We start from the raw sequence: 57,671 nt of genomic DNA on the forward strand, positions 1-57,671 counted from the left end.
AAGAAATTAAAAATAGAATAGAGAAAATGGTAAATATTTATCAAAATATATAATAAACTATCAAAATCAAAAAAGAGTATTTGGAATAATTATTTTAATAATATTAAGTTTTTTTCAAATAGAAAGAAATTCACTTATTTTTCTTTAAATATACCATAGGAAGTATCATAAAAATTAAGTATGATATAAAAATAATTTACCTTTTTTGTCAACTTCTATATAATAGGAGTATATTCTGTATAAATAATGGGAAGAGGCGAGTGTATAATGAAAACAGCAAAACAACTTGTTTATGATTTTGTACAGCAGAATGCATATCGGAATGAAAAGGGAATTGATACTTTAGCAATAGCTAATGAATTAGGGATGTTACGAACAAATGCAAGTGCATTATTAAATGAACTTGTAAAAGAAGGAAAATTAATCAAGACATCAACAAGACCAGTGTATTATCGAGTATTGGATAATATAAGAGATAATGAAGAGATGAGTTTTCAAACATTGATTGGCTATGATGGCAGTTTAAGAAAAGCTATCCAATTAGCAAAAGCAGCAATTCTTTATCCTAATCAAAGTTTAAATGTCTTAATATCATGTAAGGTTGGTTGTGGAACAACATCTTTTGCCTATGCAATGTATTGTTTTGCAAGAGAAAATGGAGTTATAAAAAAAGAAGCTCCATATGTTAAAATCAATTGTCGCCATTTTTCTAAAAATATTTCGGTTTTAGATAATGAATTATTTGGAATAGGTCATGATTTAAATAAAAGTTGTTTTATGAAGGCCAAAGGAGGAGTCTTATTTTTAGATAATGTTGATTTATTAGATGCAAAACAACAAAGTCAACTCTATACTTTTTTAGAAACAAATATAATTTATTCTGAAGATGGAACAAAATCTAAAGAATGCAAAGATATTTTTGTAATTATTTCACAATCACCTCAAAGTAATATGCAGTTTGAAAGAATTATACCAGTAATTATAGAATTACCTGAATTAAAAGATAGATCTATTAAAGAACGTTTTGGATTGATAAATCATTTCTTTTCTAATGAGGCATCTCATTCTATGCGGTCTATTGAAGTTACCTCTGAAACAATCAGAGCTCTTTTATTAAGTGATTTTGATTATAATGTTAAAGAATTAAAGTTTGAAATTAAAGCAGCTTGTGCAAATGCCTATGTAAGGGTTGTTAGAGATATTCATCAGAATATTCAGGTGGTTGTCAATGATTTTAAAAATCAGGTACGTAAAAGTTTAATCAAATTAAAAAATAATCATATCGAAATAGAAGCTCTATTAGATTCTCGTAATGTTCTAATATATGATCAAAATGATGGATATCAAACAATAGATACAACAAAACATGGGAATGATATGTACTTAGAGATTAGTAAACAATATAATGAATTATTAGAATTAGGAATTAATGATCATGGAATCAGTGATGTGATTACAACCCATATTCAAAACCTGTTTAAAAAGTATAATTATTTAAAGAGTTATGATAGTTCATTAAATTTAAAACAGTTATCTAAGATTGTTGATAGTAGAGTTATTGAAATAGTCAGTCATTTTTTTCAAACATCAAAGAAAGAATTAGGTAAAAATTATCGAACAAATGTCTTTTATGGATTATGCTTACATATTAATTCAATTATATCTTTAAAAGAATCACAACAAAGAATTACCAATGACCAAGTTGTTCAGATTATTCAAGATCATCCTTCTGAATATGCTGCTAGTGTTCAATTGGCAAGTATTATTAAAGATGAATTTGATTTAGATTTGCCAGTACATGAAGTGGCATTAATAGCAATGTTTTTAATTGAAACTGAGGATCAAACAAAGAACAATCCTGTTTTGCTTTATATTTTACATGGTGAAACAACTGCCTCTTCGTTACGTGATACAACCAATAGCTTAACACAATGTTACAATGCATATAGTTATGATTTGGCATTAAATATTGATACACATAAAGCAATGGAAGAAATCAAAGATTTAATTATGAAAATAGATAAAGGTCAAGGTGTTATTGTTATTTATGATATGGGGTCTATTAAAACAATGCTAGAAACAATTGAAGAAGAAACAAATATTAAAATAAGACTTATTAATATGCCTATAACTCTTATTGGTATAGATATTGCAAGAAGATGTTCGATGGAATCCGATATTGATTATATTTATCATTTGACACATTTAGAAATGAATAAAATGCGTAATTATGAAGAAAAATTAAATCAAGTAATTGTGACATTATGTCATACTGGTGAAGGTGGAGCTATTCAGTTAAAACGTTATATTGATCAATACTCAAAGCTTAATATGAAAACTATACCACTTGCTATTTCAGCTAAAGATGAATTAATTCATGAAGTTTCTGAATTAAGAAAAACATATGATATTCATTGTTTTGTTGGAACATATGATCCAAAGATATTTGGTATTCCATTTATTCCTATTTCTAAAATATTTGAAAATTCTCAAGAAGAAATAGATCGTATCTTAATGTTCGAACCTATATCATCCTCAACATTTAATTATGAAGATGTTTATCAATATTTAAGTGAACAATTTAAATATGTTTCTATTTCTAAATTAAAAAGTATCTTACCAGGAATTATTGATGAGTTAAATACAATCTATCATTTTAATGAAGATCAAAGAGTAGGATTATTTATGCATATGGCTTGTCTAGTTGAACGATTATTAGATGGAAAACAATCTGTACCTAATATAGAGAAACAAAAAATATTATCTGTATTTCATGATGAATATCAATCTCTCAGTAAAATTTTCAAACCATTAGAAAAAGCTTTTCATATTATTATAGATGATAATGAAATGACAACAATATTAATGATTATCAAAAGAATATAAAAAATAACATCCTTTACAGGGTGTTATTTAATATTTAAGATTGTATTTTCAATATCATAAATAGCCTGAGTCATACGACTTAAATAGATGGCTTCATGAAAATGACGTGAAAGTTTATGATGTCTTTTTTCTTCAAAACTTTGAATGTGTTGAGTCATTGTTATTTGAAGACCTTCATCGACAGGTTTTGTGCGATACTCAATTGATGTACTATCAGACATATATATCACTTTAAAACGATAACATTCATCTCTTACATATTGTTGAATATAAATTTCAGTAACAAGTTTAGATTGGGCATCCTCCTTTTTGTATTTGAGTCCTTTTTGAATATCACTTGCTGAAATTTTTTTGTGTTGAGAGTTTTTAATGTCTTCGATAAGCTGTTGTTCTAAATAGTCATAAAATTGTTCATTTGTGATTTTTATTGTTCGTATTATTTTCATGTTTTTATTATAGCATAAGTGAAATAATGAAAACATAGCTTGGGAATGGTTATAAAAAATGCTTCTTTTTGTATACATTTCACTATAGTAATTATACACTATTTCTGTTGATATACAGAATACTATACACAAACATGTATTGTCTCAAGAAATCAGGAATGATATTTCTTTGAGACTTTTTTGTCGCTTATACACTTTTCAATAACTGTATATAAAAGTAAATTGAATAGATTTTGGTAGCCTTTACAAAAAATAGGAATGCTCCTAGAATAGGTGTAAGAAAACAAAAAGGAGGTCATCACATGGATGAGAATAATGCAACTGATTTAATGTCAATGACAATTATTGCCAATTCTGGGGACGCACGTTCATTTGCATTTCAGGCATTAGAATCAGTTAAAGCAGGAAAGTTAGAGGAGGCAGAGGAATTATTAAAAAAATCTGATGTTGCAGTTAATTTAGCTCATAAAGCTCAGACTGATTTATTGGTCAAAGAAGCGAGTGGAGAAAAGCAAGATATTAATATATTACTTATTCATTCTCAAGATCATTTAATGACGAGTATGTTAGCTAATGAATTAATCAAAGAAATTATATTACTTTATAAAAACAGATAGGAGGAAGGAAGATGAAAATTTTATTAGTTTGTGCTGGTGGTATGTCAACAAGTATTTTAATGAAGAAAATGGAAGCATACTGGAAAGAAAATGGAGAGGAGCTTGAGATTAAAGCAGTAGGACTTGCAGAATATCAAGATATTTGTTCAGGTTATGATATTGTGATGGTTGGTCCACAGGTATCGTATCGTTTAAATGAAATTAAAGAAAACACAGGATTGCCTTGTGCTGCTATTGAGTCATTTGATTATGCAGTGGCTAATTGTCCTAATATTATGAAGTTAGCAAAGAAATTATATAGTGAAAAATAGGGAGGAGAAAATTATGGAAGGATTATTTAATAGTAGATTTATGGTGAAGCTCCAGGATTTTGGGCAAAAACTTGGAACAAACAAATTTCTTAGTGCCTTGCAAGGTGCAATGATGTCTATGATGGGTGTATTGATGGTTGGAGCTGTATTTCAGATTATCTGCGCGATAGGTCCAATGTTAGGAGTTTTTGAAAATGGAGATACAATTTATAACTTTTTATATATGCCATATAATTATACAATGAATTGTTTATCTGTATGGATTGTTGTTGTGATGGCATATACATATGCTAAAAATTTAAAAATGAAGTCTCCATTAATAACTGCGGTTGACTCAACAGTCTGTTTCTTAGTAGCAACTGGTGCATTTATGGCTTTAGAAAATGGAACAACTGCATTGAATATGTCTTTTTTAGGAGCATCTGGTATGTTTACAGGGTTCTTGGTTGTCTTTGTTGTTATACATGTAGAAAAATTCTGTGCTGATAAGAATATCCGCATTAGAATGCCTGATGTTTGTCCACCATTTTTAGTAGATGGCTTCTCATCTATTTTACCATTGTTATTTAATGTTGTTATCTTTATGATTATCTCTTTTGGTATTTCTAGTGTGAGTGGTGGTGCTTTAAATTTAGCAAGTGGTATTATGGCAGTTTTAGCTGCTCCATTAAGTGTCTTAGTTTCTGTTCCAGGTATGTTTATTATTGGTATCTTTGCATCTTTGCTATGGTGTTTTGGTATTCATGGAACAATGATTGTTTATCCTGTTTTAATGCCAATGATGATGACTGCATTAGCAGAAAATGCTGCACATGCAGCAGCAGGAGAGCCTTTAGTCTTCTATCCAGTTGCTTTGTTTACAGCACTTCAATGCTGCGGTGGAACAGGGAATACACTTCCATTAGCTTTATTTGGTTTGCGTTCTAAATCTAAACAAATTCAGGCGGTTGCTAAAGTTTCAGCAGTTCCAGGATGGTTTGGAATTAATGAACCAATGACATTTGGTATGCCTATTATGTTCAATCCTATTCTTTGTATTCCTTATGTTTTAAATATACCTCTTGTCATGTTATGTTATTACATTGGATATCAGACAGGATTTATTATTCCAGCATGGATTCCAATTATGTCATTAATGCCAATGGGTTTTGCTCAATACTTAGGTACGTTAAATTGGACAAATGCAATTTGGGATTATATTATGTTAATTCCTACAGGATTAGTATGGTATCCATTCTTTAAGATTTATGAAAAACAATTGGTTGCTAAAGAAGCTGCTGCAGCCCAAAATGAAGCATAATAGAAGGGAGAAAACGAAATGTTTCCTAATGATTTTTTATGGGGTGCAAGTTCTTCTAGTGCCCAAATTGAAGGTGGTTATGATAGGGATGGCAGAGGTTTATCTATTTGGGATGTCAAGAAATTAAATCCAGGAACTTGTTCATTTCATTATGCTAGTGATTTTTATCATCATTTTAAGGAAGATATTGCTTTAATGGCAGAAATGGGATTTAAAGCTTATCGTATGTCAATATCATGGAGTCGTATTTTGCCTGATGGTGAAGGTAAAATTAATCAAAGAGGAATTGATTTTTATAGAGATGTTTTTCATGAATGTCATAAGTATGGTATTGAACCGATTGTAACAATCTTTCATTTTGATTTACCATTAGCTTTACAACAGAAATATGGTGGATGGAATAATAGACAAATGATTGATACCTATGTGAATTACTGTCAAATCTTATTTAAAGAATATAAAGATGATGTTCATTATTGGTTAACTTATAATGAACAGAATATGCTCATTTTCTTTGGAGCAGTAGATATGATTGGTGGAACAAATCAGTTGCAAACAGGAACAGATTTATATAATCAAGCTCATATTCAGTTGATTGCACAAGCTAAGGCTATGAAATTGTGTCATGAAATGTGTCCGAATACTAAAATTGGTCCAGCACCAAATATAACAACATCTTATCCAAAAACATGTTCACCAATGGATTATATTGCTTCATTAAATATGGATGACTTAAGAAATAATTTTTATTTAGATGCTTTAGTTTTTGGAACTTATCCAATGAGTGTATGGAAATATTTTAAGGATAATCAAATTATTTTGGATATTCATGATGGTGATTTTGAAATATTAAAAGAGGGACATCCTGATTTTATTGGTTTTAATTGTTATGGGAATGATACTACAGAATACTTAGAATACTATCCTTTAGATATGAGTGATATGGTGAATGCTGATAATCGTGAAATGAGTTATTTAATGAAATTGATGGATAAACCTGGAGTTGGTAGAGCATCACAGAATGAATATTTATCTAAAGGTGAAGATGGTCATGCATATGATCCTTATTGTATTCGTGTAACAGCGAGACGTTTAACAGATCGTTATCACTTACCATTAATTATTACTGAGAATGGTTATGGGAGACCAGATATATTGGAAGAAGATGGAACAATTCATGACTCTTATCGTATTGAGCATTTAAGAGAAACAATCAGACAAATGGAAATTGGTATTGAAGAAGGCGCAAATATTTTCGGTTATTGTCCATGGAGTGCAGTAGATTTAGTCTCAACAAGAGAAGGTATTACAAAACGTTATGGCTTTATTTATGTAGATCGTGATGAAGATGATGAAAAAGCCAAAACTGCATCAATGAAAAGATATCGTAAAGATAGTTTCTATTGGTATAAAAAGGTTATTGAAAGTAATGGAAAGGAGTTGGATTAAATGGCATTTCCTAAAGATTTTTTATGGGGTGGAGCAACCGCAGCCAATCAATATGAAGGTGGCTGGAATGAAGATGGCAAAGGTATCAGTACTTCAGATTGTTGTACGAGAGGTTCACGAACAAAACCTAGAGAGGTCACTTATAAAACAAAAGAGGGAAAAATTGAATCACAGATGATGTTTGATTTAAATGCTCCTAAAGGTGCAATCTTTGGTTCTTTTGAAGGTTATGATTATCCTTCATATACAGCAACTGATTTTTATCATCATTATGCAGAGGATATTGCTTTATTTGCTGAAATGGGATTCAAGATGTTTAGAATGTCAATTAACTGGACAAGAATTTTTCCTAATGGATATGATGATGAACCCAATGAAAAGGGATTAGAATTTTATGATCATGTCTTTGATGAATTATATAAGTATGGGATTGAACCATTAGTCACTTTATCACATTATGAAACACCTGTTGGTTTAACAAATAAATGGGGGAGTTGGGCAGATAGACGAACTATTGATTGTTTTGTCAAGTATGCCACAACATGTTTCAAACGATATAAAGGTAAGGTAAAATATTGGTTAACATTTAATGAAATTAATTGTATTGGTTTTGGTGGATGGATGGCAGCTGGGCTACCAACTTGTGATCCTCAAATTATTGCTAATGCAACACGTAATCAGTTATTAGCAAGTGCTTTGGCAGTAAAGGCTGCTCATACAATTGATGAAAATATGATGGTAGGAAATATGATTGGATATGGGACTGCTTATCCTTATACATGTCACCCTGATGATTCTATGAAACAAAGAAAAATGCAGCAAGGTGTTGATTTCTATACTGATGTTCAGGCAAGGGGGTATTACCCATCAAGTCAGTTAAAGAAGTATGAAAGAGAAGGAATAGTGCTAGAATTAACAGACCAGGATAAACAAACATTAAAAGAAGGAACAATTGATTTTATTACATTCTCTTATTATATGTCATCTTGTGTGAGTGCTGATCCTGAAGTTGAAAAGAATCAAGGTGGAAACATGATGTTTGGTGTTAAGAATCCATATTTAAAGGCAAGTGACTGGGGCTGGCAGATTGATCCTGTAGGATTGCGTATTGCTTTAAATGATTTTTATAGCAAATATCAATTACCATTAATGATTGTTGAAAATGGATTAGGTGCAGTAGATAAAGTTGAAGCTGATGGATCTATTCATGATTCATATCGTATTGATTATTTACGTGCTCACATTGAACAGATGGATAAAGCTATTAATGAAGATGATGTTAATTTGATTGGTTATACACCATGGGGATGTATTGATTTAGTGAGTGCATCTACAGGTGAAATGGAAAAACGCTATGGGTTCATTTATGTTGATTATCAGGATGATGGAACAGGTGTTGGAAAACGTAGTCGTAAGGATTCATTCTATTGGTATCAAAAAGTTATTGCTAGTGATGGTGAAGATTTGAGATAACAAATTATTTTTCTCCCTTAAAAACACGAGTATAAACTTGTGTTTTTTCATAGGAATAACAATCACATCTTTTGATAAATATGCTATTTTTATAAATATATATTAATACCTATCATGCTTTTCTATGCGGATTCATAAAATAACCTAAGCAAATTCGTCGAAAGAAATTACTGGCATATTGTGATAATAAAGATATAACAATAGAGGACTACAGTGTACTTGAACAGTTAATGAGTCCTTTACAAATTCTTGATAATAATTTTAATTTATATGAAAACATGTTATTAATAATTTATATACACCACTCGTATGTGTTTGTATTTTACGTTTTTATAATGAATTTTCTATTAGTGAAACTTCTCAAATTTTAGAAATCTTTCAAGGAATAAATATGAAATAAAAATGTATGTTATCTATAGGGTATGTTATATTCCTAAAAAAGAATGTATTAAAAATGAAAGGATTTATTTTACAGTTTAACAAATAGAGATATTCTGTAAAAGCGAGTATGTTGAGAAAATCACATATTGGAATATCATAAAATCAAAACTTTTCTTTTTAAGAATTAACTCTCCTACTTCTCTACGTAGGAAGATAAAAAAGAATTTCTTATTAATAATGTAAGATTTTGATTATAAATCATATTGGCAAATAAAATAATATGTGATAGAATGTTCTTGTAAAAATAAAGGATTGTTACTTTAAGTAGGCAAGACCAATCAGTATATTCATACTGGTTGGTCTTTTCTTATTTTCAATAACAATTGATGAGAAGGGAGAATATGAAGTGATGAAAGGATGGAAAAGATTTTTATCGATAGGTTTGGTATTCACAATGTTGATTGGACAATTAATTCTTGGAACAACATCAACATATGCTTTAGAAAAAGACAACGATGATTATTCAGATACAACTGAGCAAAATAACATTGACAAACTTAATATCGATATCAAAGATGTGGGTAACTTAAAGGAATTTGCTGAATCACCATTATATGATGTTGAAAACAATGAACTTTTATTACCACGATTAGAAGGTTATAAAGTTGAAATTTTTGGGAGTGATAATAAAGCAACAATTTCTTTAAAAGGTGAAGTCACAAGACCTTTAGAAACACAAACAGTAAAGTTATTATATAAACTTACCAATAAAGAAAACAATGAGGTTACAACAACAGAAACAAATGCAACAATCAAGGTTCCAGCAAAAGAAACAAATATTTCTGGAAAAAATAAAAAACCTCAAGTTATACCAGGATTACGTGAATGGGTAGCAGGTAATGGAAAAGTTGATTTGACAGATGCGAGAATTGTTTTAGGAAGTCAGGCATTTTCTAAAGCAGCGAGAACTTTTCAAGAAGATTATCGAGAATTAACTGGTAGAAACATTACCCTAGTAACAGGTAATGAATCGGATGTAAAAGCAGGTGATATTTTTTTACAAGAAGATATAAGTGAAACAATGCTTGGTGATGAAGGGTATTATTTATATATCGGAGGAGAAGAAGCAGATCAGAATTATGTAACGGTTAAGGCTACTCATAATACGGGAGCTTTGTATGGAACTATCTCTCTTCTACAAATTTTAAAACAGGATAATGGAAGAAATGAATTGCCACGTGGACTTGTAAAAGATTATCCTCTATTTGAACAAAGAGGAATGATGCTTGATGTTGCACGTAAATGGTTTCCAATGGAATATTTAGAGGATTTATCAAAGCAAATGAGTTGGTATAAATTAAATATGTTATCATTGCATTTAAGTGATAATGATATCTGGAATGGATTATCAACTGAAAATGGATTAGGTGGACAACCTGAAGGATGGTTCAGATTAGAGAGTGAACTTTATCCAGGATTAACATCAACTGACCACTATACAAAAAAGCAATTTAGAGATTATCAATATGACTGTATGGAGTTAGGCATTGATGTGATTCCCGAATTAGATACACCAGGCCATGCTTTAGCGTATACGAATCTTTGGCCAGAATTGAAATTTCCTGGGAATGTAAAGTATTTAGATGCAGGAAATCCTGAGACATTAAAAAGAGTGACGGCTCTTTTTGATGAATATATTAATGGATATAATGGTGGAGAGGCTACATTTGTTGGTGATTATGTCAACATAGGAACTGATGAATACAAAGCTGGGACAGGTTCTGCTAAAGAATCATTTAGAAAATATTGTAATGATTTATTAGAGTATATAAATTCGACTGGTAAAGAAGCTGTTTTCTGGGGCTCTTTAAAAGAAAATTCAGGATCTACACCAGTCACGACTGATGCAACAATGTTTGCATGGTTCCAAGGATATGCTGATGCTAAGCAGTCATTAGATGCAGGATATAAAATTATTTCTATGGAAGATTCAGAAACTTATATTGTTCCAGGTGGCGGATATTATTCTAATCAATTTGGACGTGCAGAATATTTATATAATTCATGGTTGCCTAATAATAATTATGGATGGGCAAACCACCCAGCACCAGTTGGACATCCAGGTGTTTCTGGTGGGCAATTTGCAGTATGGAATGATTTTAGTGGAAACGGTATCTCAGTTAATGATGTGAGTTATCGTATTCAACATAATTTATATACTGTGGCAGAAAAATGCTGGGCTGGTCATCAAAAGAAAAATGAGGGTTATAATTATGCAAGTGAGAAAAAACTTGCGAGTGTATTAGGAGATGCACCAAATACGGATTTCTTATATGAAATTGATAAGAACATTAAAGATAATGAGTTAATTAAACTTGATGATAAAACGAATAATTTAGTTGAAGGGGTTAATATTTTAGAGGCTACTAACATAACTGAAGATGTCAAAGGAAAAGATGGAAAAGCGATTCAATTTAATGGTGGGTCAAGTTATTTTAAAACTGATATTGAATCAGCTGGTTTTGGCTGGACAACAGCTATGTGGATTCAACCAGTTGATACAGCAAGTGGAACCTTAATGGAAGGACAAACAGGAAAACTTTATTTAGATAATGGTAAAATCAGATATGATGTAGAGGGATATACTCATACATTTAATTGTGATATTAAAGAAGGAGAATGGACACATATTACATTGATAGGATCATATGAAGGTGTAAAATTATATATCAATGGAACTTTATTTGATTCATTGATCAATAAACCATTTCCAAATTGGAATAATAACTCTGGATGTAATTCATGGAATGGATCATATCCAACGAATGATCTTGGACAGAGAACACAACGTTATTATGAAACTTTGATGTTACCATTAAACACAATAGGTGGTAAAGAAAATGCTGTGAAAGCAATTGTTGATGATTTTCAAGTTTATAATACAATATTAGATGAAAATGCTATTAAAAAATTAGCAGGTAGTATTATTTATGAAAATTTAGCATTAAATCAAACAGCAACAGCATCTGCTAATGAGACAGATTCATTAAACCCTACTAAAGCAGTAGATGGAGTGACATCTGGTACAAGCAGATGGGCATCTAATTATAATGATGATGCATGCTTTATGGTGGATCTAGGTTCAAAGCAAAATGTCAATAAGATAAAAATCTTTTGGGAAGCTTCATATGCAGTAAAATATAAATTATTAGTCAGTTCAGACAATATAAATTGGACAGAAGTTTATAATGAAGAAAATGGTAATGGTGGAATATCTGATATTGATTTTGAAATGAAATCAGATATTCAGTATGTAAAATTCCAAGGTGTACAAAGAGCTACAGAGTATGGTTATTCATTCTATGAAATGGAAGTCTATGGTGATAAAGTAGCTGGTGAGGATGATTATGAACGTGCTAATGTTGCTTTAAATAAAGAAGTGACTGTTGGGAACTATCATTCAGCTTCACAAGAAGCTGATCGTAGTGGAAAAAATGCTGTTGATGGAAGCAAAGTAAGCCGTTGGGAATTTGATATTAATAATCCAGCAGAAAACTATATAACAATACCTTTAAATAGTGATGAGGATGTGAATAAAGTCATTATCTCGCAATATGAATGGGGTGCAAACAGAATTTCTAAAATAAAAATAGCTATTATAGATGATGCTGATAAGGAGACAGTTTGTTACAATGAAACAGTTTATCCTGAATCAACGACAATTATGAGAGACACTGTTGATGAAGTCTTTGAATTATCTCAAGTAGTGAAAGGAAAAGCTATTAAGATATACTTAACTCCTAAGGCTGCTGGAGCAGATGATTTGGTCAATATTGCTGAAGTTGAGTTATATGGAACAAAAGCTGCTGAAACGATTGATCCTGATGTACCTACAGAAGATACAACTGAACGTAATCAAACATTAATACCCCATTCAACAATGACTGCCACAGCAACGAGTGAGCATCCCAATGTTGGCTCAGAAGGATTAGCTTCAATGGCTATTGATGATAATCTTAATACATGGTGGCATACAAACTGGTCAAATGTTGTTCCATTACCTCAAAGCATTACAATTGATTTACATGATATCAAACTCATTGGAAATTATACTTATTTACCAAGACCAGATGCTGGTAATGGTACAATTAGTCAGTATAAACTTGAAATAAGTCTTGATGGTACTCATTATGAACAGGTAGCTGCTGGAAAATGGGAATTGAATGCAGACCTCAAAACAGTTAATTTTGCTCCACGAGCAGCCCGTTATATTCGTTTAACTGCTATAGAAGGTAAAGGTGGTTTTGCATCAGCTCGTGAGATTAATATTTATCAAACAGATGCCATTTTAAAAACTGATTTAGAGAAAATTGTTGATGATGCTAAGAAAATTGATTTATCAGGTTATATGATATCTTCAACTGAACAATTTAAGAATGCTTTGCAAGAAGCAGAAACATTATTAGGTCAAGATTCTCCTACAGAGGAACAAATGACTGTTGCGAGTATAGAGTTACAAAACGGATTAGATGCTCTAGATGTTGCAACAAACAACTTATCTGACTTAGAAACATTATATAATGAGAAGAAAGATATTGCTAATGATGATTATACACAAGACAGTTATCAGCAATTGACTGATGTTTTGAATTCAGCAAAAGCATTATTAGATAGAGAAGGTGATGTTGGTGAAAAAGAGAAACACGCAGCAATTCAAGCCCTTAATGATGCTTCAGATAATCTCATTTCATTAGTAGAACTTAAAAAATCTATAGTTTTAGCTGAAAAAGTTGATATCACTGATGTAACTCAATTAACAGGAGATGAATTAATATTACGTCTCAATGCTGCAAAATCATTAGTAGAAAATGCTTCTGCTACTCAAAATCAAATTGATATTGCTACATATCGACTATCAATTGCTATTGATGATTTACAAGCAGATAATACAGCATTGCAAACATTAATTACTTCATTAGATCATGAGAATGTGTATACATCTTCAAGTTGGACTACATTTGCACCTGTTTTAACAACTGCAAAAGAAAAATTATCTACAACAACAATTCAAGAATTAACAGAGGCTCGTCTTGCTTTATTAGAAGCTCAAAAAGGATTGGCATTGAGAGCGACTGCTGAGAATATAGCAGCATTACAAACTTTTGTAGATAATTCAGCATCTTTAAATGCTGAAGATTATACTCAAGAATCATGGAATGGTTATATGGCATTAATTAATGAAATTAAAGAGTTATTAAAAGCACCTGATATTTTAGCACAGACAGATGCATTAGCAAAAATAACTGAAGCCAATCAATTCCAATTGGTACATGTTGATGTCAAAAAACAACTACAAGATATGATTGATGAGTATAAAGACTTAAATCAGATGGATTATATAAGCTCTTCATGGATGCAATTTGCACCAGTATTATCAGAAGCAAATGATTATTTAGCAGATGATAAAACATATGATGAAGTAAAGAATATGATAAGTCGATTAAGTGAAGCATATTCAAAATTAGTTATGAGTGGTGAAAAAGCACTAAGAGAATATATGCAAACGATAACACTCAAGCAACCAGATAATTATACTGAAGAAAGTTATGCATTATATAAAGGTGCTTATACAAATTTAGGATTATTATTACAAGATGCGGCGAATGTTTCTTTGGAAGACTTTAATATTGCAAAAGATAATTATGAAAAATATTTAGGATTATTAGAATATAAACCTGCTGATTATAGTAAGGTAGATGACTTATTATTAACAGTTCCTAAAGATTTATCAAACTATGAAAAAGAAACAGTTGATGCGTTGAATACTGCAATTAACAATATTGTTCGTGGAAAAAATATAACTGAGCAAGCTATTGTTGATGAATATGCAATTCATTTAAAGAAAGCAATTGATGGTTTGAAAGAAAAACCAGATTTACCACCTGAAGTGGTAGATAAATTGGAACTATCACAATTGATTGTAAAAGCAAATACTTATGTAAAAGATGATAAATATACTGAAGATACATTAAATTATTTAATGAAAGAAATTAAAAAAGCACAAGCTGTTGTAGATAAAAAAGATGCAACACAAGCAGAAGTTGATACAGCAATAGCTAATCTTAATCATGCTATTAAGGGATTAAAAACAAAGCCAGTCATTCCTCCAAAACAAGACGAATATGTTATGACTGAAGGAAATCATTTTACATTTAAGCCAGGTGAGGATGTTAAGTTTGTTTCCAAAGCACCAATTGAAAAGTTTAAAGAAGTGTTATTAGATGGTAATGTTTTAGCTCGACAATATTATACAGTGAAATCAGGAAGTACAATTGTGACATTGAATCCTGAATTTACAAAGACATTAAGTGCAGGGAAACATACATTGATAATTGTATCAACAGATGGAAAGGCAACTGCTGAATTTAATATAGATAAGGGTACAACATCTGAAGATATAAAAAATCCAGCAACAAGTGATTCAACACAGACAATAGGATGGATGGGATTGATAAGTCTATCAGTGATAGGAATCATATTAGTAAATTTAAAGAAAAAAAGAGAACATATCTCATCATCAAAATAATGATATTGACTATGATTAATATGAGATTGTTATAAATGATTGAATAAAAGAATCAATTCGTTAATCATGCTAAGCAAAACGAAAATGATTCTTTTTTCTTTGATTATGGTGGTAGAGATAATTTCACAATAATTTTTTATAATTTCATCTATAAAATCAATATTAAATTCACCAAAACTTAAATATACATAAACATATTTGAAGAATAAAAAAATTACAAAGTATTTGGATAAATTATGGTATACTAAGCAATGAGGTGAGAACCATGCAAAAAATTATGATAGTTGAAGATGATGAAATCATTTCATCAACATTAAAAAAACATTTAGAAAAATGGAATTACGATGTTTATGTTATTGAAGATTTTGAAAATATTATGGATATTTTTATGAAAGAACAACCTGCCTTAGTTCTCTTAGATATTTCTTTACCTTATTATAATGGTTATCATTGGTGTCAAGAGATTCGCAAAGTTTCAGAAGTGCCAATCATTTTTATTTCTTCAACAAATGAAAATATGAATATTGTTATGGCAATGAATATGGGAGCAGATGATTTTATTAATAAACCGTTTGATTTAAATGTTTTAACTGCTAAGATTCAAGCAATATTAAGAAGAACTTATTCTTTTTCAAAACAATTTCATATATTAACTTATAAGGATTTGGTGTTGAATATTTTAGAAGCAACAATATCTTATCAAATTCAAATCATTGAACTTACAAAAAATGAACTGAAGATTATGCAAATGTTATTTGAAAAATCAGAAACATTTGTTTCTAGAGATGATTTAATGATTGCTTTATGGCAAAGTGATCAATTTGTTGATGATAATACTTTAAGTGTCAATATGAATAGATTAAGAAAGAAATTAGATGATTTTGGCTTTGATTCTTTGATTCAAACGAAAAAAGGTTTAGGATATAAGCTCTATTATGAATAAGCTATGGGATTATTTGTGTTATCGTAAACAGTTTTATATCTATTCTTTCTTAATTATTGGTATTTTTTATTTCATATTGTTTCTATATAATGCATTGTTAGATGCTATTAATTATGCTGCAATCTTAAGTTTATCACTCTTAGTTATTTATACTGTGATAGATTTCTATAGGTTTTATAAACAGAGGACACAGCTTGAATATATCTTATCGTTAGATAATATTTATATGTCTGATTTGCCATTACCACGAACTGCAATTGAAGAATACTATCATGAATTATTAACGAAAGTTGATCATTTACATAAAGAATTACAAAATCAAAATGATGATCATTATCATGATATGTTAGATTATTTTACATTGTGGGTTCATCAAATCAAAACACCTATATCAGCTTTACGTTTATTAGTTCAATTACAAGAAGAACCCCAAAATGATCTATTGTTACAGATATTTAAAATTGAACAGTATGTTGATATGGTTTTACATTATATCAAGATTGATCATATGTCATCAGATTTAAGTATAAAAGAATATGCATTAGATCCTATTTTAAATGAAGTCATTAAGAAACAAGCAACATTTTTTATTCAAAAGAAAATTAAATTAAATAAAGAGCCTATTCAAAGAACAATACTTACAGATGAAAAATGGATTTCATTTGTAATTGAACAGATTCTATCTAATGCATTAAAATATACCAAAGAAGGAATGATTCACATTTATGAAAAAGATGAAGTGCTTTATATAGAAGATACAGGTATAGGGATAAAACCTGAGGATTTACCACGTGTGTTTGAAAAAGGATTTACTGGTCATAATGGAAGAGTAGATAAAAAGGCAAGTGGATTAGGGTTATACTTATGTCAACAGATTATTCATAATCTGGGTTATCAAATATCTATTGAGTCAACTTTGGGTAAAGGAACAGTCGTTGCTATTAATTTTCATGTTGATAAATTGCAGGTTGAGTAAACTTACATCAATGTAAGGATGAAATAAGAAATTGTAAGGATAATCTATGGTACGGATTTCCTTTTTTTCATAAACTAAAGATGTACAAAGGAGGACGATTTATATGTCAATTTTAGAAGTTAAAAATTTAAAGAAAGTTTATACGACACGTTTTTCTAATCAACAGGTCCAAGCTTTATCCAATGTCTCTTTTAGTGTTGAAGAAGGAGAATATGTTGCAATTATGGGTGAATCAGGAAGTGGGAAAACAACATTATTAAATATATTAGCCTCTCTTGATAAACCAACCAGTGGGGAAGTTTTATTAAATGGTAAAGATATTACACGTATTAAAGAAAAAGAAATTTCTCAATTTAGAAGAAAGAATTTAGGTTTTGTATTTCAGGATTTTAATTTATTAGATACATTTTCAATTAAAGATAATATCTTTTTACCATTAGTGTTATCAAAAGAATCATATCCAGTTATGAAACAAAAACTTAAAGTTTTAGCACCAAAACTCGGTATTCAGGAGTTACTTGAAAAATATCCTTATGAAATTTCTGGAGGACAAAAACAAAGAGTTGCTGTTGCAAGAGCCTTAATTACTCATCCACAGATAGTTTTAGCAGATGAACCAACAGGTGCATTAGATTCTAAATCCACAGATCAATTATTAGATATTTTTGATCAAATTAATGAAGAAGGTCAAACAATTGTTATGGTTACACATAGTACCAAAGCAGCAAGTTATGCAAAAAGAGTTTTATTTATTAGAGATGGACAAGTTTTTCATCAAATCTATAGAGGAAATCAAACCAACGAACAAATGTATCAAAGTATTTCAGATACATTAACATTACTTGCGACAGGAGGAAAATAAAATGAAGAAATTCTTTTATTCTCGCTTAGCATTATCAAATATTAAGAAAAATGCTAAGATTTATCTTCCTTATTTATTAACAAGTACTTTTACTGTTATGATGTTCTATGTTATTCATAGTTTAGCAGTCAATCAAAGTTTAAGAGATACCAGTTCTACAGCCCCTGTTGTTTTAATGCTTGGTTCTTGGGTTGTTATGATTTTCTCAGTTATCTTTCTCTTTTATGTGAATAGTTTCTTAATTAAAAGAAGAAAAAAAGAAATTGCACTATATAATATTCTTGGTATGGAAAAGAAACATGTCATGATTATGATGGCTTGTGAAACAATTCTTACTACATTAACATCACTTATTTTTGGTGTTTTGTTTGGAGCATTGTTTAGTAAACTGATGTTCTTATTGTTAGTCAATTTATCTCATATTCAAACTGCTATCACTTTTGAAATTCCACAATCAACTATTTTCTTAACTGTCATAGTTTATGGTGCAATTTTCTTCATAGCGTATCTATTTAATGTTATTCAGATTAAATTGGCAAATCCGATAGAGTTATTACGTGGTGGAGAACATGGTGAAAAAGAACCAAAAACAAAATGGTTATTGACTTTAGTAGGAATCTTAACATTGGGTGGAGGATATTATCTTGCACAAACAATTGAAGATCCAATGGATGCATTAACGTTATTCTTTGTTGCTGTGGTATTGGTTATTATTGGAACATACTGCCTATTTACTGCAGGTTCAATTGTGATTTTAAAGATGTTAAAGAAAAACAAACGTTTTTATTATAAAACAAGACATTTTACATCTGTTTCACAAATGGTCTATCGTATGAAACAAAATGCAGTTGGTTTAGCAAGTATCTGTATTTTATGTACATGTATCCTCGTTATGATTTCTTCAACTGTGACATTATACTTAGGTGTCAAAGACACTGTTCAAATTCTTCAGGATGAAGACTTTGTAATGAAAATTAACCCTTATTCAGAAGGAAAATTACCTTCAAAACAAGAATTAAGTACACTCTATGCTAAAATTCAAGATAACTTAAAAGCAAAAGATATTAAGACTACAGCATTTGTCACGCGTTCGATTTATGAAATTTCTTACAATCAAAAAGATGGTGAATATATAACTGGTGAAGGTAGTGATGCTAGAGATTTCAAAAGCTTTTCAGCAATGACTTTAGAGGAATATAATCGTGCTTATCATAAGAATGAAACTTTAAAGGAAAATGAGGTTCTTGTTCATTCTAATTTTGAGAAATTACCAAACCAAATGAAGATTAATGAAAAAACTGTTCATGTGAAATCTGAAGTTCAAGATAAATATTTCTTAGAAACAGAATTTTCAAAAAGTGCTCAATTAACTGGGATTGTCTTAAAAGATGAAAAAACTTTAAAGGACATCTTATTTGCTTTAGAAGATCAAGTTCAACCGATAGAGTATATGTCAATTGATTATCAAAATAAAGCAGATGCAAAAGTTGCTGAAGAAGTTATTCAAGATATTGTTCAAAGTGAAAAGACTACTGAAGATTATACAATTTTTACCTCTTCACAATATGAAATGGAAAATATGTTTAATGATTCTTATGGAAGTTTATTCTTCTTAGGATTATTCTTAGGACTATTATTCTTGATGGCAGCAATATTAATTATGTATTATAAACAATTATCTGAAGGTTATGAGGATCAAAGGCGATTTGAGATTATGCAGAATGTTGGTATGAGTAAAAAAGAAGTGAAACAGACAATTCGTTCACAAGTCTTAATTTTCTTCTTCCTGCCACTTGTTGTCGCAGTCATTCATATGTCATTTGCATTCAAGATGATTATGAAAATGTTTGGTTACTTAATAGCTTCTGGTGAAGGATTGTTTATTACTTGTACAATCATTTCGATTGTCATATTAGCTATTCTTTATAGTATAGTTTATATTTTAACAGCAAGAACTTATTATAAAATAGTAAGACATTAATGATATAGAGGCATAGTCATTTTGATTATGTCTTTTTTAATGCGTGATTGTTCTTATTAAAAGGATTATTTCTGTAGAGAAAAACTGTACATATGTATTGATATAAAATAATGCTAATAGACTTTAGTTTTAGTAAAAAAGTAATTATAAATTTACTTAACTGCAATATAAAATTAGTAAAATATTATTGACAATGAAATGCTTAATGATATAATAAAGGCATAACAAGGATTGTTACTATTCAATTAGGCAAGACCTCAAAAGAAATACTTTTTGGTATATTCTTTTGGGGTCTTTTCTTTTTGTAAAAAATGGGAGGCGAAAAAATGAAACAGTTTGGAAAGAAATTTTTTGCAGTCATAGCAAGTATGGCAATGGTCATAGGTTTATTTTCACAAGTGGGATCTGTTTATGCAGCGATGCCAGAATACGAAATATATCCTAAACCACATAAGATAACTTATGAAAATAGTGATTTTATTTTAAGAGAAAAAGTCAATGTTGTATATGAAAATGATATTGATTCATATACAAAGTCACGTTTAAAAGAAGTGACTGATATCAAAGGCTTATCAATTTTAACATCTGATGAGTTAATAGATAATGAAAAGAGTGAACAAAAAGTAACAAATATACTTATTGGAATTAAAGACTCTAATGGATATGTTGATAATTATGTAAAGAATAATTATTCTGTTGGAAATAATTTATTTGATAAGACAGATTCTTATTTTTTAAAGGTTGATAATGGCACAGTGATTATCTTAGGAAAAGATACAGATGCTGCTTTTTATGGATTAACAACTTTATATCATGTGTTTAATCAGTTAGAAGGGCGTACAATTCGTAATTTTGAAGTTGAAGACTATGCTGATGTTGTCAGTCGTGGATTTATAGAAGGTTATTATGGAAATCCATGGTCAGTTGAAGATAGATCAGAATTAATGAGATGGAGTGGTTATTATAAATTAAACTCATATTTCTATGCACCTAAAGATGATCCTAAACATAATGCAAACTGGCGTGATTTATATACAGATCAAGAAATTGAAACAATGATTAAACCACTTGCTCAAGCTGGAAATGAATCAAAGTGTCGTTTTGTTTATGCTTTACATCCCTATATGAAAGATGCTACGCATCCTAATCCTCTTCGTCATGATGCAAATTATGAAGCGGATTTAAAAGTCATGCAAGATAAATTTGCACAAGTTATTGATGCTGGTGTGAGACAAATTGCTATTTTAGCAGATGATGCTCCTAATGTAGGGGGTAGTAATTATATAAAGATGTTAAATGATATGACTGATTGGTTGAAGGAAAAACAGAAAACTTATCCTGATCTTAAGTTGACTTTACCATTCTGTGTTCAAGAGTATATGGGTTGGGGACAATCATATTTTTCAGATTTTCCTGATAATGTACAAATTATCATGACTGGTGGTCAAGTTTTTGGTGAAGCATCTGAAAATTTTACAAATTCTTTCATGAATACAGTAGGAAGAGGTCCTTACTTATGGATTAACTGGCCATGTACAGATAATTCTAAAAATCATTTAATTATGGGAGGATATGATACTTTTTTACATCCAGGTGTCAATCCTAGTAAAGTAGAAGGTATTGTCTTAAATCCAATGCAACAGTCTGAACCTAGTAAGGTTGCAATTTTTGGGAATGCTTGTTATTCATGGAATATTTGGCAATCAAAAGCAGAGGCTGATGAAATTTGGAATGATTCATTCCAATATGTAGATCACAATTCATCATTGACAACACAATCATCAAAAGCATTACGTGAATTATCTAAACATATGATTAATCAGAATATGATTGGGGGAGATAATCCAGTTACACCGCTAGATGAATCTGTTGAACTGAAACCAAAACTAGATGCATTAAAAAGTGCATTAAATTCTCATACAGCTACAGTTGAGCAGGTTAATGAACTTATTCAAGAGTTTGAGACTCTTGCAAAAGCTTCTCAAATCTATAGAAATAGTGGAAATCAAAGGATTAAAGAACAAATTGTATATTGGTTAGATTGTTGGGATGATACAGCAGGATCTGCAATCGCTTATTTAAAAGCAGTAAAAGCTAATATAGAAGGTGATAGTACAACACTTTTAAATCAATATTCAAATGGTCAAAAGTTATTTGCAAATTCTAGAACTCATGCATTATGGTATAGAGATCATTATCAATATGCTGAAGTAGGAGTTCAACGTATTGTTCCATTTATAAAAGCTTTAGATGAATATACTTCACAACAAGTAGAAATGATTGCAAATCCTGATAAAAAAGGAGAAGTGAACTTAAGTCTTGAAATTTCTAATGATATTGTTGTTGCACAAGGTTCATTAGCAGATGCTCTTGATGGTAATAAGGAAACAGAAACACATTTTAAAGCAATAAATGCCAATGCAATGCCAGTTGGAGCAACTGTCACATTAGATATCGGTTCTGTTCAAGATATTGAATCAGTATATATTGCACAGGGAATGACGAAGCAAGGGGATATCTTAAGTAAAGCGGTAGTCGAATATAGTCAAGATAAGGTCAATTGGACAAAATTAGATGATTTGGCAGAACAGACAGAACAAACAATACCTGCTTCTTTATCAGCAAGATATGTTCGTATTCGTAATTTGGAATATAAGGCAATTTGGTGGAGATTGGGAGAATTCCAAGTGAATTTGGTTAATTCAGGAACAGAAAATACAAATGAACTTAAACTGACTGCTTCATTAGAACATGGGCTAAGAGTTGCGACTCATAATAGCATTAATGCAGCAGCGAAAAATAATAAAATAGAATATATGGTTGATGGCGATTTAGGAACAATGGCGTGGTTAGCTAGTGATACTCAAGCAGAAAATGGAAATATTCAAACAGATGATGCAGTTGTTGTTTCATTTAATAAAGAAGTTGAAGTCATGTCAGTGACTTTAAATCAAGGAAGTGGAGACCGTGTTTCAAATGGAAAAGTCATGTATCAGGACACTGATGGAAATTGGCATGATTGGAACACTTTTACTGGTGCAGGTGAAGAGATTAAGATTACTGGTACTCAAGTGAAAGCAAAAGGCATTAAAATTGTTTCAACAGAAAATTTAACAACATGGTGGCAGGTTAAAGAAATATCTGTTGAAGCAGGTGTTAAAGATTATGTTTATACAAATACTGAAACAACACTCTTATCAAATACTTTGGAACATGGTGTTGCCTTAACATCAGGAAATATGACATTAAATGCACAAGAATATATTGGTGTACAATTCAAAAATATAAAAAATTTAGATCAGATAGTATTGAATTATACTGGCAATAATTCAGCATTAAAACTTCAGGTTTCAAAAAATGGAATCATTTGGACTGATGTGACAACTGGAGTACAAAATGAGGATGCTTGTTTTGTTCGTTTCATCAATACAGGGTCATCTGCTCTCAATATAACAATCAATGAATTTAAAGTTACATACCATGAAATTTTGCCAATGCAATTCCATTCTTCAGATATTGCAGCTATTGCCAATTGGGGAGATACAAGAAATAATGGTGCAGCTTTTGATGGAAATATGGGAACAACAAATAAAATAGGTGGAAGACCAATGAATGGTCAATATATTATCTATGATTTAGGACAAGAGATTGATATGAATTCTTTAAGAATTTATACACTTGATTCTCAAAATGATTATATTAGAGATGCAAAAGTCCAACTCTCTACTGATTTGGTCAACTGGAATGATTTATTTACAATTGGTGATGGAATTCAAGATACTGATCCTAACTCTACTGCTAGAGAAACATTTACAAATAATGATTCTAACTATCCTAATTATGTATATGCAGGCAGTGATCATTTGAATATAAAAGGGCGTTATTTACGTATCCTTATGACTGTTGATTATCCTCAACGTTCAATTGTTATTAATGAGATTATGGTTAATCGAGGTGAATATATACCAGTTGAAAATAATCCACAATATGTTGGTGCATTAGAAGAACGTGGGCATCAGCCAAGTTATATGGGAGATGAAGACTTAACAACAACTTATAAATCTTCATTAGCAAATTCTTCAATGACATATTATGTATCTAGACCTGATGGTTTAACTTCATTTAGAATTATTCAAAATGGTGAAACAACAGGTGCATCAGTAAAAGCCACATTCTATAGTGATATCATAAGAGGAACAACAGAAACGGTTGAAGTTGGTAAATTAAATCAAGCTATCAATGAATTTATTATTCCAACAGGGAAAAAATTACTCTCTATAGAAATTTCATGGCAAGATAAAATTCCTGAAATTGCTGAAATCTTAACAAGACAAGGAACAAATATTTCAGTTGATAAAACAGCATTAAATAATATTTTAAAAGAAACTGCTAAGAGCGGTTGGACAACAGATAGTATGACTGCTTTCAATAATGCAAAAAAGATTGCTGAAGAATTAAAGAATAGCGATTATGCATCACAGGATATTATTGATAGTGCAGTGGCAGTCTTACAAAATGCAATTGATACTGCATTACAAAAAGCTGATTTAAGTGAATTAGAGTCATTAGTTAATGAAGCAACATCTATTCAACAAAATGATTACACAGTTAATTCATTTATGGAATATCAAAATAGTATAAATGATGCAAAATCTGCTTTTAATGATAAAGATAATATTTCTGTTGAACAGGCTCATCAATTTGTACAAGATATTAAAAATGCTAAAAATTCATTAGAATATTCATCAATAGAGAGAGAAAAGGCAGAATTAGCAATATTAGATGACACAACTCTAGTTGAATCTAATTATGCTAAAGATTCATACCAAAATTATATAACTGCAAAAACAGCATTAAATAATGCAATTACAAAAGATAAAGTGGCAACATCTCAAGCTGATCGTATAACACCAGCAGATATGAAAACATTAAATACAGCATTTCAAACTGCAAAAACAGCTTTAGCAGACATTACAGAGTTAAAAGCAGTGATTAATGAATTTAATAATTATGATAGTCAATTGTATACAGAAGATTCTTATAGAGCTTATAAAGATGCAGTTGAAGTTGGGAAGCAATTATTGGTTTCTGGGACAAAAGAAACTGTAGCAACACAACTCAATCTCATTATTGAAAAGAAGAATCAATTGGTACTTGTATCTGATCAGTTAAATGATGTTATTAAAGAAGCTTTAAAAATCAAACAAGAAAATTATACTGAAAAATCATACAATGATTTTAAAGCAGTTGTTGATGAAGCACAGGCTCTTGTTAATCCGACTCTACAACAGCAAAAAGAATATATTGAAAAAATTACAAAAGCTAAAAATAGTTTAGTGTCTATTGTTGCTTTAAAAGAACGTATTCAAGAAGCAGAGGGATTAGATAAAGATAAATATACATCTTTAACTTATGTCGAAGTAGAAAAGGCTATTGAAAATGCAAAGAAAGCAATGAAGGATGGAGATGCAAGAACAGTTAAAAATGCATATGATGCTTTAACAAATGCTATTCAATCCTTAAAAGTAAGTGGTTCAAAAGAATATGTAGCATATCTTCAAGATTTAAAATTAAAAGATTCTCATGACTATACTGTTAATAGTTATCAAGCATATAAGAATGCATATGACCAATTTATGAAATTACCTAAAGATGTCTCTTTAGAAGATTTTATGAAAGCAAAACAAAATTTAGAGAAATATACAGATTCACTCAAATATAAAGATGCTGACTATAGTCAAATTAAAGATTTAATTTCTAAAATTCCATCAGATTTATCTTCATATAATAGTGATTCAGTTGCAAATTTAAATAAAGTATTAGGAAGAATTGTTTATAATAAAACAATTCTTGAGCAGAGTGTTGTTGATCAATATGCGAAAGACTTATATCAAGCTATTCAAGGATTAACAAAGTCAAGTCAATCTGCTTTAACTGGTGATTCAACATATATTTTACCTATGATGTTGACAATGACTATTGCAGGATGTGGGATTTATTTATTAAGAAAGAAAAAAGAAAAGAATGGATAAAGTTTGTGTATTGGCATTTTAAAAACAAAATGCCAATACCATTCATAATTAAAGAGGAGGAAAATTATGAAAGGGAAAGTAACAAAACTAATATTAACATCATTATTAATTGCAGGAACTGTTGTTACAGCTACTCCAAGTCTCTCTGATGTACATGCTTTAACGGGACCAGAGTATGACCTTATTGAGTTACAGCGTAATCGCTTAATTCAAAATGGAGACTTTGAAAAGGGCACAGCGAATTGGACATCTTTGGTCAGTGCAGAGGTTAGTAGTGATAGTCATGTTAAAGGAAACTATTCTGGAAAAATCAAACCAAACACTGATAGTCATGCCAATGGTCATATTTGGCAAGCTGTAACGCTTGAAAAAAATACTGATTATATTCTTAAAGGAAAAATTAAAATTATCAGTACAGCCCAAGATTCAACGGCAGCATTAGTCATTAAAAGTGGAACATTAGATAATCCTAGTAATGTTGATCAAGATACTATTGTTTCAACAACTGCAGAATGGCAAGAAGCGATTATCGAGTTTAATAGTGGTGATATGACTAACTTTATTGTTGGTATGGATAGATGGGCTGAAAATGCTAATGAAGCCTTGAAAAATTCTTCTGCATATCTAGATGATGTTACATTAACAAAAGTTGGTGCAGAAGAACCAGATGAAACTTATGATATCACTTGGTGGGATGATTTCAATGGAACATCTCTAGATACAATAAAATGGGATTATGAATTAGGTCATATCCGTGGCTTAGAACAGCAACATTATGTTCGTAGTGATGAAAATGTTTATGTCAAAGATGGAAAATTAACAATTAAAGCAACTGATAGACCTGTTGAGTCTCAATATAATGTTGGTGGAAGACAAGTTATTTACAATTCAGGAAGTATTCGTACTCATGATAATAAACAATACTTGTATGGACGTTTTGAAACAAAAGCGAAATTACCGAAAGGAAAAGGTGTTTTCCCAGCATTTTGGACATTAGGATCTGATTTTACATTGGATGGTGTCATTAATGACGCACAAGGACATGGGTGGCCTAGTTGTGGAGAAGTTGATATTATGGAATTAATTGGTGATGGATCAGATGGAAGTGCTAGAAATAGAACAGTTTATCAAACATTACATTATAGTAGTGTAGAAGGTGGAAGTGCCGATAATGGAAAATATGCTGGAAATGGAACTGCATATACTATTCCTTCTGGAAACTTTAATGATGATTATCACATTTTTGGATTGAATTGGACAAAAGGCAAAATGGAATGGTATGTCGATGATCAAATCGTCAGAACTGTAGATTATAGCGATGATCAAGCTGCTGTTGATGCGTTAGACAAACCACAATATATTCAATTTAACCTTGCAATGGGTGGTGCTTGGCCAGGTGAAGTAGGAACAAATTTGGCAGGAACAACTTATGATGTTGATTATGTTTATTATGGACAAACTGATCAGCAAAAGGCAGATGCTGCAGAATATTATGCAAATGCTCCTAAATTAAATGGAACTCAAAATATAACAATGCAACAGGGTGATATTCCAGATTTATTAGCGAATGTCAGTGCATCTGAAGGATATCATGTAGATTATTCTATTGATGATGATTCATTTTTTGATAACGATGCAGGAAATTCAAGTGTTCATCTTGTAATCAATAGTGATGCTAATAAAGATAAATTAGCAATTCTTGATCCAGGTGAATATACATTATACTATACTGCTATACCAGATGATTTAACAGTATCACCTCGTAAATATACAAGAGAGACAGTGAAATTAACTGTTCAAGAAAGAACCTTCCCAACTGACTTTACTTTAACTGGTGTTTATGGCGAAACGCTTTCTACAATTGGTTTACCAGAAAATTGGACATGGGAACAACCAAACACAATTTTAAATCAATATCAAAATCAGTTCAAAGTTAACTATAGTCAAAATGGGTTTACCACTTCTACAACTGTAAGTGTAAAATTAGTTTCAGCTGATAAAACAAATTTATCAGAACTTATGAAAAAAGCAGAAACTTATATTCAATCAGAGACTTATACAGATGACAGTATTTCATTACTAAAAAATGAAGTTCAAAAAGCACAAGCTATTATGAATAAAACTGATGCTACAAAAGAAGATGTTGCAACAGCTATTCAAAATTTAAATACTGCTATTGCTCAATTAGAAAAGAAACCAAATGTTGAACCACCAGTAACACCACCAGAATCTAATGATGATAAATATATCATTAATGACGGTAAAGAAGTAACTGTTCAACCAGGTGAAGCTGTGAGTTTTAGATCAAATGCATCTATCGAAAAGTTTAAAGAAGTCTTGTTGGATGGTAAGGTTTTAGACAGTCAATATTATACAGTTAAAGAAGGAAGTACAATTATTACTCTTCATCCTGAATTTACAAAAACATTATCAGAAGGACAACATACATTAATAATTGTATCTACAGATGGACAAGCAACAGCCAAATTTGGAGTTGAAGCATCAACATCAAATCCAGTCGATCCATCAAAACCAAATATCAATGATACATCAAACAATCAAAATAAGCCATCAACAAATCAACCTCAAACAGGTGATTCAGTACAAGTGACAGCTTTGTTTGGATTATTCATAATAAGTGGTGCTTTAGGTTATTTTATGAGTAAAAAACATAAAAAAATATAATATGTAATAACTATATATGATTAAGGTTGGCAAGTTTCGCTAACCTTTTTCCAATAATATTTAAAATAAAAAGTAAAAAGTGAAACTTTTTACTCTCAATTATTTATATGTGAAAAGAGTTTTTCCTTTCTTTGTATAAGAAGATGTTGTCATTATTTTAATAGGATGCTCATGAGAATTTAATATGATAATAGGTGTGATAACTTTAAATTGGTGGGAATGTAAAAATTGTTGGCTCAGTGTCAGAATGTGTGTGTCAGGAGTGATATGGTCTCCTACATTGACATGATAATTAAAGTCATGTTCATTTGGTTTTGATGTGTTGAGACCAATATGAACAAGTATTTCAACTCCATTTTCTAATAGTATAGTAAATGCATGTCGTGTTGAAGCAATAGAATTAATGGTTCCTGTACAAGGAGCATAAATATGGGGAGAGTTAATTTCAATTGCTAAGCCATCTCCAATCAAACGATTAGAGAAAGCATGATCAGGTATTTTTTCAATATGCAGAACTTTTCCATTAGTTACAGCTAAAATAGAATGATTATCTTTATGTATGAGTTTATCTAAAAAATTCATTTCTTAAAGTCCTTTCTTTTATATAAAAAAGCACTAGTTGCTTAAAAAAACAACTAATGCCTAATTGAATAGTCACATTACTACTTCTATTCTACTTGTAAATTAAAAATATGTCAATAATTAAAACATGAGCATTATTATAAGAAAACATGAAAAGTTCGTTAAAGTGTAGTTTAAAAAACTTCCATATTTAAACCAAAAAGAATATTCCCTCTACAATATTTTACATTTTTTAGCAGTTATTAGCAAGTTTTAAAACGTACACATTTATGAATTTTTAAAATGAGGTAAAGGATGGATATAAGTAATGATGGGATATATGCAGCGATTAGGAAAATCATTAATGTTACCAGTTTCAGTGATGCCCATTGCAGCTATTTTAAAAGGTATTGGTTATTGGATTGATCCAATAGGCTGGGGTTCAAATAATGTTATTGCTGCATTTCTTATTGAATCAGGGAGTGCCATTATAGACAATCTTCCTATTTTATTTGCCGTAGGAATTGGAATTGGGATGGTTAAGGAAAAAGATCCAATGATTGTTATTAGTGTTGTTGTATCATATGTGTTATTAAATCATTTGCTTTCAGTTGAATCTGTTTCATTATTTATGAATATCTCAGAAGAACAAGTTCCAATAGCTTTTGAGAATTCTTCAAATGCTTTTATAGGTATTCTTGTTGGACTTATATGTTCATTTCATTATAATAAATTCTCTAAAATAAAATTACCCACAGCCCTCTCTTTTTTTGGAGGTAAAAGATTTGTTCCTATTATTTGTAGTTTAACAATGTTAGTTTTAGGTCTTTTGTTATTGATTGTTTGGCCAACATGCTTTAATTTGTTTATTCAATTTGGTGAGACAATATCAGGATTAGGTCCATTTGGAGCTGGATTATATGGTTTTTATAATCGTTTGCTTATTCCAACTGGCTTACATCATGCATTAAATTCTGTTTTTTGGTTTGATATGGCAGGAATCAACGATATTGGTAAGTTTTGGGGAACTATATCAGGAGGAGTATTGGGAATAACAGGAATGTATCAAGCAGGCTTTTTTCCAATTATGATGTTCGGTTTACCGGGTGCAGCACTAGCAATGTATAGATGCGCGCGACCTGATCGAAAGAAACAAGTAGGAACTATTTTATTCTCAGCAGCATTTGCATCATTCTTAACTGGTGTTACAGAACCGTTAGAATTTGCATTTATGTTTGTAGCACCTGTTTTATATGTTATTCATGCTATTTTAACTGGTATTTTTGTTTTTATTGCTGCTTCTATGCATTGGATAGCAGGTTTCGGATTTTCAGCAGGACTTATTGATTATTTATTAAGTATCAAAGCCCCATTTTCACAAAATATTTTTATGTTAATTCCTTTAGGTATTGCTTGTGGAATTATCTATTATTCACTCTTTAGATTTATTATTATCCGATATAATTTAATGACTCCGGGTAGGGAAACTGATGAGGTAATACTTCAGGTTGCTAAAGATGAGTATAAAGATGTTTTAAAAACTGATGATTATGATGATATTGCTATTATCTATGTAGAAGCATTGGGGGGTAGAGAAAATATTGTTTTAATTAAGAGCTGTATTACAAGGTTAAGAGTCCAACTTAATGATATATCTTTGGTTGATGAAGAAAAAATTCTATCTACAGGTGTGAGTGGGATTGTGAAGATTGGTAATACTCATTTGCAGCTTATTGTGGGAACACAAGTTGATTTCATTGTGGATTCTATGAATGATATTTTAGGGTAAGGAGAAAAGCATGATCATATTAAAAGTCTTTAATAATAACAGTGTAGTGGCTTTGAATGAAAATCGACAAGATGTTATATTAACAGGATCAGGAGTTGGTTTTCAAAGAAAAGTAGGGGATATTGTTGATGAAAAGAAAATTGAAAAAATATATGTTTTTCAAGATGAACAAAAGAAAAGAATTGAGGATTCTTTGAAAAGTATCCCTATTATATATTTTGAAATAACTGAAGAAATTGTTCAAAAGGCTGAAACTGTTTTGGATACAAGTTTTAGTGGAGAAATTTTTATTGCGATTGGTGATCACTTAGCATTTGCTGTTAAACGCAAACAAGAAGGTGTTTATTTACCTAATATTATCCTTTCAGAAACACGTACTCTTTATAATAATGAGTATCAAGTTGGACAATGGGCTTTAAGACTGATTGCTAAAAAAACTGGTGTGATGTTAGATGAAGATGAAGCTGGTTATATTGCTTTACATCTTGTTAATTTTTCTTTATCAAATAAATCGAATAATGCTATTAAAATTTTAACACTTACAAAAGAAGTTTTGGAATTAATTCAGAAAACAATGAAAATAGAATTACAGGAAGATTCATTAGCTTATTCAAGAATATCTATTCATTTAAAATATCTTGGAGAAAGAATATTTAGAAATCGAAACAATCAATTTGAAGATACAACAGCTAATATTCGAGATATGCTAAAAGAAGATCCACGTTTAGCATTATGTATTAATAGAATTGTGAAACTCATAAAAGACAGATATGATTATAACTTGTCGCCTGATGAACAAACATATCTTTGCATCCATCTTCGTAAAAATACATAACTTTCCAATTTACAAAAGATGGAAAAAACTGTTGACAATGAAGTGCTAGAAAGGTTATCATAATGGCGTAAGGATTGTTACTAATACGATTAGGCAAGACCTCAAAGGAAAACACGATCAAGTGTAGACCTTTGAGGTCTTTTTTTGTCTAAAATAGCAGTCCTGTGAATTGAAAGGGAGGAAAAAAATGGGACAATTCAAGAAAAAAGTATTTGCTGTTATAGCAAGTATGGCTATGGTGATTGGTTTATTTTCTCATGTTGGTTCGGTATATGCTGCAATGCCAGAATATGAAATTTATCCAACACCACACACAATAACGTATCAAAATAGTGACTTTATTTTAAGAGATAAAGTAAATGTTGTCTATGAAGATGGCATTGATAAATATACAAAATCAAGACTTAAAGAGGTTACTGATATTAAGAAATTATCTATTTCAACATCATCTGCACTAATTGATAATTCTGATGAATCAGTAACAGAAAAAGTTACAAATATTTTAGTTGGAATAAAAGGTTCAGGAGGATATGTTGATCAATATGTTCAAAATAATAAATCTGTTTCTCATGACTTATTTGATAAGAATGATTCTTACTATTTAGAAGTCAATGATGGAACAATTATTATTCTTGGTAAAGATACAAATGCAGCATTCTATGGATTAACAACTCTTTATCATGTCTTTAATCAACTAGAAAGTCGTACAATTCGTCATTTTACGGTTGAAGATTATGCTGATGTTGTGAGTCGTGGATTTATTGAAGGATACTATGGAAATCCTTGGTCAGTAGAGGATAGAGCGGAATTAATGAAATTTGGTGGATATTATAAAATGAATACATATTTTTATGCACCAAAGGATGATCCAAAACATAAAGATAAGTGGGATATTTTATATACTCAAGATGAAATTAATAATTTAATTAAACCACTTGCAAAAGCGGGTAATGAATCAAAATGTAGTTTTGCCTATGCACTTCATCCATTTGGATGGGCAAGAACATTTAATTTTGATAATTATGATGAAGAATTAGCGAAATTGAAAGCAAAGTTTAAACAGGTTATTGATTGTGGTGTTAGGCAGATTGCAATCTTAGCAGATGATTTCCATAATCCTGGAGGTGCCAATGGCTTAAAATTAATTAATGATATATCAGATTGGCTAAAGAATGATGTTCAAAAAGAATATCCTGATATGAAAACAACTTTACCATATATTCCTTATGATTATATGGGAGATGGTTCTGGAGCAGAATTTACAGAACTAAAAAAAGCACCTAATAATGTTCAACTGGTTATGACAGGTGGTGGAGTTTGGGGTACAGTGAATACAAATTTCACAAACACATTTACAAATAATGTTGGACGTGGTCCATTCTTATGGATTAACTGGCCATGTTCAGATAATGCAACAAATCGTTTAATAATGGGTGGCTATAAAGAATTTTTAAATCCAGGTGTAAGTCCTGATAAAATTCAAGGTATTATGTTAAATCCAATGGAACATTCTGAACCAAGTAAAGTTGGAATATTTGGTAATGCTTGTTATTCATGGAATATTTGGCAATCAGCCAATGAAGCAGATCAAGCTTGGACAGATAGTTTTAAATATGTAGATCATAATACGGCATTAGATACAAAATCATCAAAATCTTTGCGTGAGATTTCTAAACATATGATTGCTCAGAATACGGGATTAGATGAATCATTAGACTTAAAATCTCAATTAAATAGTTTTAGATCATCTTTAACAAATAATACAGTAACAGTTGAGACATGCGATGTTTTAATACAAGAATTTCAAAAATTAAAAGAGTCAGCTGCGTATTATAAGAATTCAGGAAACAAACGTTTAAGAGAACAAATGGCACCATGGTTAAACTGTTGGGATGATACAATGGAATCTGGTATTTCTTATTTAGAGGGAATCAAGGCATCTTTAAATAATGATAGTAATGCCATTATTGAATATAATACAAAAGGTTCAAAGGCTCTTGCAGATTCTCAAAAACATCATTTTATTACAAAGAATACAAATGATGAATATGCTTTAGTTGGATCAAAATATATCACACCATTAATTAAAGATATGTCTAGTTATTTAAATAAAAAAGTGGAAGAGATTACAGATCCAAACTATTTTGGGCAGACATTTATAACAAATCGTACTGATTTTCCAAATGGAAGCTTAGATAATGTTTTTGATGGAAATGATGCAACGAATATTCAATATACAACAACAAGTCAAAATGAACAGTGGATTAAATCTGGTCAATATGTAGGTGTTGAATTTAATAAGGCTATTGAAATTCATGATATTAGATTTTTACTTGGTAGTGGCAAAAATAAATTTGAACATTCAAAATTGCAGTATACAACAGATGGAACAACATGGACAGATTTAGATGGAGCTATTTATGATTTTGCAACAAATATTTCTAATCCTGCTGAAATTAAGGTTGATGGATTATCTTTAACTGCCAAGGGCATTCGTTTAATAACGACTCAAGATAATGCTGTTGATGCATGGCTAATAGTTTCTGAAATAACTATTAATAAGGCAGAAGGAAATCCTGATAAAGAACCTGAAAAATTAGAAATTACAAATGTTGAATTGGAGAATATTGTCATTGCTCCTAATGGTGGAAATATTGCTAATTTGACAGATGGAAATGAAAATACAGAAACATTTTTTAGAAATCCAAGTGGTGCTGATAATATTGAAGCTGGAGCAGCCATTATTGCTGATTTAGGTGAAAGTAAAAATGTAGGGTCAATTGCTTTTGTTCAAGGATTAAGCAATGGAGCAGATGTTCCAAGCAATGCAATTATTGAGTATAGTGAGGATAAAATAAATTGGACAAAATTAACTGATTTGTCGACTGAACAAAGACAAACATTTAATGGTAATGGAATACAAATGCGTTATATTCGTATTCAAAATACTGCTAATAAGAAGATTTGGTGGCGTGTTGGTGAAATAACAGTTTATGCTTTTGACCCATCAAATGATACTACTCCACTCTCTTATACTGTTATAAAGACGCCAACATGGAGAAATGGTGCAGGTGGTAGTGAAAGTAATAATGATAGTAAATTATATGATGGTGATGATAATACTGCTGCTTATTATGATCCAGCAAATAATGGTGATGAAGGACGTACAAATGATGTAAGTGAAGTTGGTGATTATATTGGTTATGATTTAGGGAAAATTGCTTCTCTTGCAAGTGCTCATATCGTTGTTGGTAATGGTTCTAGTGATAAATGGACAAAATATCATTTAGAATACTCTGTGGATAATACAAACTGGACAACAGTGAATACATATACAAGTTCGACTCAAAAAGATGTTATTGATGAAAACTTAGGTGGAATTCAAGCACGTTATATTCGTATTGTTAATGATGAAAGAATTACAAAATGGTTATATTTTTCAGAATTTACAGTGAAAGAGATAAAGAGTGGTATCAAAGATTATGTTTACACAAATCAAGATAACAGTCCAATTCTCTCTAATTATGAAGAAGATCTTTATAGTTTGAATGGTGCAACATTAACATTAGGAGTGAATGAATATTTTGGTATTCAATTACCTAATATTAGAATGATTGAAAGTATGACATCTGATATTGCACTATCTTCAAATATAAAGTTACAGGTTTCAAAGAATAGTATTGAATGGATTGACTGTGCTAATTTTGAGTTGGCAAAACTTATAAACGCACGTTATATAAGAATTGTAAATACAGGAAGTTCAAATGAAAATATAACATTTAATCAATTTGAAGTGAAAACATTTAGTATTAAAAAAGCAGGTTTCTATGATTCTAATATACAAATCAATGCAGCCTATGGTGATGGAGATATGCGTCGTGCTAAAAATTCATATAATATTTTTGATGGAAAATTATCAACATCTGCAAGTATTGCAGGATATCCAACTCAAGATGGATATGTAACGTTTGACTTGGGTCAAGAAAGAACTATTTCATCATTGAGATATTATATTAAAGAAACAGATCAAAATTATATACGAGATGCTATTTTTGAAGTTTCAAATGATCCTGCAGGTTCATCATGGACACCAGTTTTAGAAATTGGAGATAGAGTAGAGAATACAGGAGCGGATACTGATGGGGGAAGTAGTACAACTGCAAAAACATACTCTGAACTTTTACATGATAGTGTGAATCCAGGAAATATGTATAAAGAAAATATATTAGCAAATGGTGCAAAAGCGGTTGGACGTTATTTAAGAGTGAGATTTACAGCACCATATAAAGATAGATTTGCTGCTTTTAATGAAATTGTTATTAATAATAATGAATATGTGACAACTGAATCTAACCATGATTTTACACTTGATGCTATTGAAGAGCCAGGTAAAATTCCTTCTCATATGCTGGATAATGATTTATCAACGACTTTTAAATCTTCACAACCAAATAGTTCATTTATTTATCATGTATCTAATCCAAATGAAATGAAATCAATTCGTTTTGTTCAAGTTGGAGAAGTTTCAAATGCTAAAGTGAATGCTGAAGTTTATGTGACTACAAAAGGACGCTCTACAACGCCTACAACAAAAAGTATAACACTAGGAACATTAAATCAGCCAATTAGTGAGTTCAAATTACCAGATGGATACTTATTTAAAAATGTATCTGTTACATGGCTTGACAAAATACCTGAATTGGCAGAAGTAATTTTGATGAATACAGCGATGGATACAACAGCATCTAAAATGAATTTAAAAACATTATTAGATAACAAGGAAAATACTCAAGCATGGACAAATTCATCTCAAGAGAAATATGAGATGGCTTATCAAACAGCAAAGAATATTTATGATAATGAAAATGCTTCTGTGACTTCAATAGAATCAGCTATTTCTGGCATTCAATCAGCGATTGCTAATAAATTGATTAAATATGTTGGAACAGAATTAAAAGATTTAATTAAGCAATCTGTAGACAATGATACTGGAGTCTATACAGCAGCAACTTATCAAGCCTATTATGATGCTTTAAGTGAGGCTAAGTTAGTTGTCAATGATGCAGATTTATCAATAGAAAAAGCAACACAATTAATAGATGAATTAAAAATGGCAAAGAATAATCTTGTATATTCTTTAAATCAGCAGGAAATTGCTGTACTTACATTATCTGAGTTAAAATCTTATGATGAAAACTCTTATTCAAAGGCAGGTTATAAAGCTTATCAAGAGGCTATAAAAACATTGCAAGATGCTATAACTAAAGATCAAAATGCTACAACTCAACAAGAAAGAGTACATCCAGATGAAATTGAAAAATTAATTCAAACATTAAAAACTGTTGAAGAACAATTGGCTGATATTACAATCTTAAAAGACTTAATTCAAGAGTTTAATTCATATCCAGAAAAGTTATATATTGTAGAAACATTTAAGGATTATAAGAACGCTATTAATGAAGGAACTCAACTGTTAGAGACTGGAACAAAGACACAAGTTGAATCAGCTATTCAAAAGATTAATGTTGCCAAATCTAAATTAACTTTAAAGCCAAATGTCAATCTACAAGAAGTTATCGAGGAAGCAAAAACATTAAATAAAGAGCATTATACAACAGATTCATATACTCAGTTAACTAAAGCGATTGCAGATGCATCAAAACCACATGATAGTGCTTATGATTATGATTATGCACAAGCTATTTTAAAAGCGAAAACAGAGTTGGTATCAACAGTTGCTTTAAAGAATAAAATTAAAGAGGTTCAATCTTTTGATGAAAATCTATATACATTGACTTCTTGGAAGACAGTAAAGACTTTATTAGGACAAACTGATCAATTAATGATTAATGGAACAAATCAATTGATGGCTCAAATGATCAATCAGTTGAATAAAGCATTATTGAACTTGCAGAAAAGAGCAACTTCAATGGATGAATATAGAAAAGCTATTGTCCTAAAAAATTCAAATTTATATACAAAAGAATCTTATGAAAAATATTTAAATGCTTATCATTACTTAATGAGTTTGCCACTAGATGACACTGATGGCCAAACATATATTCAAGCGAAAGTTGCATTTGAAAATGCAACAATAGCATTAGAATTAATTGAGAAAACTCAAGATTCTGTTCAAACAGGTGATAATATAAATATACCGTTTATTGGAGGAATTATGTTGCTTGCTGGAGCATATATTATTTTTGAACAAAAAAGAAAATATAAATGTTAGTTATTGAAAACTCATCATCTTATCTCATGATGAGCTTTTCTTTATAAAGCATTGTCACTATTTGTCGTTATTGTTTTTAATAATTATTGTTTTCTGTTAATCGACGTGTTATAATAATGAAAAGATGGATTGTGACTATTCAATTAGGCAAGGCTTGTAAGTTTTTACTTACAGTTCTTGCCTTTTTATGTTTTCAATTCGATAAAGAGGGAGAGTATTATGAAATTATTGTCTAAGATTTTTATAATTATTGTTATGATTTTTTCACTTATCAGTCCTAGAATTGTATTTGCAAGTGAAGAGAAAACTTATGGAAAAGTATATTACTTGGATTCTCACATATCTAAGAATGATGGTAATGGACTCAGTGAAGAGAATGCTTTTAATAGTTTAGAAGATATCAATAATTTGATGTTACAGCCTGGAGATAAAGTGCTTATTAAAGCAGGATCACAATTTACAGGAACATTATGGCCAAAAGGTTCAGGTTGTGCTGGATATCCAATTGTTATTGATATGTATGGTGAAGGGAATAAACCTATTATTGATGCAAATGGTTCTTATTTTATGCCTCAAGTTAAAAATTGGAAAGGTGCTTTTACTGGTCAAAATGGTGATCAAATAGGAGCAGCAGTTTATTTGTATAATCAAGAATATATTGAAATCAATAATCTTGATGTTAAAAATACTGGAGATAATGTTAATCGTGATCGTAGTGGTATTAGAATAGAAGGGTATGATTATGGTCAAATTAATCATATATATATTCGTAATTGTGATATTCATGATGTAAGAGGATATAATGGTCAAGATGATATTTATCCAGTTGTTCCAACAAATCCAGATGGAAGTCCATTAGATGGTTATGTGGGAGGGGATCAATCTAATCCTAACACATCTAATACATTTTGGGGAGCACGTACAACTCATCGTACTGGTGGTATTAATTTAGTAACTTATACAGCAAGAGAAACAGAGGCACCTAATGATTTTAATGTTGCTGTACAGGAATTAGATACGACAAAGAAAGTCACAACGTTTAATGATGTATTAATTGAAAATAATAAAATTGAAAATTGTCAAGCTAATGGTATTACCACAACAAATGTTAAAGGAACTTTAGATGATGTAGATTTTAGACATACAAATGTTATTATTAGAAATAATTATATTCATAATGTCACAAGAGCTGGAATTATCCCACTTTATACAAGTGGAGTTATTGTTGAACACAACAAAGTTGATACTTTCCAAAGCACATTAGAAGGATATGGATGTGGTATTTGGTGTGATCGAGCTAATGGAATGATTTTTCAATATAATGAAGTTTGTAATGGTCAAAATGGGAAAGATGGTATGGCCTTTAACTTAGATGATATGACACGTGATGGAGTGATTCAATACAATTATACACATGATAATTATGGTGGTGGTTATATGTTACATGTTCGTCAAAAATCATATAATCGCAATAATACAATTCGTTATAATTTATCAGTCAATGACAGTGGAGCATTTTTAGATTATAATGCTCAAATTGTTGCAGTTGGAGAAACAGATGTGACAAAACTTGAAAGTGCAAAAGTATATAATAATACTTTTATTTCTAATAAAGATTGTCATGCAGTTTTTGAAGGAGATGAAGTTAATTATAATAATAATATCTGGTATTTTACAAATCCAACTGTAGCAGGTCGTAATCAATGTTTTCAACCTGGAAAAAATTCAACATTTGACAACAATGCTTATATTGGTTGTATAGCACCACAAGATGATAATCAATATACTGATGATCCCCAATTTGTTGGTGGTAATTCTTTATTTAACTTGAGTCAGAAAAATGCTTTTTCTAAAATAGCATTGAAAACAACTTCACCATATATCAATAAAAGTATTAATGTTTCTGGAAATGGTCAACAGGATATTCTTGGTCAACCATTAACATCTTATAATCTTGGAGCAATTGCTGGTCCAGGACATAATGTTAAGGAGATACCACAAGCACAGACAGTGAAAGCTGATGATAATAATGTTAAACGTTATTTCAGTGATGGAACTTTACAAACAGTTGTTATTCAAGAAAGCGTATTAGAAGCAGATACAAAGTGGGTGAACACAACTTTTAATGATGAACCAGTTATTTATACCAAAAAATTAAATAATTATCTTGAAATACCATTTACAGGAACTGGTGGGACAATGAAATTCAAACGTGGAGCAGGTGCAGGAAATGTACGAGTTGATGTGTTTGAAAAAGGGAATTTGTCTACACCAGTGAAAACAGTGAATTATAATACTTATAATGCATCTGCTGATGTAGTGACTATTAATGACTTACAAGGATTAAGTTCTGATAATAAAGATTATATTGTTAAAGTTTATAATAATGAAAATGGGAAAGCATCAAATTTTATGTCATTAACAAGTGAGGTTGCTTCAGGTAGTGATATGCAACCAGGGTGTCAAAATGATAAAGTTGTAGGAATAGTTATTGAAAAACCAACATTATTAACGATTCCTTTTGGGAAAAGTGATGCAAGCATTGCTATGAATGCGCATACTTATATGGATACTTGTTATCCTCAAGATGTAACAATCCCAGTTCAATATTCTATTAATAATGGTGGTCAAGTTAAAGATCATATTTTAACAGTTACACAGCCTGGACAATACAAAGTGACTGCGAGTGCAACTTATAATGGAAATACAGTTACAGCAACGACGACACTGATAGTCGAAGAAGGGCATGAACCTCAAGTCAATGAAGAACCTTTACATACAAAAACTTTAGAAAATTTAATTCATAATTGTCAAAGTTTAAACTTAAATGATTTTATTTTAGATAAACAAGATGTGTTTAAAAAGCAATTGAATGAAGCAATTGAGTTACTAAAGAAAAACAATTTAACTCAAAATCAAATAGATAAAATGGTAGACTCACTAAGTCAAGCTAAAAAACAGTTAATCCAAATTCGTTTTGATGCTGAAGACAGTGCTATTAATCGTACTGGTAATTGGGTAGAAATAAATGAGGAGACTTTGGATAAAGGAACTGCTTTAAAGTCAGGAGCAACTGATGAAAAACTAAGTCTCATGATTAATGGAAATGAAGTTTCTGTTTATGGAAGAAAGGCAGTTGGAACTGGAACAGTAAGATTTGTTATTACTGACCTGAAAGATAATAGGGAAGAACAAATTATATCAGAAGATATAGATTGTTATAGTGAAACAAAAAAAGATAAAGAATTATTGTTTCATTGGAAACAAGAGGATAATGGAAACTATCGTTTAGATATTATAAATACAGGCCAAAAAAATTCAATTGCAACGAATCGTGATACTAATGCAATTATTGACTATATACATGTAGAACGTGCAAATATTGAAACATTGGAGAAGACTGCTTTGATGGAACTGATAAATGAATATCAAAAAATCAATTTCAATCAATATCAAGACAATCAATATAAATCAGATTTCATCACTCAATTGGTTCATGCAAAAAATTTATTAATTTCAGCAACAACACAAAGCCAATTAGATGATATGGTTATTACTCTTAAAACTGCTAAAGAAGCTATGTTACTTAAAGAAAGTACAACAGTACCAAGTGATCATGTTAATATTAAGCAAGAAGGAAAGTTTACATTAGAAAATAATGCTTTAGTTACAAATGAAAAAGGTGCGAAATTATCTTTTGCATTTTATGGTGATGGTATAGAATTATCAGTAGGTCAAACTGCTCAGACAGGATTAATTAAAGTCACTTTATATACTATAAAGAATCAAAAAGAAGAAGTTTTAAAGACAGAAACGATAGATACAAGACTTACAAATAAGCGCTCAATGACAAATCCTCATATATTGTTTGCTTATTATGGGGTTAATGGAGAATATCGTATAGAATGTGAAAATTTAGATATAACTCAGATGATTATTAATGGTTTTCAAATCATTGGAGAATATAAAGCAGTTGTCAATAAAGCTGACTTAGAAAAGAAAATATCTAAAATAGAAAAAGAAAATATATCAAGTCAACAATATACAAAATCAAGCTATGAAGCTTTTATAAAAGCGTTAAATAAAGCAAAAGATACTGTTGCTTCAAGTGATAATCAACAAGTGATTAATGATACATTAACTGAATTGACAACAGCATATAATCAATTGGTCCGTGTATATATAATTCGATTTGAATTCTTTAATAAGCAAATAAAAGAATTTAAGATATCAGCTGGTTCAAGTTTCAAAGAAGAAATCGATGAGAAATGGCCAAATGATAGTAGAACTGGTTATCAATTTGATGGTTGGAAAATAAAAGGTAGTCATGATCTATTTGAATCATCAAGTCCTATCACACAGGATATTGTTCTTGTACCATCATTATCAGCAATTCAATATGCAATAAATTATTATGATGGAAGTGTCGTAACGACTGAACGCTTTACAGTAGAAGATCAAATACATTTAAAAACTCCAACTAAAAAAGGTTATAAATTTATAGGGTGGTATAATAATCAAAAATTTGAAGGTCAAGCAATAACACAAATAAGTCAACGTATAGGCAATATTGACTTATATGCAAAGTGGCAAAAATTGGATAATATAGAAAATAAATTACCAGAAAAATCTCAGAATGATAGTGTAGAAACTGCTGATACTTTCAACTTTTTAGGATATGCTCTTTTGTTTGTAATAACAGGATTAGGAAGTTTATATTTAAGAAAGCGATATTTAAAATCAATGAAGTCATCTAAAAATTGATAAATTCATCTACAAGAAGCTCAATTCCATTTCAAAACTGAGCTTCTTTATCTTATAAGAATTTGGATACGTCAATATATAATGGCTTAAAGCATTGAATAATGGGATGCTTTGTGCAATAATAAAAGTGGAAAAGTTTTCAGAGTGAAATGAATATACATATATTTATGTATTTTTGTTTGCTCTTTTCTTTTTATAAAAGGTTCATTATACTTAAAATCACTATCTCTTCATTAAGAGATTATGATTAAAAATGAGCTTATAAGGATATTTTGGCTATTAAAAATGACAGTAGTACTGAAAATTGGGACTATGACTTTTGTAATGATTTTTTTCAAATTATAGGTTTTGGTAAGCAATAGCCAGTTTTTCGATTGAATGGCAAAAATGGTTAATCAAACATTTCTTCTCTTTTTGTTGAAGGTACAGATGGTAATGCCTTTTCTATTGCTGAAAATCAAAAAATAAAAGTCATAATGGACATAAATAATGATTTTCCAATTCAATTGAAAGGCAAGAATTATACTTTAATGAATTATGGTTATGTTGAGTTTTTGAGAACTTATTTTTTAACTGAGAATATTGATTCTTTTTTTTATTAATCAAAAACACCTGTTAAAGTTCAGGTGTTTGAGGGAGATTAGGTATTTGAGTGATAGCTGATACATGAGTAAGATGAGAATAATAGTCAAACCACATATGAGATGAAGAAAAGAAAGATAAGATAAATTGACATGTTGTGAGAAAGAAAATAATTATGAGTATAATAATACTTCCATAACACAATAGAGGAGATAGTTGATTTGATAGTTTAAGAAATTGATAGAAATAATAAGGAGTTGGAATAATCAGGAAGTATAATGGAAGATAGTGAATAAGATATTGATACTTCTTTGTACCAGAAGGATTTTCTAGAACGATTTTTGTCATTATTTTGCCAGGTGTTTGTCCATTGTGCATAAATGGTAAAAGAATATAAAAGAGAATTGTAATCCCAAAATAACTGATATGATATGGAACTTTCAAAAGATGTAGAATCATAATAAGAATGAAAATAAATAAAGCATCTATAAGAAAAGCAAAGAATTTACGAGGCTTTGATACTTTTTGTCCTTGTTCATAGGCTATTGAATCAAGTTTTTCTCTTGTTGGTAAAAAATGAGCAAAAAGTGGACATATAGCATATCCTAACATCCCACCAAGTGTATTGGTGATTAAATCATCAATCTCAAAAAGACGATATGGTCGAGGATAAATTCCAAATAAAGCACTGAGTTGGATGAGTTCAAATGATAATGATAAAAGAAAAGTAAAAAAGATTGTTTTCTTAAAGCTCAACTGAAAGTAATATCTTAAATAGATTCCGAAAGGAACTGTTAGAAGGATATTAAATAAGATGACTCGCATATTTGGCTCTAATAATGTTGATATATATGTAGATGGTTGATTCCATACAAATGGACTTGCTTTTATAATTTGTGGAACTGAATAAAATGGTGTGAGTTTCATTGTAGGAGAAGTCATTTTCGCAACTGATTCTACTGATGGTAAAGGTAATATTGTCATGAAATAGGCATTGATCAGATAATAAATAAAAGAAAAGATAATTAAAGTTCTGAGTATTGGAATGGCTCCATACTTATAATATTGATAAATAGCATAAGGGAGAGTCAAACAAAAAGCGATGATAGGAAAAACAATCATCGCTACTTGGATAGGGATCAGATAAGTTGACATTTCTATAGAAGACCCATCTCAATCATTTTTAAACCAATATCTACAGAATTATAAGCGGCACCTTTCATTAACTGATCAGCAACAACCCATAAACTTAAAGCATGGTCATTATCTAAATCTTTTCTCACACGTCCAACATGTACCAATTCATCACCAATGAATAAAGTTGCCATTGGATAAACTTGATTTTCAATATCATCATAAAGTTCAACACCATGTGAAGAAGATAATAATTCAAAGACCTTATCAATATCTATTGGTTTCTTTGTTTCAATATAAACTGACTCACTATGACCTCTTAAAACAGGAACACGAACGCAAGTTGCATTCACTTTGATATCTTTATCAAAGATTTTTTTTGTTTCATTAACCATTTTCATTTCTTCTTTAGAAAAATGATTATCTAAATCAAATTTATCAACTTGTGGAATACAGTTGAATGCAATTGGATAATGTTTCTTATCTCCAGCACAAGGAAGTGTTTTTGCAATAGGTTCTTTTCCATCTAACACTTCTTGAGATTGTCTATAAAGTTCTTCCATACCAGCAACACCTGCACCAGAAACAGCTTGGTATGTAGAAACAATGATTCTTTCAATATCAAAGTATTCATTTAATCTATTTAACGCACTTACCATTTGAATTGTTGTACAGTTTGGATTAGCAATAATTCCTTTATGGTTTCTTAACGCTTCACCATTGACTTCAGGTACAACCAAAGGCACTTCTGGATCCATTCTAAAATGTGAAGTGTTATCAATATTAATGCATCCCGCTTTCACTGCATAGGGCACATATTTCTCAGAAATACTGCCACCAGCACTCCAGAAAGCAACTTCAACATCTTCAAATGAATTTTCTGTTAATTCTTCAACAACAAACTCATGTCCTTCATATTCTACAACTTTACCAGCACTTCTGGCAGAAGCTAGAAGTTTAAGACTTTCAAAAGGGAAATTGAATTGAAAAATACATTTCAACATTTCTCTTCCGACTGCACCAGTAGCACCTACAATTGCAACTTTATATTTTTTCATTTTATATTTCCTCCTTAACCTAAGAACGCTTCATGTAATAACACTTGGGCTTTTTTGACATCATCTCGATCAATATAACATGAAATGTTAATTTCACTACAAGAAGTCATTTCTACATTAATATCATTACTCATTAATGTATTATATACTTTTTGGAACATTCCTTTGTTATTTTTAATACCAACACCTATAACAGCTACCTTACCAATATTTCCTCTCACAATTGTTTTTTGAGGTTTTAAGATTTCTTTTAAATCATTGATAACTTCCACAACACCAGGAACATCTTTATCATTGATGATTAAAGAAATATCCATCTTTCCTCCACCAACTAAAGCTTGATTAAAAACATTGACGTTCACATTGGCTTCTGCAATCTTTTCAAAAAGCTGACCAGCGCCATTCACCTTGGCATCAACACCAACAAGTGTGACACGTGCTTCATTTTGTGAACCAGTAATTCCTGAAATAATTAATTGATTTAAATGGTCTTTCATGATTTTCTCATCTCCTAACACATATGTTCCTTTTCGACTATCAAATGAACTTCTTGCATGAATGGTAATATTATGCTTTGCGGCTAATTGAACACACCTGTGATTCAAGACTTTTGCACCGTTTTTAGAAAGTTCAAGCATTTCTGCATAACTAATATACTCTAATTGAATGGCATCAGGGACAATACGCGGATCAGCTGTATAAATACCATTCACATCACTATAGATTTCAACCTCACTTGCATCAATAGCAACACCAATTGCTACAGCAGATAAATCACTACCACCACGTCCCAATGTTGTCACTTTTCCATTTTGTGAATAACCTTGGAATCCAGGACAGATAACAATATCAGCACGCTTAAGTTTATCAGTAATATGACTTCCTTCAACATTTGTAATTGTTGCATTCATATGATGGGAATCTGTTAAAATTCCTAATTCAGTATTTGTCACTGTTTCCACTGAATAGCCCATTTCAGATAATTCACTTTTGCATACTAATGTTGATATTGTTTCACCAATGCTTGTTAAACGATCAATTTCTTCATCTGTTAATTCATCAGTATTGACAATAGAAAGAAGTGTATCAGTAGCATATGGATCATCAAAGCGTCCCATTGCACTCACAACGGCTACAACCTTGTTTCCATTTTCTAGTTCACGAATAATGTTTTTATACATATGCTCACGGGTTTCTACACTACGTGTTGAGGTACCACCAAATTTTTGGACAATAACTTTCATTCTAACCCCTCACTTTAAATAAGTTATATGTTTCATTTTGTAATTGCTCTAATAATTCATCAAGTTCAATCTTATTTGTAATATAAATATGATCTTTATCTTGAGAGAAATAAGTTTCGTAATCAATATCTAAAGGATGATCACATCTAACATAATATTTAGAATATGTGATTGGATAAATACGATCTTCATATTGATAGTCATGTTTCCACATATCCTGTCTATGTGTTTTCATAATATCACTAACAACAGCACTTGCTGTGACATAACGTCCAGCTCCTTTTCCATAGAAAATCACGTTTTCTAAATAATTGCAAGTTATCTCTACTACATTATATGCCTGATTCACATTTGCAACAATGTCTTTTATACCAATTAAAGTAGGAGAAACATCAATTCCATAACCTTTATCAAGTTTTTTAGCTTGTGCAATAAGCTTGATACGATATCCCAGTTTCTTTGCATAATCCATATCTTTCTTTGTGACATTACGGATACCAGTTGCTTGTATTTTATTGAAATCAAAGAACATTTCAAAAGCATTCATTGCAAGTATTTGAATCTTATGTGCTGCATCAATCCCATCTAAATCTAAACTGGCATCAGCTTCAACAAATCCTAAACCATCAGCAATTGTCAATGCTTCATCGAAATCTAGATTATCAGTTTCCATTAATGTTAAGATAAAATTTGTTGTTCCATTTAAAATACCTTCAATTTTTTCAATCTCATTGGCAATTAAATCTTCTTTTGCAGGTACAACAACAGGAATCCCACCGCCTACTGCAGCTTCATAATAAATCTTTGCATTATGCTGAGATGCTGTTTCAAAGATTTCCTGACCATCATGAGCAATTAATGCTTTATTGGCAGTGACAACATGTTTGCCTTTTTTTAAAGCTTCTAAAATAATTGTTTTGGCAATTGTTGTTCCGCCAATCAATTCAACAACGACGTCAATTTCCTCATCATTGATGACATCATGAAAATCTTGTGTATAGATGATTTCTTCTGGTAAAGTCACTTCATCTAGTGAACATCCATATTTGACAATAACTTCTTCACCAATTTGTTTTTCTAATCTTTCTTTTTGTTGAGTTAATATTTCTACAGCACCAAACCCAACTGTCCCTAAGCCAATTACACCAATTTTCATCGAATTCCCCCTCTAATATAAAAAGCCTCATGAATGAACGAGGCTTTCTTGATTTCTCTTAAATAAGACAGTCTCATACTAACATTTTCTTACACACATCATGGTTTTGGAAATGTTAATAATGAATATCATGAGACGTCCTCCTTTGTTATTGCATTGATAATAGCATCTTTGTATACATTTGTCAATTTTTTAAGAAATAATTTTTGATATAATCAAAAACGATAGATGAACTTTTGGAAAATAACAAAAATATATTTAATATTTTAAAAATGAGTTCCTATATAATAAGAATGCTCTATCCTTATTATATAGGAAAGACTACTTACTCTCAATGTCTTTTATACAATCAGCAAGAGTTTCAACAATTGTTTTTGCATGTCTTTGAACTTGAACAGGTGCATATGTAAAAGAATACCCATTTTCAATAACATCTAACATTGGTAAATCATTCCAAGAATCTCCAATTCCATAAATATCGTTGAGATCTAATTGGAAATAATCTTGAATGATTTTTATGCCATTTCCCTTAGAACATCCTTTAGCAACCAAATCTATATGTTGATTATTTTGATAAGCTTCAATGATATCTCCATATTTTTGATGAATCAAATCTGTTGCTATTGTGGCTTCCTCTAATTCATCTAATTCATAATGAAAAGAAAAAGCACTTACTGTTTCTGTTTTTAATTCGTCTATTGATTCAATATAGACACCATGATAATCTGGCTTTTTTGTTTTATAAACCTTGTACATAACATCTTTATAAACAATAGATGCATCTTTTTGATTTAGAAAATTATAAATCTCTTTCACTAGGGATAAAGGAATTTGTTTTTCAAAAATGACTTCCTTATCCTTATTTAATACAAGGGCACCACTTAATAGTATATAAAAATCATGTTCAAGGTTATAGGGTTGACTTGGATTGACAATTCCATGTAAACATCTTCCTGTACATACACCAAACAGATTTCCATGCTTTTGAAATTCTTTGATATTTTTAACATCATTATCTTTCATATGATCATTAAACCATAACGTATTATCAAAATCACTTGCTAGTAACTTCATATTTTCACCTCTTTGTCTATTATAAACATTTTCATAAAGAAAAAACAGTTATTTCTTATTGAGAAAATGAAATCAGATTGAAGATATGTTATAATACTAAAAATGAATGAGGAGGGGAAAAGATGAAAGCAGTTATAGAAACAAAACGTTTATTGCTTAGAAATTTTAGATTATCAGATGCAGAAAGCATGTTTGAGTCTTATTGTCATAATGAAAATATTACTCGATATTTAACATGGTATCCCCATGTTGATGTTCAGGCAACAAGGGATTTCATTACTCAATTTCAATTACCTGGTATAGAAAAGGATAATGCTCTTGACTTGGCAATCACTTTAAAGGGGGAAGATCAGGTTATTGGGAGTATTGGTACAGTTAACGATTTCTATCAGGATGGTTATGGAGAAATTGGATATGTTATTGGTGAGAAATATTGGAATCAAGGATATATGAGTGAAGCTTTTGAAGCTGTTATTGAGTTTTTATTTACGCAAACACCAATAACAAAATTGAGATCTATTCATCATCTGGAAAATATTGCTTCAGGTAGAGTGATGCAAAAATGTGGATTAAAATATACAGGTGAAGTTATTGTGAAGAAAAAAATTGATAAAGATGACTTAGTGAAGTGTGCTTGTTATGTTTTAGAAAAAGAAGATTGGTTAAAGCAAAATGCTTAAGCTAGATAGATTGAATGATATAGATATGTTAGAACCGATGAGATTAAATCAGGTTCGAATAATTTATCAGGGTGAAGATGGAATTATTTTTCATGAATTGAGAAGTGATACATGCATGATTTCTATGAATAATGTTCATAACTTTAAAACACTTTATGAACAAAAGGAATTGCATCAATATCAATTGTTTAATGTTAAACAAAAGGATATTGCTGATGTATTGGTGAATGATTATCATCAGACATTGCAATTTGCCTGTTATCAGGCAGTTTATGAACACTCAAAACATATACCTATTGAATATCCTTTAGAAGTGAATATTTGCTTATTAACATCACAATATTCACAAAAAATAAAAGAAGTCTATCAACATAGTGATGATTCTCAATACATTGATGAACTTATTGCAAAGAAACATTTATGGGGACTCTTTGAAAATAATGAATTGGCTGGGTTTATTGGAATTCATAATGAGGGAAGTATGGGGTTGTTAGAGGTTCTTCCACAATATCAAAGAAGAGGTTATGCAATGATGTTAGAAAGCTATCTTATTAATTATTTTCTAGATCATAGTTGGATTCCTTATTGTCAAGTTATTGAAGATAATTATGCATCTTTACAACTACAAAAGAAACTTGGTTTAGAAATATCTTCTCGATTATCATATTGGTTGTTTGAAAATTGAATTTTTTGAATATACTTGAATAGTCAGTAGATTTATGATAAGATACTGATGAAGAAACAATTGCAGAGACATTGTTCTCAAACGAAAACCCAAGGGACTGCCTCCCTTGGGTTTTCTCGGCTTATCATCAGTGACGTCTACTGTCAAGCCATCTGCAAAGAAAGTACAAGACTAACCCTGCTATAACAGAGACGATGGTAGAAACAATTGCTTCAACCAACATTGTTCTCACCTCCTTTCAAGGGAGGACTGATAACATGTCTATTATAGCATGGAAGAACTTGTTGTGCGTCTCAGTTTTGTCTCAAATTCATCTTATTAAATCAATGTTTTTTACATTTATTCACCAACACCAAAATCAGTTGGATCGTATAAGAAATCATAACGTTCATCATCAATAAGATAATCATATTCTTGCATAAACCAGTGAACGAGTTCATCATCACGTTTGACAGACGTAGAATTATTGCGATAAACGCTAATTGTTCCATACTCAAAACACTTTGTAAGAATCTCCATATCTTTTGTTATCATGTCTTTGGTTTGACCTTTTATACCAACCATTAAGCATGGTGAATCAAAATATTTTTTGAGTTCTTCAATTGATTGAAAGGTTGCATTTTTATTAAGATAATCATTTCTAAAATGATCATCAAAAGTTTCCACACCAATTTTCACAATTGTTTTGATACCAAAAAAATCTCTGATTTCTTGAATATGTTTATGATAAATCCAATGACTTTCTATAAATAATGTATGAATATGTTTCTTTTTAATCACTTCTTTGATTTTTAATAATGATTCTTTAGGTAATTCAAAAATACTAGCAGAATCAATAACCTCTAATATACCATATTCACCTGTTATTAAATCTAGGACTTGATTGTTTATTTCAATCATTTCTTTTGTACATGTAGAATTATCTTCAATATAATCACAAAATGTACATTTTGACCAAATACATGGTCTGGCTTTTAAAAGAACGATTTCTCTTTTGACTTTGTTTGTAATGTGGCTGTATCTTTCCATGTTATCCCCCATTTCTCCATTAAATGACCTCTTTCAATAATTAATCTTGTGAAATAGACAGCGAAAAGCTTATCTGTATAATCAGTGATTATTTGAACAATAAATATGCTTACAACAAGTTGTAAACCTAGGTTATGAAACAAAAAGACAAAAGCACTGCTGCTGCCAGCAGTGAGTCCACCAAATACATAAGCAGTAATGATGGCACTCATTATTGATGTTGGAATACCAACAAGAAGACTTCCAATAGGCATTCTTTTTCCTTTTAACCAAGGTGTGTGATAGAGAATACCAGCAAAGAATCCTGTCAGCAATTGTACAGGAGCATAATAAAAGGAATACATATCAAAAGTAAAACCACTTGTTATACTTCCCAGAACGCCTGTTAACATGGCATACTTAGGTCCTAGTAATCCAGCAATGAGAATCGTACCAATTGAATCCATATAAAATGGAATGGAGAATGTCATGGCTATAAATGCACCAACAACATTCAAAATGATTCCTATGGTCACAACCATTTGAATCTTTGTTTGTTTTTTCATATTTTCTTTTCCTTTCTTCTAAAGTACAGTTAGAAGCCAGACATAAAAAAGATGGCAGAGCCATCTTGTTTTCATGTCCTTAGTTTTTTATACTGGGTTTGGCTCTCGAACCAGTTCATATGATAGCGTATCATATCTTTTTATGAATATCAATGTTTAAATGAATATAACTGATTTGCACTATCTTAGTGCAAATTTATGATTTGAGACATGATAAGCATAATGTTATGATATATGTGGATAAAATGGTTGAATTGTGTCGAAAGGAGGGAAAGAAATGTTATTGCCAAGAGAAAAACAAATATTAGAACTCCTTTATACAGGACATAAAGAATATACAACTTCTCAAATTGCTAATCTTTTGCAAAGAAGTTCAAGAACAATTAAAGCAGATATCAAAAAGATTAAAGATGAGTTAACTGGAACTGGTTGTATCATCTATACGAAGACTGGTAAGGGGTTATGGCTGGAATATTCAAATGAAGGAAAGGTTTATCTTGATAATTTGTTACTTAAGGATGAAAATGCATCTTCTTTTTTACCTGAAACAAGAAAATATTATATTGCATTAGAACTATTAAGGAGTGATAAATATATATCTACGGAAAGTATTTCAGAAAAGTTATTTGTAAGTAAAGGAACAATTATGAATGATGTCAATAAATTGATATCCTTTTTTGAAAACTTTGATTTAAAATTAGATAAATCGGTTAAATATGGAATGATTTTAAAAGGAACAGAGTTTAAAAAAAGAATTGCTGAAGCTTATGTGTTAAGAAAAATTGTTGTTTATCAGGGCAATGAGATTTTAGAAAAACTTCAGCCTTTCTTCTATAATGTTCAATTGAAAACAATAGGAATGATTATTCAAAATGCTGAGGAACAATTTGATTTGGTTATATCTGATCACTCTTATATCAACTGTATTTTACAATTTGCAGTTATGGTGGAACATCTTCATCAGGGAAAGAGTTGTCAAGGTGTTAATACAATTGATAAAATTGATAATTTAGAATGGGATATTACTAAATATATAGTCCAAGGTATTCAAAATTATTTTCAAATTCATATTTCATCTGAAGATGAAAATTATGTTTATATCAATGTTGTTGGATTAAAATATCAAAATAAACGTATTTATCAAAACAGAAGTTTAGAAAGTATAAGGCAGATTTCTCCTCAAACCTTTGATGGTATTGTTGAGATTATGCGAGAAGTAGATGCAGTTTATGGTGAGGGATTGAGTGAAGATGAGGAATTAATGATATCAATCTTTATTCATTTGAATGCTTTATTTGCTAGACTTATGAATTCTATCTATATTGAAAATCCTTTGAAAAAAACAATTAAAAGTGATTTAGCATATGAATATGAAATAGCAACTTATATTTCTCAACTTTTAACACGTGAACATTATTGTTTGCTTAAGGAAGATGATATATGTGATTTAGCACTCTATGTTGGTGCTTCATTAAAAAGAAAAAAAGCGAATTCACTTCAACTCTATCCAACAGTTGTCATTGTTTGTGGAAGTGGGATGTCCACTTCTCAATTTATTGAAGCGAAAATTCATTTGGCTTTTCCAAATGTTATTATTAAGGATACAGTTCCATTATTAAAGACTCATGAATTGAATAAAGATGATCAGGATTTTGTGATTTCAACTGTGCCATTACAGTTAGAAGATATTGAAGTCGTGGTTGTCTCACCAATGTTAGGGAAATCAGATATGAATCGCTTAACTGAAATGTTTGAACAGTCACGAGAAAAGCAATCATATCATTATGGTATATACAGTCAATTGGTTTCTCATATTAAAGAAAATATTTGTTTCTTTAAATGTGATTGTCGTAGTCGGGAAGAAGTGATTACGTTGCTTGGAACACGTTTGATTATGCAAAAGTATGTAGATGAAGGATTTATTGAATCTGTATTGAAAAGGGAAAATCTAGCACCTACCTCTATTGGTGATGGATTTGCGATTCCACACTCCTTTAAAGGTCACATTGTGAAACCAGGAATTGGATTTATGACATTGAAAAAGCCAATTCAATGGGGTGAAGAAAAGGTGCAAATGATACTCATGATTGCATTGGATCCTAAGAATAAAGATTCATTTAGAGTTATTTTTGGTCAATTAGCCTCTTTAACCAAAGATGTTGACAAAATACAAAAGATATTAGATGCTAATCATTATAAAGAATTTTTAAACGCTTTCAAATAGAACAGTAACTATGCTGGATATAAAAGTTTTATATGAGCTTTTTTATATCTTCATTTTGCTGCACAAGAATTGACAAGATATCAAAAGTTTAGGAGTGGGAGAGATATCTTCCTTGTCTTAAACTTTTTTTATAAATCTAAATGTCGTTGACTTCACTTCAATCCATGCTTAAAATAAAATTAAGAGTGATGAAAAGGGGTGAACTTGTGAAACAAAAATTTAATCTTCATACTCATACTACAAGATGTGGTCATGCTGAAGGATTGGATATTCAATATGTAGAAAGTGCTATTGATGCAGGTTTTAAGATGTTAGGGTTTAGTGATCATATTCCTTTTGCTGGAGTTAAAATGCCTAGAGATCGCATGAGTTATGAACAAAAGAAGGAATATGTTTTAAGTCTTAAAGAATTACAAAAAAAGTATCATGAGCAAATTGATATTAAGATAGGTTATGAAATAGAATATTTTGAAGAATATGATGAATATTATTTAGAATTGAGAAAAGAATGTGATTATTTCATATTGGGTCAGCATCTTAAATATATGGGTTATGAATATGATTGTTATTGTTCTGATGATGATGTTTTATCCTATGTTCAACAAGTTGAAAATGCAGTCAAAAAAGGATTTATCACATATATTGCTCATCCAGATTATTTTATGCTAGGAAGAAGACAATTCTCAGAAGTATGTAGAGAAGCAGCTCATCGCATTGCAAGAATCAGTTTAGATTATGATGTTCCATTAGAAATTAATCTTAATGGATTTCGTTATGGTAAGAAATGTTATCAATTTGATAATAAAGATAATAAGTATGAAGAACGATATGCATATCCATTTCGTGAATTTTGGGAAATTGTTTCTACTTATGGGTGTCAGGTTTTATATGGTTATGATGCTCATTCACCAATTGCTTTTTTAGAAAAGGATAGGGAATACAAGGCGCATGAAATTATTGATGGTTTAGAGTTGAGATTTGTTGAAAACATTATTTTAAGATAAGGAGTATATCTATGAAAAAATTATTGATATGGGGAGCAGGAGATCAGGGGACTGTGACATTAGAATGTGCTTTAGCAACACAGCAATATAGTCAAATAGATTTCTTAGAAATTAAAGAGAAGGGTCATCGCGATATTCCTCATTATCGTGTATACAGTGAAGATGAAGTAGAATTCACTACATTTTTAAAATCATATGATGAAGTCTTTGTAGCAACAGGAAATAATGATATTCGAGAAAATAAAATAACAATGTTAAAGACTATGGACATAACGATTGGTACACTTATTCATCCAAGGGCATTGATAAGTCCTACTGCCAAAGTTTTAGCAGGGACTATTGTTTTGGCAAATGCAGTCGTAAATACAAATGCAACTGTTGGGATGGGTTGTATTATTAATACTGCAACAATTATTGAGCATGATTGTATTATAGAAGACTTTGTTAATATTTCACCAAATACAGCAATTGCTGGACATACAAAAATTGGTCAAAAAACATTTATTGGAGTTGGGACTGCCATTATTGATGATATTGTAGTAGGCAAAGAAGTGATTATAGGAGCAGGAAGTTCAGTGATTTCTAATATTCCAGAATACACGACTGTTGTTGGCGTTCCTGCAAAAGTGATTAAGGTTCATAAGAATCATAAATAGGTTATGATTTTTATGCAAATGAAAAGTGACTGTAATAAAATAAATATGGCATGAAAGTTTCCATAAAACAAAAAGGACAGTGAAATCAGTGATTATCATTGCCCTTTTTCGTCTAATGAGATTATGGAAATAAATTAAATTTTAAAAGTTATTTTCGTATATCCTCTTCATATTTATAAAGCCATTTGATAAATTTGAATAATATCATCCTTTTTGAGCTGCATAAATCCGCCAATGACACCATGACCAGTATCAGCTGCTTTTTCAGCCATTTCTTCAATTTGTTCATGAGTTGGAATAATATTTAATTCCTTTAGCGTTGTTGGCATACCAATTTGATGACACCATTGATCCCATGCTTCAATGCCTTTCAATGCAGTTTCTTCAAGATTATAATAATTAGGTTCAATAGCAAATACATTGACAGCAAATTGTGCAAAACGTTCAATATTTGTTTTGTAAACATATTTTGCCCAGCTAGACCAAACAGCTGTTAAACTTGCTCCATGTGTTGCATCAAACATAGCACTCAGTTCATGACCTATTTTGTGAGTCGCAAAATCTCCAATACGCCCTGTTCCTGTTAAACCATTGTGTGATAGACTGCCAGCCCACATTAAATTTGCACGGACTTCATAATTTTGTGGATCATGAATAATTTTTAAAGCTTCTTCTTTCACTGTAACGAGTAATCCTTCAGAAATACGATCAATTAATTGAACATCAGTCACATTTGTAAAATATCTTTCCATTGTATGCATCATAATATCAGCAGCCCCACTACAAGTTTGATACATTGGCAATGTATAGGTTAACTCTGGATTCATAATCGCAAAGAGAGGTCTTGCACAATCATGGTTGTAAGACCTTTTCAGAATACCTTGATCTTGAGTCTCTATATCAATGACTGTAGAGTTGCTTGTTTCTGAACCTGTTGCTGCAATTGTAGAAATGCATCCCATTGGGGCAATTTGTGTTGTTGTGACTTTTCCTAAAAATAAGTCTTCTAAGGGAAAATCATTAGCAACTCCATAAGCAATTGCTTTTGCAGAATCAATGGCTGACCCTCCACCAATAGCTAAAATAAAATCTACATTTTCTCTTTGACAGATTTTAACACCTTCTTGTGCTCTTTTTAATTTTGGATTAGGAATAACACCATCAAAATCGATATACTCCAATCCAGCATCTCTTAAACTTTCATGAACAGTATCTAGGACACCATTCTCCTCTAAGAATGTGCCACCATAATGGATAAGAACTTTATGAAATCCTCTTTCTTTGATCTCTTTTCCAACCTCTCCATGAGTTCCTTTACCAAAGATAATCTTTGTGGGTGTTGAAAATTCAAAATTTAACATGATATATCCCTCGCTTTCTTAAATAGCACTTTAACTATTTCTAACTTTATTATAAAGATATGTTATACAGGAGTAAATTTAATAAATATCACCAATCAAGTGAAAAAAGTTAGTGAATTTATTTCAAAAC

32 protein-coding genes and 1 riboswitch are annotated in these 57,671 nt (G+C 30.5%); of the genes, 22 read left to right on the plus strand and 10 right to left on the minus strand.

Annotated elements, in window-relative coordinates:
• Positions 1–267 precede the first annotated feature (267 nt).
• Positions 268–2,886, plus strand: a complete 2,619-nt coding sequence (locus AC5M21_RS05855) for a PRD domain-containing protein (protein ID WP_008787355.1) — start codon at positions 268–270, stop codon at positions 2,884–2,886.
• Positions 2,887–2,909: 23 nt separating this feature from the next.
• On the opposite strand, the gene AC5M21_RS05860 is transcribed toward AC5M21_RS05855, so the two are convergent.
• On the minus strand, positions 2,910–3,332 hold the full coding sequence (locus tag AC5M21_RS05860) for a DUF3284 domain-containing protein (protein WP_008787356.1): 423 nt from the start codon (positions 3,330–3,332) through the stop codon (positions 2,910–2,912).
• Between the two features lie 302 nt (positions 3,333–3,634).
• On the opposite strand from AC5M21_RS05860, the gene AC5M21_RS05865 reads away from it, so the two are divergent.
• The 12 genes from AC5M21_RS05865 (at position 3,635) to AC5M21_RS05920 (ending at position 28,928) form a co-directional block, all read left to right on the plus strand.
• Positions 3,635–3,949, plus strand: coding sequence for a PTS sugar transporter subunit IIA (locus AC5M21_RS05865; RefSeq protein WP_008787357.1), 315 nt, complete (start codon positions 3,635–3,637; stop codon positions 3,947–3,949).
• A gap of 11 nt (positions 3,950–3,960) precedes the next feature.
• Positions 3,961–4,260 (plus strand): PTS sugar transporter subunit IIB, encoded by a 300-nt coding sequence (locus AC5M21_RS05870; protein WP_008787358.1) that lies wholly within the window; start codon positions 3,961–3,963, stop codon positions 4,258–4,260.
• A 13-nt stretch (positions 4,261–4,273) separates the two neighbouring features.
• The gene (locus AC5M21_RS05875) at positions 4,274–5,560 is read left to right on the plus strand and encodes a PTS sugar transporter subunit IIC (RefSeq protein ID WP_008787359.1); all 1,287 of its coding nucleotides are present in this window, start codon (positions 4,274–4,276) and stop codon (positions 5,558–5,560) included.
• Between the two features lie 18 nt (positions 5,561–5,578).
• Entirely contained in the window at positions 5,579–7,009 is a 1,431-nt protein-coding gene (locus AC5M21_RS05880) for a glycoside hydrolase family 1 protein (RefSeq protein WP_054325412.1), read from the plus strand.
• A complete protein-coding gene (locus AC5M21_RS05885; protein ID WP_008787361.1) occupies positions 7,010–8,482 on the plus strand; it encodes a glycoside hydrolase family 1 protein in 1,473 nt (490 codons plus the stop codon). It abuts the gene before it with no gap.
• 790 nt (positions 8,483–9,272) lie between these two features.
• Entirely contained in the window at positions 9,273–15,449 is a 6,177-nt protein-coding gene (locus AC5M21_RS05890; protein WP_017143928.1) for a discoidin domain-containing protein, read from the plus strand.
• Between the two features lie 265 nt (positions 15,450–15,714).
• Positions 15,715–16,392: a response regulator transcription factor gene (locus tag AC5M21_RS05895; RefSeq protein WP_008787363.1), complete on the plus strand. Its 678-nt coding sequence runs from the start codon at positions 15,715–15,717 to the stop codon at positions 16,390–16,392.
• Entirely contained in the window at positions 16,385–17,368 is a 984-nt protein-coding gene (locus tag AC5M21_RS05900) for a sensor histidine kinase (RefSeq protein WP_008787364.1), read from the plus strand. Before AC5M21_RS05895 ends, AC5M21_RS05900 begins: the two co-directional genes overlap by 8 nt.
• A gap of 103 nt (positions 17,369–17,471) precedes the next feature.
• The gene (locus tag AC5M21_RS05905; RefSeq protein WP_008787365.1) at positions 17,472–18,230 is read left to right on the plus strand and encodes an ABC transporter ATP-binding protein; all 759 of its coding nucleotides are present in this window, start codon (positions 17,472–17,474) and stop codon (positions 18,228–18,230) included.
• 1 nt (position 18,231) lies between these two features.
• The gene (locus tag AC5M21_RS05910) at positions 18,232–20,211 is read left to right on the plus strand and encodes an ABC transporter permease (RefSeq protein WP_008787366.1); all 1,980 of its coding nucleotides are present in this window, start codon (positions 18,232–18,234) and stop codon (positions 20,209–20,211) included.
• A 326-nt stretch (positions 20,212–20,537) separates the two neighbouring features.
• Positions 20,538–26,243: a glycoside hydrolase family 84 protein gene (locus tag AC5M21_RS05915; RefSeq protein ID WP_117598751.1), complete on the plus strand. Its 5,706-nt coding sequence runs from the start codon at positions 20,538–20,540 to the stop codon at positions 26,241–26,243.
• A gap of 66 nt (positions 26,244–26,309) precedes the next feature.
• Positions 26,310–28,928, plus strand: coding sequence for a family 16 glycosylhydrolase (locus tag AC5M21_RS05920; protein WP_008787368.1), 2,619 nt, complete (start codon positions 26,310–26,312; stop codon positions 28,926–28,928).
• Positions 28,929–29,027: 99 nt separating this feature from the next.
• Here the strand turns inward: AC5M21_RS05920 and AC5M21_RS05925 are convergent, their stop codons facing one another.
• Positions 29,028–29,510 (minus strand): PTS sugar transporter subunit IIA, encoded by a 483-nt coding sequence (locus tag AC5M21_RS05925; protein ID WP_302280748.1) that lies wholly within the window; start codon positions 29,508–29,510, stop codon positions 29,028–29,030.
• Between the two features lie 307 nt (positions 29,511–29,817).
• Between AC5M21_RS05925 and nagE the strand changes: the two genes are divergently transcribed.
• From nagE to AC5M21_RS05945, 4 genes are all read left to right on the plus strand, one after another.
• Positions 29,818–31,278, plus strand: a complete 1,461-nt coding sequence (nagE, locus tag AC5M21_RS05930; RefSeq protein ID WP_302280727.1) for an N-acetylglucosamine-specific PTS transporter subunit IIBC — start codon at positions 29,818–29,820, stop codon at positions 31,276–31,278.
• A 10-nt stretch (positions 31,279–31,288) separates the two neighbouring features.
• Positions 31,289–32,113 carry a PRD domain-containing protein gene (locus AC5M21_RS05935; protein WP_302280726.1) on the plus strand — a complete coding sequence of 275 codons (825 nt, stop codon included), beginning with the start codon at positions 31,289–31,291 and terminating at the stop codon, positions 32,111–32,113.
• 187 nt (positions 32,114–32,300) lie between these two features.
• Complete coding sequence (locus AC5M21_RS05940) at positions 32,301–38,345, plus strand: beta-N-acetylglucosaminidase domain-containing protein (protein WP_302280725.1); 6,045 nt, start codon at positions 32,301–32,303, stop codon at positions 38,343–38,345.
• Between the two features lie 219 nt (positions 38,346–38,564).
• Positions 38,565–43,109, plus strand: a complete 4,545-nt coding sequence (locus AC5M21_RS05945; protein ID WP_017143924.1) for an InlB B-repeat-containing protein — start codon at positions 38,565–38,567, stop codon at positions 43,107–43,109.
• Positions 43,110–43,724: 615 nt separating this feature from the next.
• Here AC5M21_RS05945 and AC5M21_RS05950 read toward each other — a convergent pair.
• The 5 genes from AC5M21_RS05950 to AC5M21_RS05970 form a co-directional block, all read right to left on the minus strand.
• On the minus strand, positions 43,725–44,846 hold the full coding sequence (locus AC5M21_RS05950) for a VanZ family protein (protein WP_008787374.1): 1,122 nt from the start codon (positions 44,844–44,846) through the stop codon (positions 43,725–43,727).
• 2 nt (positions 44,847–44,848) lie between these two features.
• Positions 44,849–45,883 carry an aspartate-semialdehyde dehydrogenase gene (locus tag AC5M21_RS05955; RefSeq protein WP_117598752.1) on the minus strand — a complete coding sequence of 345 codons (1,035 nt, stop codon included), beginning with the start codon at positions 45,881–45,883 and terminating at the stop codon, positions 44,849–44,851.
• A 14-nt stretch (positions 45,884–45,897) separates the two neighbouring features.
• Entirely contained in the window at positions 45,898–47,127 is a 1,230-nt protein-coding gene (locus tag AC5M21_RS05960; RefSeq protein ID WP_117598753.1) for an aspartate kinase, read from the minus strand.
• Position 47,128: 1 nt separating this feature from the next.
• Complete coding sequence (locus AC5M21_RS05965; RefSeq protein ID WP_278666204.1) at positions 47,129–48,283, minus strand: homoserine dehydrogenase; 1,155 nt, start codon at positions 48,281–48,283, stop codon at positions 47,129–47,131.
• Positions 48,284–48,604: 321 nt separating this feature from the next.
• The gene (locus AC5M21_RS05970) at positions 48,605–49,357 is read right to left on the minus strand and encodes an HAD-IIB family hydrolase (RefSeq protein ID WP_054325410.1); all 753 of its coding nucleotides are present in this window, start codon (positions 49,355–49,357) and stop codon (positions 48,605–48,607) included.
• Positions 49,358–49,479: 122 nt separating this feature from the next.
• Between AC5M21_RS05970 and AC5M21_RS05975 the strand changes: the two genes are divergently transcribed.
• Entirely contained in the window at positions 49,480–50,037 is a 558-nt protein-coding gene (locus AC5M21_RS05975) for a GNAT family N-acetyltransferase (RefSeq protein ID WP_117598754.1), read from the plus strand.
• A complete protein-coding gene (locus AC5M21_RS05980) occupies positions 50,030–50,722 on the plus strand; it encodes a GNAT family N-acetyltransferase (RefSeq protein ID WP_302280724.1) in 693 nt (230 codons plus the stop codon). The genes AC5M21_RS05975 and AC5M21_RS05980 overlap by 8 nt, the downstream gene beginning before the upstream one ends.
• A 339-nt stretch (positions 50,723–51,061) precedes the next feature.
• Here the strand turns inward: AC5M21_RS05980 and AC5M21_RS05985 are convergent, their stop codons facing one another.
• Positions 51,062–51,751: a radical SAM protein gene (locus tag AC5M21_RS05985; RefSeq protein ID WP_008787381.1), complete on the minus strand. Its 690-nt coding sequence runs from the start codon at positions 51,749–51,751 to the stop codon at positions 51,062–51,064.
• Positions 51,697–52,296 carry an ECF transporter S component gene (locus AC5M21_RS05990; protein ID WP_008787382.1) on the minus strand — a complete coding sequence of 200 codons (600 nt, stop codon included), beginning with the start codon at positions 52,294–52,296 and terminating at the stop codon, positions 51,697–51,699. The genes AC5M21_RS05985 and AC5M21_RS05990 overlap by 55 nt, the downstream gene beginning before the upstream one ends.
• 73 nt (positions 52,297–52,369) lie before the next feature.
• A riboswitch (PreQ1 riboswitch) is annotated at positions 52,370–52,416 on the minus strand.
• A 157-nt stretch (positions 52,417–52,573) separates the two neighbouring features.
• Between AC5M21_RS05990 and AC5M21_RS05995 the strand changes: the two genes are divergently transcribed.
• The 3 genes from AC5M21_RS05995 to AC5M21_RS06005 all read left to right on the plus strand — a co-directional run bounded on the left by AC5M21_RS05995 (position 52,574) and on the right by AC5M21_RS06005 (position 56,180).
• Positions 52,574–54,520: a BglG family transcription antiterminator gene (locus tag AC5M21_RS05995; protein ID WP_493531476.1), complete on the plus strand. Its 1,947-nt coding sequence runs from the start codon at positions 52,574–52,576 to the stop codon at positions 54,518–54,520.
• A 206-nt stretch (positions 54,521–54,726) separates the two neighbouring features.
• Entirely contained in the window at positions 54,727–55,524 is a 798-nt protein-coding gene (locus AC5M21_RS06000) for a PHP domain-containing protein (RefSeq protein WP_302280723.1), read from the plus strand.
• Positions 55,525–55,535: 11 nt separating this feature from the next.
• Positions 55,536–56,180, plus strand: a complete 645-nt coding sequence (locus AC5M21_RS06005; RefSeq protein WP_008787385.1) for an acetyltransferase — start codon at positions 55,536–55,538, stop codon at positions 56,178–56,180.
• 173 nt (positions 56,181–56,353) lie between these two features.
• On the opposite strand, the gene AC5M21_RS06010 is transcribed toward AC5M21_RS06005, so the two are convergent.
• Entirely contained in the window at positions 56,354–57,541 is a 1,188-nt protein-coding gene (locus AC5M21_RS06010) for an iron-containing alcohol dehydrogenase (protein WP_008787386.1), read from the minus strand.
• Positions 57,542–57,671: the final 130 nt, after the last annotated feature.

The organism is Coprobacillus sp., from assembly GCF_984815275.1.

Excerpts from the sequence above, each read along its gene's own strand:
- AC5M21_RS05855 (WP_008787355.1), top strand. The coding sequence starts at position 268 with ATGAAAACAGCAAAACAACTTGTTTATGATTTTGTACAGCAGAATGCA.
- AC5M21_RS05860 (WP_008787356.1), bottom strand. The coding sequence starts at position 3,332 with ATGAAAATAATACGAACAATAAAAATCACAAATGAACAATTTTATGAC.
- AC5M21_RS05865 (WP_008787357.1), top strand. The coding sequence starts at position 3,635 with ATGGATGAGAATAATGCAACTGATTTAATGTCAATGACAATTATTGCC.
- AC5M21_RS05870 (WP_008787358.1), top strand. The coding sequence starts at position 3,961 with ATGAAAATTTTATTAGTTTGTGCTGGTGGTATGTCAACAAGTATTTTA.
- AC5M21_RS05875 (WP_008787359.1), top strand. The coding sequence starts at position 4,274 with ATGGAAGGATTATTTAATAGTAGATTTATGGTGAAGCTCCAGGATTTT.
- AC5M21_RS05880 (WP_054325412.1), top strand. The coding sequence starts at position 5,579 with ATGTTTCCTAATGATTTTTTATGGGGTGCAAGTTCTTCTAGTGCCCAA.
- AC5M21_RS05885 (WP_008787361.1), top strand. The coding sequence starts at position 7,010 with ATGGCATTTCCTAAAGATTTTTTATGGGGTGGAGCAACCGCAGCCAAT.
- AC5M21_RS05890 (WP_017143928.1), top strand. The coding sequence starts at position 9,273 with ATGAAAGGATGGAAAAGATTTTTATCGATAGGTTTGGTATTCACAATG.
- AC5M21_RS05895 (WP_008787363.1), top strand. The coding sequence starts at position 15,715 with ATGCAAAAAATTATGATAGTTGAAGATGATGAAATCATTTCATCAACA.
- AC5M21_RS05900 (WP_008787364.1), top strand. The coding sequence starts at position 16,385 with ATGAATAAGCTATGGGATTATTTGTGTTATCGTAAACAGTTTTATATC.
- AC5M21_RS05905 (WP_008787365.1), top strand. The coding sequence starts at position 17,472 with ATGTCAATTTTAGAAGTTAAAAATTTAAAGAAAGTTTATACGACACGT.
- AC5M21_RS05910 (WP_008787366.1), top strand. The coding sequence starts at position 18,232 with ATGAAGAAATTCTTTTATTCTCGCTTAGCATTATCAAATATTAAGAAA.
- AC5M21_RS05915 (WP_117598751.1), top strand. The coding sequence starts at position 20,538 with ATGAAACAGTTTGGAAAGAAATTTTTTGCAGTCATAGCAAGTATGGCA.
- AC5M21_RS05920 (WP_008787368.1), top strand. The coding sequence starts at position 26,310 with ATGAAAGGGAAAGTAACAAAACTAATATTAACATCATTATTAATTGCA.
- AC5M21_RS05925 (WP_302280748.1), bottom strand. The coding sequence starts at position 29,510 with ATGAATTTTTTAGATAAACTCATACATAAAGATAATCATTCTATTTTA.
- nagE (WP_302280727.1), top strand. The coding sequence starts at position 29,818 with ATGATGGGATATATGCAGCGATTAGGAAAATCATTAATGTTACCAGTT.
- AC5M21_RS05935 (WP_302280726.1), top strand. The coding sequence starts at position 31,289 with ATGATCATATTAAAAGTCTTTAATAATAACAGTGTAGTGGCTTTGAAT.
- AC5M21_RS05940 (WP_302280725.1), top strand. The coding sequence starts at position 32,301 with ATGGGACAATTCAAGAAAAAAGTATTTGCTGTTATAGCAAGTATGGCT.
- AC5M21_RS05945 (WP_017143924.1), top strand. The coding sequence starts at position 38,565 with ATGAAATTATTGTCTAAGATTTTTATAATTATTGTTATGATTTTTTCA.
- AC5M21_RS05950 (WP_008787374.1), bottom strand. The coding sequence starts at position 44,846 with ATGTCAACTTATCTGATCCCTATCCAAGTAGCGATGATTGTTTTTCCT.
- AC5M21_RS05955 (WP_117598752.1), bottom strand. The coding sequence starts at position 45,883 with ATGAAAAAATATAAAGTTGCAATTGTAGGTGCTACTGGTGCAGTCGGA.
- AC5M21_RS05960 (WP_117598753.1), bottom strand. The coding sequence starts at position 47,127 with ATGAAAGTTATTGTCCAAAAATTTGGTGGTACCTCAACACGTAGTGTA.
- AC5M21_RS05965 (WP_278666204.1), bottom strand. The coding sequence starts at position 48,283 with ATGAAAATTGGTGTAATTGGCTTAGGGACAGTTGGGTTTGGTGCTGTA.
- AC5M21_RS05970 (WP_054325410.1), bottom strand. The coding sequence starts at position 49,357 with ATGAAGTTACTAGCAAGTGATTTTGATAATACGTTATGGTTTAATGAT.
- AC5M21_RS05975 (WP_117598754.1), top strand. The coding sequence starts at position 49,480 with ATGAAAGCAGTTATAGAAACAAAACGTTTATTGCTTAGAAATTTTAGA.
- AC5M21_RS05980 (WP_302280724.1), top strand. The coding sequence starts at position 50,030 with ATGCTTAAGCTAGATAGATTGAATGATATAGATATGTTAGAACCGATG.
- AC5M21_RS05985 (WP_008787381.1), bottom strand. The coding sequence starts at position 51,751 with ATGGAAAGATACAGCCACATTACAAACAAAGTCAAAAGAGAAATCGTT.
- AC5M21_RS05990 (WP_008787382.1), bottom strand. The coding sequence starts at position 52,296 with ATGAAAAAACAAACAAAGATTCAAATGGTTGTGACCATAGGAATCATT.
- AC5M21_RS05995 (WP_493531476.1), top strand. The coding sequence starts at position 52,574 with ATGTTATTGCCAAGAGAAAAACAAATATTAGAACTCCTTTATACAGGA.
- AC5M21_RS06005 (WP_008787385.1), top strand. The coding sequence starts at position 55,536 with ATGAAAAAATTATTGATATGGGGAGCAGGAGATCAGGGGACTGTGACA.
- AC5M21_RS06010 (WP_008787386.1), bottom strand. The coding sequence starts at position 57,541 with ATGTTAAATTTTGAATTTTCAACACCCACAAAGATTATCTTTGGTAAA.